This window comes from Methanococcus vannielii SB (assembly GCF_000017165.1).
GTDB lineage: Archaea > AGJL01 > Methanococci > Methanococcales > Methanococcaceae > Methanococcus > Methanococcus vannielii.
Genome location: NC_009634.1, coordinates 1,095,064 through 1,152,416 on the forward strand (window position 1 = coordinate 1,095,064; position 57,353 = coordinate 1,152,416).

Genomic DNA, 57,353 nt, shown 5'->3' on the forward strand with positions numbered 1-57,353 from the left:
GAAGAAAAAGTAGGGCTTGACATTTCAGAACACAAACTTCCAGCTTACCATGATGAATAACTAAATATTTTTTCTAATTTTAAAAACCATTAATACTATATTTTAAAATAGCAAAATTTTTTAAGAAATAACTCTTAAAATAAGATTGAATTTATTAATTAGGACTTTTTTGGTGGTGCAACCGTGAAAAAAATCGAAGCCATATTTAGGCCCGAAAGACTACTTGCAGTTAAAAATGCCCTACAAGAAGGGGGATTCGTAAGTTTAACATTAACTGAAGTTAAGGGAAGGGGCATTCAAGGTGGAATCGTTGAAAGATACCGTGGAAATGAATATACTGTAGATTTAATACCGAAAGTTAAAATAGAAATGGTTGTTTTAGATGAAAAAGTCGAAGAAGCAATAGATATAATACTTGAAAATGCCAAAACTGGAAAACCCGGGGATGGAAAAATTTTTATAATTCCTATAGATGATGCAGTGCGTATACGAACAGGGATAAAAGGAAATGAAGCAATTAATTAATATATTTATTAATTTCTTTTTTAGGTGTGATAATGGAATATACTTCGCCTACATTTAATGATAAATGTTATGAACTTTTAAAAAATGTTCCAAAAGGAAGCGTTACAACATATAAAATAATTGCGAGAGCATTAAATACAAATGCATACCGCGCTGTTGGAAATGCAATGAAACGAAATCAAAATCTTTTGAACGTACCATGTCATAGGGTAGTAAATTCTAATGGTTCTGTTGGAGAGTATATTCTTGGAACTGAAAAAAAGATTGAAATTTTGAAAAGTGAGGGCATAGAAATAACTAATGGGAAAATAGTCGATTTTAATAACCGTCTGTTTAAATTTTAACCATATTTAATTTTGATATGTGTTTAATACTCGGTGCTATTTTAATACATAAAACCACTAAACCTATAATTATATGTTATTTGGGTGGTTTAATGGTTTTTGGATTTTTTAAACGGAAAACTAAAAAAACGATCTTCGAGTTTTTAAAGAATAAAAATGTACTTGAAATAGATTTAAAAAATTCTAAAGATTGTATACTTGATTTTACATATAATTTTATATGGCAGAGCAATTTTGACGTGAATTCAAAAGTAACTTTAGAAACCTCTTTTAAAGATATTGTGGAACATGTCAAAAATCCTGAAAATGTAGTTTATATTAAAGGAAACGTTGGACACAGATTTTGTAGTTCAATGGGTGCTGATTTATCTTATTTTGGCGGAAATGGCGGAAAAATTCCAACTGGTTTTGTAATAGTTGATGGGAATATAGATACTAGATTTGGAATAAGCATGGTTTCTGGAAAAGTCTATGTAAAAGATGGTTTTAAAGTTAAAGAACCCATTGGAAATATTATAGAGGTTCAAAGCGATATTGAAGGCTATAAAAAATACATGTCTATTACTGAAATACTTGAACAGAAACCTCTTGAAAAAGTTTTAAGTCCAAATTTAAAGAATAAAAATAGTTTAACACTAAATGATAAATTATTAAGGGATACCATTGGTGCAAGACTTGAAAAAAACGCCGAAATTACTGTAAATGGAAATGTTGAACTGAGTACTGGAATTTTAATGAAAAACGGAACAATCATAGTAAATGGAAATGCTGGAAAAAACACTGGTTCGGTTTTAAAAGGCGGTACCGTAATTATAAATGGAGATACGGCAGATTTTACTGCTTCGGATATGGTTTTTGGAAATATAATTATAAATGGAAATGCTGGAAAGTTTTTAGGTGCAAAAAAGAAAGGTGGAAAAATTTATGCTAAAACAGGCTCTTCAATTCCCCCAACTAAAAAATATGATTTAAATCAGGAAGATAAGGACTTTTTAGCTAAGTATGGGTTTAATACTGATTTTATAAATTTTATAAATTTTATAAAATTTGAATAATAACTACATATATATTTTATATATCTAAATTTTTAAATATATATTTGTAAAATTAAAAACGAGCCTCAGGCGGGGTTTGAACCCGCGGCCTCCTGCTTACCAAGCAGGCGCTCTACCAGGCTGAGCCACTGAGGCACAAAAATATAAACAACTTCCAAATGAAATACATAATAAACAGTATATAAAGTTTTCGGTGATTACCAATACTAAAACCGCATTTACCGAAAACTTTATATAATATAATTTCAATCTAATTAATGCAAGTCACTGAAGCCCAGTAGTGTAGTGGCCAATCATCTAGGTCTTTGGAACCTGGGACCGCGGTTCGAATCCGCGCTGGGCTACTTTTTAATTTTGGATAAATTAATTTATTAATCTAAATATATTAATTTAAATCTATTTTATACTCAAATCCTTAAGTAAGCTATAAAAAAATAAAAAAGATTTTTAAAGAATTTCAAAATCAATACCATGCCCAAACAAGAATAAAAGATAGCTTGCAGGAATTTCTTTACTTTCATGATCGAATATTTCCCCTTTTAAGGTTAATTGGAACACTTCCTGATTTATTTTTACAGAGTATCTTTTTTTATGGAATTTTGAAAAAACGGCATGATTTAAAGGGTCAAACTGTCCGTTTTTTAGTGAATCATATGCAATTTCCTTGACCATAAGTCCAGTATATCCGTGAAGTGAACCAATGGTTCTAAGAAGCCGTATATCATCATCCATAACTTTTTCATCCAGTTCTAGACGACTTTTCATATTATGTATTATTTCGTAAATTTTTTTTCTTATATCGTCTTTTCGAGTATCGATTTCGGTTTTCCAGTCCGCTGTTTTTTCAAATTTTTTAATGCCTATTTTATTTTTTTCAAATTCTTTAAGTAACCTTATTTTCCAACGATTCCCCATTATTCTCAAATTCATATTTTTTCCTAAAATATATTCGATAAAATACCTTCTTTCGTCTTTTCCCCAAGATTCAATTCTATTTTTTATACTTTCGTCTTCAGGTTCTAAATAAACATGGTATCCCCTATTTCCCGTAAATACTATTTTTAAATCGTTTTTAGTTAGGCCAAAATCTGGAAATAAAAAGTCCTCACTTAATATTAAAACCTGATTTTTTGCCTCATTTAGGCACTCTTCACATATCCAGCTATCGTCGTGACTACAGTACTTGGTTTTATGTGTATCAATATCAAAAGCAATTTCTCTTTTAAAAATGCCTTTTTTAGTGGCTCCACCAATTAAACTCGGATGTTCCATATATGAAAGTGATTTATAAAGGTGAAAAGGTGCTTCTTTTAATACCCAAGATAGGTAATCGATTTCATTTGTAAATGAAATATTTCTATTATCCACTTTTTTTAACATCCCGTAACCAATTTCCCTATGTTCAAGGTCTTTTGGAACTTCAAGCCACTTTCTTTTTTTAATTGCATAGTCGTAGTATTCATGATATAGCGTAGATACTTCATTAAAGATGCAATTTTTAGAATTATCGTCCATATTTTTCACTTATTATATGGTTAATCAAATCAGATTTAAATAATATTATATGAATTATTAATTAAATTTATCTTCTAATAATTTAAACGAAATTTCATTAAAACAGGGTGTAAAAATGATTTTAGGAATTGATATTGGGGGAGCTAACACCAAAATTACTGAATTATATGAAAATGGGGAATTTAAAATCCACCATATTTATTTTCCAATGTGGAAGAATAGTGAAAAGCTTTCTAAAGTTTTGAAAAAATATTCAAACAATGTATCAATTGTAGCATTAGTAACAACTGCAGAACTTGCTGACTCTTATGAAACCAAACAAGAAGGTGTAGAAAATATATTAAATGCAGTAGAAAACGCTTTTGGAGATAACGTGTTAGTATTTGATAGTGATTGTAATTTTGTTTTAACAAAAGATGCAAAAGAAAACTACATGACTGTTTCCGCATCAAACTGGTGTGCTACTGCAGAATTTGTATCGCAAAATATTGATAAAAATTGTATTTTGGTAGATATGGGTTCAACAACAACAGATATTATCCCAATAGTTGATGGAAAAGCCGCTTCAAATAAAACAGACCTTGAAAGACTCATGAATAATGAATTGTTATATGTAGGATCATTAAGAACTCCGCTTTCATTTCTTTCAAATAAAATCATGTTTAAAGATACAATAACAAATGTATCTTCAGAATATTTTGCAATAACCGGTGATATTTCCTTAGTATTGGATAAAATAACTGAAATGGATTACAGTTGCGATACTCCTGATGGAAAACCCGCTGATAAGAGAAACAGCTTAATTAGGATTTCTAAAGTACTATGTTCTGATTTAAATCAAATATCCGCAGATGAATCGATAAATATTGCAATAGAATACTATAAAATTTTAATAGATTTAATTTTAGAGAATGTAAAAAAGGTTTCTGAAAAATACGGGCTAAAAAACATTGTAATAACTGGACTTGGTGAAGAAATATTAAAAGATGCATTAAGTGAACTAACTAAATCAAACGAATTTAATATTATTTCAATAAAAGAAAGATACGGAAAAGATGTGTCCTTAGCAACGCCGAGTTTTTCTGTTTCAATACTCCTTAAAAATGAATTAAATGCTAAACTTAATCGTTCTTAAATTTTCTTAAAACTATATTTTCTTAAAACTAATTTTTAATGTAAACTTACAAAAAGTTTATAACCATTTAACTGATATATTGGTAAAATTATTTTTGATAAAAGGATTTAAACACAGGTGGTAATATGCAGGAAAAAATTGCAGTTTTAGCATACTCTGGAGGGCTTGATACAAGCTGCTGCTTAAAATTACTTGAAGATAAGTATAATTATAAAGTAGTTTCTGTTGCAGTCGATGTAGGGCAGCCTGAGGACGACTTAAAAGAACCTGAAGAAAAGGCAAAGAAACTTGGTGTTTTAAAGCATTATACTATTGATGCAAAGGAAGAATTTGCAGTTGACTATATTTTTAGGGCAATAAAGGCAAATGCGCTTTATGAAGGTTACCCCTTATCAACGGCTCTTGCAAGACCGCTGATTGCTATAAAAATTGCAGAACTTGCAAAAGAAATTGGGGCGGATGCAATTTCACACGGCTGTACTGGAAAAGGAAATGACCAATTTAGATTTGAGTCCGTAATGAGGGCAAAAGCACCTGAAATTGAAATAATTGCCCCAATAAGGGATTTAAACCTTACAAGAACAGAAGAAATCCAATATGCAAAAGAAAAAGGAATTCCAATTCCAGTTGATTTAGAAAAACCATTTAGTATCGATGAAAACTTATGGGGTAGAAGTATTGAAGGCGGAATTTTAGAAAACCCAATGATTGAAACTCCAAAAGAGTGTTTTGCATGGACTGTTGACCCGAAAATAGCAAAAGATGAAGAAGAGTACGTAGAAATTGAATTTAAGGCAGGGGTTCCAGTTGCAATAAACGGGCAAAAATTTGATGCTATTAATGTAATAAAAGAAGCAAATAAACTTGCTGGGAGAAACGGCGTTGGTAGGGTAGATATTATAGAAGATAGGGTTTTAGGCCTTAAATCAAGAGAAAATTATGAATGCCCCGGTGCAATTTTATTAATAACTGCACATAAGGCACTTGAGCAACTCGTTTTATCAAGAGAAGAATTAGTATTTAAAGAAATGGTGGATTCAAAGTATGCAGACTTAATTTACAAAGGACTATGGCACGAACCTTTAAGACATGATTTAGATGCATTTGTAGACAAAACGCAAGAAAGAATGAATGGAATAGTTCGGGCAAAACTTTACAAAGGTTCTTTAAGAATTGTTGGAAGGGAAAGCGAATGTGCACTTTATCAAGAAAACATGGTTTCATTCGAGAATAAGGACATGGATCAGAGAGAAATCGTAGGAATGGTTAAATTCCACGGACTTCAAGCTGCAATTTTTGAAAGTCTTAGGAATAAATAATTAATTTTTTTAAAATTAGGGCAAAAAAGCCCATTTTTTTATCCTGTTAATAATTTAAAAGAAATATGGCTAAAAATCAGAGTGGTAGTATTTTTAATACAAAAGTTACGATAAAGTACGATAAGGAAAAAATAATCAAGTTAAGCTCAGAAATGTTTTCTGAAGATTTATGCATACAGTGCGGCAGATGCTGTATGATTCACGTTTACACTACAGATGAAAAAATAGACCCTGAAATAGTCTACTGTAATCATCTTGATGTGGAAACAAAACGCTGTAAAATATATAAAAACCGGTTCAATAAAGAAAAAGAATGTTTATCCATGCTTGAAGCGATACTTACTTCCGCGTTACCAAAAGATTGTCCATATGTAAAAAATTACCCTAGTTATGAAGAGCCTTGGTTTTATGGCCTTTTAAGGGGTAAAAATTTAAAATAGTAGTGAAAAAAAATCGTATAGTATATGGATTAAAATGGGAGTTGAAGTACTCGATTTTTCTTTAATTTTTCCAAGAACATAACTTATCAAAAAAATCCCTAAAAATACAATAATGGAAAAATAATGGGCATGGAGTACCGAAAAAAGAATACTTGTATATACATTTCCAAATCTTGGTTGAATTGCTCCTCTAAATAATAATTCTTCGCTTATTCCCACGACAATTGATAAAAAAGCTATTTTTAATAATGTATTACTGACAATTTTCACGCTTTTAACGGCAGTTTCTACATTTGTTGATTCAAAAAATACTTGTTTTGAAATTTGTTCGCCAAAATATGGGTTTATATATTGAATAATCATACCTAAAACATCAAAAAAATTCCAAATTAATTTATCTAGGAATACTATTGAAATCAACCCAATTATTACGTATTTTATCGATGGAATTTTTATATTTAGTCTATTAATAGTTTGGATAAAATTTCTACGAGTTCCATACCCAATTCCAACAAAAGAAAATATAAAAATTACGAATTGGAATGCTAAAAGCTCTAAAAAATCAGGGACTATAGTAGTTATTATCATTAAATTTGCTGAAAAACTCCATAAAATAACCGGATTTAACAATAAGTAAACTGAAAGGGATAATAAAGTTCTATGAATCTGGTTATCAAAAGAAACATCCATCTTAAATAATTTTTTAAATTTATCGAAAAAAATTCTATCCCAAAATAGTAAAAAAGCTATTCCTGACACAATAAATATTAAAAAACCAACTAAAAAATCATAATTTGCTGTAAAATATATTGAAAAAAGAATAACTACTAAATTAAAAACAAAAATTACGCTATTGATAATTTTTTCAAGGAACTTTATTCTTAAAGAATGAACTAAGTTTACCCCGTAGATAATAATGCTAACAAAAAAGTAAAAGAAGTGGATTAGTGATTCTATCATCTAAATCACTGCTTAACTGCTGAGGATTTCGATAAAGCCCCAGGTATCAGAGAAGACGATTCATCACTTAAATTTTTTCTGCAAAAGCGAATTTTTCTTTTACAGCGGTAACTTTTACTTTTACTTTTGTTCCTTTTTCTGCATTAGGTACGAATACAACGAAACCGTCTATTCTAGCGATACCGTCTCCACCTTTACCCATGTCCTCAATTAAAATTTCGTATTCTTTTCCTGTTTCTACAGGAACTTTTTTCATTTGGGGTTTACCGAAAGCCATATTTATTCACCTAGTATTATATACATCTATATTTGATGCAATAGTACACTTCTTTTAGTAGTATAAATAAGTATCTGAGAGTATACTGTTCATTTTTTAGGAACTAAACATTAAATGCATTTTAAATTTAAATTGGCTAAACTGGTGATTTTATGATTAGGGAAGTATTCTCGTCAATAATGGGTGAAGGAAAGTTTATTGGTAAAAGATTTATTTTTGTAAGGTTTAAACAGTGCCCTCTTGACTGTATTTACTGCGATGAGCCAAATACTCCTGAAGGAATGGCACGAGTTGAAGAAATACCTGGATCAGGACTTTTTACTGAATATCTTGACATAGATAACGAACTTATCCAAATAATTGAAAATTTAAGGACTCCTGATTTATTTGCAGTATCTTTTACTGGTGGAGAACCGCTTCTTTATTCTCAAAAAATAAAAGAGTATTCTAAAATACTGCATGATAAAGGATATAAAACATTTTTAGAGAGTAATGGAATGTTTCCAGAAAAATTAAGTAGCTATGACTATGCTTCAATTGATATAAAATTACCAGAACACTTTAAAGACTGTGATATGGAATTTTGGCATGAATTATACCGAAAAGAGCTAGAAACAATAGAAAGGCTTTATTATGCAAAATGCAATGTTTACGCAAAAATTGTTGTATTTGAAGAAACTTCAGTTGAACTTCTTGAACAGATTGCAAGAGATTTATCCAAAATTGGAGATATTACTCTTTCAATACAGCCCGTAACGCCTACGGGAGACATCATAAAAACAGTATCGAAAAAAAAGATTTTTGAAATAATGGCAATATGCGGTAGGTACGTGGATGTTATATGTACTCCACAAATTCACAAATGGATGGGAATGCTCTAATAATTCATAATTTTTTAAATTAAATAATCTTTATAATTTTTAAATTTAATTTCTATTTATTCATAAAATAAATTTAATATATTTTAAGATTCATAGCTTTTTAGTATTAATATATCTATATAAATGGATTTGTAAGTATCGGGTATTAAAATATCAATAGCTAAAATATTATAAATGCATATACTTAGTTATTTCAATAATTTTTGGTGGTACTATGAAAAAAGAACTCATATATAAGGCATTAAAATTGAGGGACATGGGTTTTCCAAGTGGAGATATTGCAGAAGAATTAAATATTTCGGTTAAAACTGCTTTATATCTCACATTAAATGGTGAAGATCTATTAAAATCAACTGAAAGTCCAAAAGAAGATTCTGAAAAAGCAGACATCTTTTTAGAGTGGGATAGTGTTAGAGCATCATCAAAAAGATTAAAACATATTGCAAAAATAATGTGCGATATATTGGGCCAAGTAGAATTTGACGGCATCGTTGGAATTTCATCAGGGGGAGTTCCATTAGCAACACTTATTTCTGATGAAATGGATAAGAATTTTTCAATATTCGTTCCAAAAAAACATATCCATACTGAAAAAGAAAAAACAACTGGATTTATAGGCCAGAATTTTTCAAGTATTGTCGGAAAAGATGTTATAATTGTGGATGACGTCATGACCTCTGGAAATGCAGTAAAAGAGGCTATAAAATATTTAAAAAGTATTTCAAATCCAAAAATGGTAGTAGTTGTAATGGATAAAAGTGGTATTGACGAAATCGACGGAGTTCCAGTGCACCACCTGTTTAGAACGGGCATTGTTGACATTAAAAAATAATATTTATATTTTTTCAAAAATTTTCAAATTTAGGAATTTAAATGCCTTTTAAGTTTGAATTTAGTTTTTAAAATTAACATAATATAACACATTTTACCGATATCCAACCCGAAGTTTAAATATTTGGATTCAATAATCTATATAAATGACTTTTCCCATAGTTGGATAACTTAAAGTTGGAGGAATATTATGTGTGGAATTATAGGTTTTATGAGCAGAACCGGACGACTTATTCGAGGAGATAAAATTGCAACAGCCCTGAATTGCTTAAAAGAACGGGGGAATGGTGAAGGCTCAGGATACGTTGGATATGGCATTTATCCTAAGTACCGAGATGAATATGCGGTTCACGTTTTTTTAGATGCAACAAAAGATTACGATAAGATACGTGAAAAGGTTGCAAATTTACTGTTAAAGTATGGTTACATCGTAAAAGATGAAGAAATTCCAACTGAAGACGGAATTATTAAAAAGGAACAGGTTTCTTGGAGATTTTTTTACAGGTTTGACGAAAAATACAAACTTTTTGAAGAAGACGTCATGGTAAATATCGTGATGGAAGTAAACGATAAAATTGATGGCGCATTTGTTTTTTCAAGTGGAAAGAATTTAGGAGTATTCAAAGCTGCTGCATGGCCCTTAGAAGTTTCAGAATATTTTAAAATAGACAAATATGAAGGATTCCAGTGGCTTTCGCATGCAAGATACCCTACAAACACAAGGGGATGGTGGGGCGGAGCACATCCATTTAACCTTCTTGCATGGTCGGTAGTCCATAATGGGGAAATTACAAGTTATGGTGCAAATAAAAGATTTGCTGAAAACTTTGGTTACAAGTGTAAGCTTTTAACAGATACTGAGGTAGTTGCATACCTTTTTGACTTACTGATTAGAAAACATAAAATTCCAGTAGAATATGCAATGAGCGCTCTTTCACCAAGATTTTGGGATGAAATAGACGAAATGCCAAATGAAGAAAAAGAAATTTTTGAGGCCATCCGTATGACTTATGGGGGAGCTACAATGAACGGCCCTTTTGGGATTGTTGTAGGAACCAATGAGGGACTGGCATTTATGAACGGCGAAATTGAAATTGGAAACACAATGATTGGATTAACTGATAGAATAAAACTTAGGCCGTTAATAGCCGCAGAAAAAGATGATTTATTATTTATTTCAAGTGAAGAGTCCGCAATTAGAAAAATATGTCCTGATTTAGATCGGGTGTGGATGCCTGATGCAGGAAGAATGGTCATTGCAAGATTAGAGAAAAAAATTTAGATTTAGATGATTGGGTGAGAAAATGATACCTTCAACAGTTCCGCCAAAATACGTCCCGATTGTAGATTTTGAAAAATGTATGCTTTGTGAACGGTGTACTAAGGAATGTTCATGGGGCGTATATCGAAAACAGGGAAATAAAATAGTAACCTACCAAAATAGGTGTGGTGCATGCTTAAGATGTGTCTCAATGTGTCCAAGAGATGCAATTTCTGTAACGTTAAATGAAACATGCGGTAGGAATCATCCAGTATGGACTCCCGAAATAAAACAAGATATTTTAACTCAGGCAAAAACCGGCTGTATACTCTTAAGTGGAATGGGTAACGCAAAAGAATACCCAATTTACTTTGATAAAATAGTTCTTGACGCATGCCAGGTTACAAATCCTTCAATAGACCCATTAAGGGAACCAATGGAACTTAGAACTTACCTTGGCAAAAAACCTGAAAAGTTAGATTTTGAATATATCGAAGAAGAAATTGACGGAAAAAAAATAAAAAAAGCGAAATTAAAAACAAAAATTGCTCCAAATTTGAAGTTAGATACACCTATAATGATAGGTCATATGTCATATGGTGCCCTTTCACTAAATTCCCATATTGCAATGGCAAAAGCGGTAAAAGAATGTAAAACATTCATGGGTACAGGTGAAGGCGGACTTCATAGGGACCTTTATCCATATTCTGATAGTGTAATAACCCAAGTTGCAAGCGGCAGATTTGGTGTTAACAGTGAGTACTTAAATAAAGGGGCTGCAATTGAAATTAAAATTGGGCAAGGTGGGAAACCAGGAATTGGTGGACATTTACCTGGTGAAAAGGTTTCAGCAGAAGTTTCCATGACTAGAATGATTCCCGAAGGGTCAGATGCAATTTCTCCTGCACCTCATCATGATATATATTCAATTGAAGACCTTGCACAACTTATCCGGAGTTTAAAAGAAGCTACAAGGTGGAAAATACCAGTATTTGTTAAAGTTTCTGCAGTGCATAATATTGCTGCAATTGCAAACGGTATTGCAACGTCAGATGCAGATGCAGTTGTAATTGATGGATTTAAGGGCGGAACAGGTTCTGCTCCAAAGGTATTTAGGGATAATGTTGGAATTCCAATTGAAGTTGCAATATCTGCAGTAGATAACCGTTTAAAAGAACAAGGAAAACGAAATAACTTGAGTATTATTGCAAGTGGCGGAATAAGGACGTCTGCAGATGTATTTAAGGCAATAGCATTAGGTGCAGATGCAGTGTACATTGGAACTGCTGCAATGGTTGCACTTGGATGCACAGTATGTGGAAGATGTTATAGCGGACAGTGTGCATGGGGCATTGCAACCCAAAAACAAGAACTTGTAAACCGTTTAGAGGTAGACGACGGTGCAAGAAGAGTTTCAAATTTAATAAATGCATGGACTCATGAAATAAAGGAACTTCTTGGGGCTGCAGGAATTAATACTATTGAAAGCCTTAGGGGGAATAGGGACAGGCTTAGGGGAGTAGGATTAAGCGAAATAGAATTAAAAACACTTGGAATTGAACAGGCAGGAGTATAATTAACCATTCTGGGTGAAAAAATGAAAGAAATTAAAATTGACGCCAAAGATATGGATTATCGGAAATTAAATGAGAAAATACATGAAATATTAGATAATAATTCAGATTTGGAGATATTAATTCTTAACAATGTTCTTGGACAGAGGTTTATTGGAAACGGAATTTCAAAAAAGAATCTGAAAATTATTGTAAATGGAAGTCCAAGCGGAGACCTTGCAATGTTTATGAATGGCCCGAAGATTATTGTAAATGGAAATGCTGACCACGCTCCTGGAAATACTATGGATGATGGCTTTGTAGTTATTCATGGAAGTAGCGGTGACGTTACAGGCCATTCTATGCGGGGCGGGAAATTATATGTTAAAAATGATGTCGGTTATAGAAGTGGAATTCATATGAAAGAATACCAATCTAAATTCCCAGTATTGGTAATTGGGGGAACTTCAAAGGATTTTCTTGGAGAATACATGGCGGGAGGAATTATAATAAATTTTAATATTTGTAGTAACGATACTGAAAAAATTCCTGGAAGGATGATTGCAACGGGAATTCATGGTGGAAGTATATACATTCGTGGAACGGTTGAAAAATCACAGCTTGGAATTGCAGCAGATATTAAAGAATTTACAAAACAGGATTTGGAAAAAATAACGCCATATATTGAAGAATTTTGTCTAGAGTTTGGATACTCAAATGAAGTAAAAGAAAATCTTATTAATTCAAAATATACCAAAATAGCTCCAATTTCAAAAAGGCCATTTCAAAAACTCTACACACCTGATTTAAGATAAATAATTAGTAATAAAATTTAGGTGGAAACTATGAAATCATATTTAGACTTAAAAGAAGAAGTTTGGGATAAAAACACGTGTTCAGGATGTGGTGCATGTGTTTCAGTATGCCCTACTGAAAATATTTATTTTAAACAGGATAGTCCAGTCCAGTTTGATTGTGATGAATGTGCATGCGTTATTAAACCTGTTGAAAACGGCGAATCACCTTATTCCGCAGAATTTTGTAAAGTTACTCTTTACGATGTTAAATGCGGGGCTTGTTATGAAGTATGCCCTAGAACAAAGGAAAGAAAAATTTTAAGAACAAACAATTCTCCACTAGGGGGAATTTTAGAAAGTGCTATGGCTAAATCTAACTTAGAAGCTAAAAATATTCAAAGTGGGGGCGTTGTAACTGCAATTTTAGCGAATGCATTTGACGAAGGACTAATTGATGGTGCAATTGTCATGAAAGAAGATAAATGGACAATGAAGCCCGAATCATACTTGGCAACGTCAAAAGAAGAAGTTTTAAAGTATGCAGGGAGTAGATATAATTGGAACGTGCCGATACTTCAGGCGCTAAAAGATGCAGTAATGGTAAAAAAATTAAATAAAATTGCAATAGTTGGAACACCCTGTGTTATAAATTCGATATACCAGATGAATTTAACAAGTAATGACCTTGTAATGCCATTTAAAAATGCAATACGGTTAAAAATTGGCCTTTTCTGCTTTGAAACGTTTGAATATGATAAAATCTTGAAAAAATTACAGGAAAATGATGTAAATCCTTTTGATGTACGAAAGATGGAAATCGACAAAGGAAAACTCATTATAACATTAATTAATGGAAAAACTATCAATTTCAAGCTTTCAGAACTTGAAACACTTGTTAGAAATGGATGTAACGTCTGTAGGGATTTTACAGGAATTTCTTCAGATATATCTGTTGGAAACGTTGGAACGCCTGAAGGGTATTCAACAGTATTCATAAGGAATAAATGGGGCAAAGGTTTCTTTGATAGGGCTTTAATTAATGGATATATTTCAGTTGAAGGAGAAATTTCTTTAAATTTGGTAAAAACGCTTTCAGACAAAAAAATGGAAAGAAAAGAATATTAAATGTTAAATCGACTTGATTTTTCAGAAATGTTGTTTGAAACTGAACCTACTTCTTCGGATACGTGTTTCATTTCCTCAATTATTGAAGATAATTCTTCAGTTGATGCAGTTAATTCTTCTGCAGTTGCTGCAAATTCTTCTGAAAGTGCTGCAATATCCTGAGCACTTTTTAATACTTTTTCAGTATTTATTTCAGAAGATTTCGCATTATCTTTAATTCCATTTATCTTTATTACTGCACCACTCACACTTTCATTAATTTTTAAAAGTGCATTGTTTACATCATCAATTGCAACTACTCCTTTATCAACTTCATCTTTACCCTTATTTCCAAGTTTAACGGTTTCATCGATTCGTTTATGAACTCCATTAATTGTCTGATTAATATTTTCAACTGACTTTTTAATTTCTTCTGCTAAAGCCTTAATTTCACTTGCAACAACTGCAAAACCCTTTCCAGCTTCACCTGCCCTTGCTGCTTCAATTGAAGCATTCAGTGCTAAAAGGCCAGTTTGTTCAGCGATATCTTTAATTAGTCCAGTAACTTCATTAATTTTTTTACCATCTTCGCCAAGCATTTGAATTGACCGTCCAAGGTCATCAATTACGTTTGTAATTGTCTGCATTCTTTTTATTGCATTTTCAACCTTTTTAACCCCGTTTTCAGAGTTTTCTGAAATTTCAGATGTTGCTTTCACGGTTTCTTCTGCATTTTTGTATGAATTTTTAGTTCCTTCATATACTTCTTCAATCATATCTGAAATATCTTGAACTTTTGCAGATTGGTCGCTTGCAGCGGTTGCAACTTGATTTGCAGCATCTGCAACCTGACTAGAAGTTTCTTCTGCACCACTTGACTGTTCTTCTAATTTAACAACTTGTTTATTTAATAAAGTAACTTCTTCTCTTAAATCCTTAATTAAAACAGCAACGTTTGAAACTGCTTTATTGATTGCTACTTGTAACTCGTTATTTTTAGAATTTTCATTTGCCCTTGCTGTAAAGTCTCCTTTTGAAACGTTGTTCATTACAGTAGTTACTTCAGATAATAGTTTTGCAAGTTCTGCTTTATCCATATCCATTGTTTTCATTAAATTTTTAACATTTTCAGCCATTGAATTAAAAGAATTTGATAATACTTCTAATTCATCGCCAGTTTTAATATCTGACTTATATTCATAATTTCCCTTACCAAATTCTTCAGTTGCATGTTTTAACTCTTCAACTGGCTTTGTTATTTTTTTACTTGTGATTAAAGATATTAAAACAGCTAATATAGTACCAATTAATGCAACTAAAATCATTCTGTTTCTAGCTTCATTTTTTGCTAAAATTGCATTTGTTTGAGGGGAACCTACAACAATCATACCAACGGGTTTTTTATTTGAATCATAAATTGGATAGTATGCCGTAAGATATTGAACCCCTAAAACATCAGTAGTCCCAAAATAAGGTTGATTCGAATAAACTTGGCTCCAAATACCATTAGAAACTGCCAAACTAACGGTTCTTCTTCCATCTCGAATGATAGTAGTACTTATCCGTTTATCTTCAAAAGTAATTGATGCATCATCACCAGTAAGTCTTTTTACGTCGTCTACTATATTGTAGTTATTGTTAAGGATTTCAACTGCAACAATTGAACCAATATATTTCCCATCACTATAAACCGGTTTTACAATAACTAATGAAAGTGCACCCGCTACTCCTTCAACTTTATAATTTTTATTCATTTTAGATGCAGCATTATCTGAAATTATTTCAAAAGAAGTTTCAACACCTTGACTTCTCATATTAGTTACAATATTTCCAAGTTGAACATCTTTTCCTGCTGTTGACGTAATTATATGTCCATTAGAATCAACTATCCCAATAAAATCTGTATTTGTAGTATCTTTAAAATTTTGAATTCTAAGAAGTAGTTCTTTTTCATCTCGATTTAGTATTCCGTTAATTATTCCAGGAGTAGTTGTCGAATATTCACAAATACTTCCAATTTCTACAGTTCTAACATTAATTAATTGATTTAATGTATTCATACTCGTTTCTACACATGATCTAGCATTATTGTCTAAAATGTTTTCAATAGTGTCATTTGCAACAAAACTCAGTATCAATATTGGTATTAAAACACTAATTACTGAAAAAAACAGTAATTTGTTACTTAGTTTTTTGTTTATTATTTTCATACTAGCACCCAAGTACACTAAATAATGCCCATACAATAATCTTTATTTTATGGGTTTATATCTTTTTCACGTGGGCAAAAGTTTAAAATAAAAGGTGAAACTACTGATAAACACAAATTGTTGTAACTTAATTAATAAAAAGAATTATATATTAAAAAACTTATATTTATAACGCTTATCGTAGTATAGGCAAGAATAATGATGATATAAAACTTAGCAATATTCGAACATAGTATATTGCATAATGTAATTAGGTTGGCACCTAAGAATTTCCCAAAAAACTGCATCTTTATTATGTAGGTGTATTTATTACATGGTAAACCCATGTAATTTATTTTAAAAGAATTTTAAAATTTTAAGTACTATCAACATTCTATAAAATATATTTATTCTACTGGAAACCTCAGTAGTGCTGAAATTCCACCGAGTGCTTTTAATTGCCTTCCTGAATCGTGCTCTGTCGATATTACAACAAATTTCCCGCCACTGTTTTCAACTGAATTTACCATTTCTTCAACAGTACTTCTATTCCTTCTTAAAAATTCATCAGTTATTAAAAGAGTTTCAACTGCAGAATAATTAATAGAATTTTTAACACTGTTTAACCCGTATGAAGCAAGCCTTTTTTTTGAAATTTCCTCAAGCAGTTTTTCAATGATTTGAGATTCCTTACTAAGTCTAGCTTCACCATATATCCGGTCTATAATTCCTGATTTTAATATTTCAGAGAGCCCAAGTCTTCCAGTATGGTTTGTGGATTCAATAACAATTTTTGAAGCTAAATCCTTATGTTTTTCAGATATATAATTTTGAATATTATTTTTAGAAAAACCAGGTCCTGCAAATAGTATTTTTCCATCAAATTCCGATAATGTGGTTATTATTTCGTTGTAATAAAGATATTTAGCTTGTTCGTTTTGTTTAGAGTCGATTCGCTTTGAAACTCCAGATTTAATTGATGCAAGCTCCTTTACTCCAAAATCACGAACTGTAAAAATATCTGCTTCGCTATCATCTAAAATTACAACTACTACCTTTGGACGTTTCCCTGACTCTTCAGCTTCTTTTAATCTTGTAAGATCCCATTTTTTCCAATTTTTCTGGATTGAAATTTGAGTAAATGGTTCAATATCTAACGTATGGTATGAACCAATCGGTATATCTTCTGGAGCATGAATTATTTTTCCACTAACTCTAAGCCGATTTACTTCTTCATGAAAACTAACTTTTTCTACCTTTATTCCTAGAAAAACCCTTCTTTTAGTTCCCCTATCCGCCCTTAATTTGTCACCCTTATCCTCAGTTCTCCTTTCAGTTACTGAATAAACAGCATTATAGGCTTGAACAATATGTGATAAATGCCATAAATCATCCAGATTTTCAGGCATAACTTTTATAATATTTTTTTCAGGTATTTCTTGAATTATCTTCATTTTATCTCAATTTTTAGCCTTTTCTTCCTCAAAATCGTGGACGTAAATTTCCCCATTTTGAAGTATTGTAATAATAAAAGGTTCTACTACCATTCGGTTTTTTATGTACCTTTTTGCATTTTGATTAATAAATTCCATTATCTGAAGGGAGGAATAATTTACATGGATTTCTTCTTCGTCTGATTTTGAAAATATAACGTTAGGTATGTTAAATACATCGGTACCCTTTTCTACTTTAATTTTTGAAGGTGCAATAATATCATTATATATATTTAGGGTATTTTTAGCCTTTTCAATATTTTCACGAGCCCTTTTTTCGACCATGCTAATGTTTGCTCTACTCGTCCCCATCACATGGGCAATTTCTTCCTGAGTATGTCCCTTTTTTCTCAGATTTAAAACCCTTATCTGTATTTCTGTTAAAAATGACTCCATAATTCCACTTTTTTATATTATACCATATATTATTTTTAAATCAGTATATAAATTAAGTAACTTTAACTATAAATATTAAATTAAATCAATGAAAGAGACTTAAAATTAATTTATCTTCCAAGTTCAGAATGTGCCTTTGCAAGATGTCCTGCAGATAATGCACCGATTAACGAAAGTTCGCCTGCTAAAACACTTGCACCAACAATTTCTGCAAACTTTTCTGATTTCCCTGTTCCTGCACATTCTAAGAGTTCTAAACATTCGTTCTGGGGTTCAACCCGGGTTCCACCACCAATTGTTGCAATTGGCAAATCTGGAAGCGTTACTGAAAAATATAATCCTTCTTTGGTACATTCTGCAGTAGTAATCCCCATACTGCCTTCCACAACATGTGCTTCATCTTGGCCGGTTGCCAAAAAAATTGCACCAACAATGTTTGCATACTGTGCGTTAAATCCCAAAGATCCACTTATTGCAGAACCAATCAGATTTTTATACGTATTTACTTGTTCTATTGCTTTTGAAGTCGTTTTTAAATATTTATTCACGTATTCTTCTTTTAAAAATACTTCTGCAATAACACTTTTTCCTCTTCCTTCAATTAAGTTGATTGCAGCTGGTTTTTTGTCGATACACACGTTTCCACTAAGTGCAATAGTATCCACATCTATTCCTTCTTTTTTAAGTTCTGATTCAATAAATAAACATGCTTTTTCTGTTGCAATTGTAACCATGTTCATACCCATTGCATCCCCAGTTTTAAAGGTAAATCTTGGGTATACGTTTCTTCCAACTATTAAAATCGGGCTTATTGAAATGAGTTTACCATGTCTTGTGGTTGATTCTGAAACTTCTTTTATCTTCAAAAAATTTTCTAAAATCCATTCTTTAAGTTTTAATGCATCAACAACCGAATTTGTTTTTATTATTGGAGCCCTAGTCATTTTATCATCTATTACTCTAACAGTAGCGCCGCCACATTTTGTAATAATGCTGCAACCCCTATTTACCGATGCAACAAGTGCCCCTTCAGTTGTTGCAAGTGGGACATTAAATTCACCCTTTGCAAAGGCCCCGTTTACTAAAAGTGGCCCTGCAAACCCCAATGGGATCTGAACTACGCCAATCATGTTTTCAATATTTTTTTGCATTGCAAGTTTTTCATCAATTGTATAATTTTCAATATGATTCGTTTTTACATTTGATACTTTTTCAAGGTATTTTCGCCTTATTAAAACAGCATTCTTTTCTCCAAACATTTTATCAAGTTGATATACCTTTAACTCTTTATTTACTATTTTTTCAACGATTTCATCAATATTAATCTTACAATCTATATTTACCATTTTTCCACCAAAATTTCGCTTAGTAATTATGGAACTTGACTTAAATTATATAATCTAATCATACCGCTTAATTATACGGTATAAAACTTATTTTTTCCACCATATGGAGTTTAAAAGGTCTTCTTTTGAAACACTTAATGAATAAGAAACAAAATCATGAGTTATACGTTTTACAAATGCTTTAGAAAAATTTTCCATTATTTCATCAGGACTTTTATTTTTACATAATCTAACTGCTTTTTCAAGTTCTTTTTTTCTAACGTCCTCAATATATGTATTAAAATCTTTTATTACTTCTTCAACATTAGTTTTTTCAATCTGTTTTAACAGTATACCATATTCTTCTTCAATTATATTTTCAACAATTGGGACTTCTTTAAGCCTTTTTTGTAAATTTTTATCAGAAATATTTCTTAAATCATCAATTGTGTAAAGGGATATATTTTCAAGCTCTCTAACTGAATCATCTACATCACGAGGGTTTGCAATATCTATAATTATTTTGTTACCAACATCTAAAAGGTCGCTTTTTTCAAGTATATAATGCGGAGATGACGTAGCACAGATTATAACATCGCTAAAATTAATAGCTTCCTTTAATTTGTCAAAATGAACAGCCATTCCTTTTAACTCTTTTGCAAGTGTTTCTGCTCTTTCATACGTTCTATTTGCAACAATTACTGCTTTTATATGTTTTTCAATTAGTGCCTTTGCAACAAGGGTTCCAATTTCTCCAGCACCAATTAAAAGAACGTTTCTATTTTTAAGGCCAAGTTTCATTTCTGCAAGCTCAACAGCTGCACTCCCTATTGAAACACCTCCTTCATTAATCTTAGTTTCGGCCCTTACGCGCTGTCCAACATGTATTGCCTTTAAAAAAAGATTTTCAAGGTATTTAGATGTTTTTTTAAGTTCTTTAGATTTATGGTAACTTGATTTTATCTGCCCTAAAATTTGGTTTTCACCAAGAATCATTGAATCCATTCCACAAGCAACATTTAAAAAATGTAATGTTGCCTTTTTTCCCTTAATTACGTCAAAACCCTTGAAATCAGGTATTATTTTTTCAATATCATTTATTTCTTCGTCAAAATATGCTTCTATCCGGTTACAAGTTTGAACAATTATGCAAGCATCGTACTTACCGTAAAATTCATCTTCATTAATTCGCATGCTTTCAAGAACCGGTAATGGATATTTTTTATAATCTGCTTTAATAACCAACATAGATTCACCTATGTTTTTCAATCAGTTCTAAAAATTCCAGCTTAAACTGTTTATTAGAAAATACCTTTTCAAGAATTTTTTTACGTAATTCTTGGTCTTTAATTTCATCTTTTAAAAAATTCCGCAACTTATCTTGTATTTCAATGTTATCTTCTGAGTTTTTTAAGTAGTTTTGAACAACTTTTCTAACTTCTCTTGCAACTATTGGGCTCTTTCCACCAGTATATATTGCAAAAGAAACTCCATTTTCTTCAAAGCATGCAGGAACTACTAAATTTACCTTATCTTCAAATGTTGAGGAATTTATATACTTTTTAAGGTAGGTAGCAATTTCAACTATTCTATTGTTATTTTTTTTATCTACTGCAGTTATTATAATATCAAAATTTTTTATTATTGAATATAGTTCTTCATTACTTAAATTATTTACATTTTCTTCAAAAAATTTTACCTTAGGGTAATTTAAAATATCTTCTTTTTCAATTTTTTCAGAGTAAACCGTCAATTTAGCGTTCGATTTTAGAAATTTTTCAAATCTACGCTTTCCAACATTACCGAAACCAAAAATTAAAACATTAAATCCTTTTAAGTCTAAAAAAACTGGCATCATAATTACACACTTATATCTATTACTTTTCAAGCAGGTTTTTATATACTTCAAAGGTTTTTTTTGAAGAAACGTCCCAAGAAAACTTTTTTGAAAATTCTAACCCTGATTCTCCAAAAGATTTTCTAAGAGGCTTATTTTCAACAAGTATTTTTATTTTAGTTTTAAGGCTATTTACGTCTTTTGGAGGTACTAGATACCCGTTTGAATGGGTAATTAATTCAGGAATTCCTCCAACACTAGTTCCAATTACGGCTTTCTTAGAGGCCATTGCTTCAATTAATGTCATTCCTAACCCTTCTGAAAGTGATGGGAGGACTAAAAAACTACAATTTTTTACGTAATTTGATACATCAATCTGTGATTTATGCCCCAAAACTTCTACATTATCTATATTTTTGGATTTTATGTACTTAAGTATATTATATTTTAAGGGGCCAGAACCTACAATTTTAAAATTGAAATCTACATCTTTAATAGCTTCTAAAAAGTAAAATAATCCTTTTTGTTTAACTAATGATCCAACAAACAGTCCGTAATCTTCATCAATATTTGAAGGATTAAATAAATTTTCATCAAAACCATTATAAATTACTTCAGATTTTAAATATGGCGAATTTAAATCGTTTTTGGATTTGAGCTGATTTTTTAATGATTCACTAACACATATTATTTTTTTAGAGTTTGAAACAGCATAATTAAAAAAGTATTTTCCAAAAGCAGATTTTGACTGGCTTAAAACATCGCTTCCATGGAGTGTTAAAACAGTTGATATATTAAATTTTTTTCCTAAAAGTGACCCTAAAAATCCCTGTGGGGCAGCATAATGGCTATGAATTAAATCTATTTTTTCATTGGTAATTATTTCCCCCCCCACCTTATACCCATTTAGAATGTAACTTGGGCCTCTTAAATATTTAAAATAAGGAACATCATGAACAAAAACGTTATCAAAAGAGTATTTTTTAGAGTTTGAACTGTAATTTAATATGTGGAATTCAAATTCGTCAAGCTTGCTTAAATTTTTAATTAAATTTTCAACGTGTACGGTTATTCCGCCTAAAAAAGGATGATATATTGAAGGGATTAATATTTTCAAGATAACACCAAAAATAAAAATTAATTATTTCCACTTTACAAATAAGTAGTGTTTTTGGTCTTGTTTGATTTCTTCTTCAATTCTTTTTGCAATTGGGTCAATTATATTTTTTCTAACCCTTTCTTCAAAATCCTTAAAATTTTCAAACTTTCTTACTTCCCTTTCCTCGATTACCTTCCACATTGAAGTTTTCCCAATTCCTGGAAGCAACTGTAAAGAATGCATTCTAGGGGTAAGTGGGCCACAATTATTTAAAAATTCTATAAATCTTTCTTCTTGAAACTTAACGGCTTCTTTTATGACATAAAGCAGTTCTGTTTTTGCAGTAGGGGTTAAATTATCATATTTTAACATTTTTGACACAAATTCGACTTTTTCACGCTTACCTTTTCCAATATATAATTTTTCGGCAAGTTCAACGGTTTTACCATCTTTAAGTGTTAATTCCATCATCACAAACTGTTTTTCACCGAATGCAAGTGTGATAGGTTTTTTCTGATGAAGCGGCCTTGTGTCTTCAGGGTAGCCGTATTCTAAGAAGTCTAAAACGTATGCGTAGTCTTCAAACTCTCTTTTATTTCTATCGTGCCCCGCTCTCATAAATACACCTTTTTTCGGTATTAAGTTATAATATCATATATCAATATAGACTTAATTTAATAAAAAATTAATGTTTTAGTAACAAAATAGTAAAAATGCGTTATTTAAACTTGCATATTACGTCTAAGACGTCTTCTGCATTTTCTGGAAGGTCTGACCTATAAAAAACGACTTTTAGCTCTTCCGCATTTTCTGGAAGAATATCTATTATTTTAACTGCCATCTTTTCGGTTAATCCGAGATTCAAAAGCTGAGCTAGCATTGATTCTGCATCTTTTTTATTCAGTTTTGAAAACTTCTGCAAGTAATCTAATGCACACCCGTGTTCATACGATAGTTCATCAAAATTTGCCCGTTCACTCATAATTTCAAGTGCATTGGCAATTGTGGTGTGTTTTTCGGAAATAACTTCCTTTCCAATCATAATCTCCCTCAAAATAGATTATTCTAAAAAAAAGAATATCTTAAAAATAATTAAAGCTTAGACTCTCTTAGGTGTTGCGGTCTTGCAATGATGTCTTTGTATTTTCCACCATCTTTAACTCTAACTAAGAAAGCTCTTCCTCTTTGAGATACGACTGTTCCAGTTTTACCGTGGAATTTAGGGTGAGGCATTCCTTTCTGTACTGAAGGGTCGATTACAACGTGAACGGTATCTCCTTCAGTGTAGCATTTTAATGCCCTAGTTAAAGGGAACAATCCTTTTTGTCTAGGGTGTTTTGAAAGTTTGTATCTTGTTTTACTTCTAAATCCTTCACTTTTTTGCATAATTATTCCTCCTAATGTGTTTCACAAAAATAATTGGCATAGTGTCTATCTTATTTTCCACTACCAATATATAACTATTTCTGTTTTAGATATTTTCTACATCCTCATAATCGTGAACATCCAAAACGTCTAAAAACTTACAGATGCACTTTTTATCGAGTAATTCCGAAACAGAAGGCGAAGTTCTTCCTTCGTCACTACTTATGAGCTCTTTGATGTATAATCCGCCATCGCAGAAGATCTTAAGTTCGAAGTTATAATCATCAAGTATATGTGGCCAAGCTTTATATACCTTACGTACACGTACAAGGTCGGCCCTTCTATGGGCTACCCTATCAGGCGTTCTTTGGTCAATTACTAAATTTTCAAGCTTTTGAACGAGGTTTAAGACTTCTTCTTTGGAAACCTTTTCATCACACTCAACTTTTGCAAGGTATGTTTTTTTATGCGGTTCATTTTTAAAAAAGTGAACATCTTTTTTATTCCCATACTCTAAATCAGTTATTTCAACCATTTTGGAAGAATTTACTTTTTCAGACATTTTTTTTAAATTTACTGTTCTAACTTTTGGTTCTTTTATTTCAATTACAAAGGGCCTTCCATTTCCAAGCATTCTAACATCGATATCTTCCCTTCCAGCGCCGTGAAGTGCTTCAGAACTTCCTTTCATAATTTCCATGAACGGTTCTGCAATAATTTCTTCGACTGAAGTTTGGTACTGTTTTCCAGTGAAGTTACATTTTTCACAGCCTCTTCCTTTACAGGTCCTGCAGTGCCAGTGACTTTGTGGAATTCCCCTGACGAGTTTTTTATACCTGCCCTTAATAAAAATAGGATTTACCTGAAGCGTAACTTTTTGGTTATATGGATTAACCATTATAACAATGTCAGGGTTTTCCTTATCAACTCTTCTTTTAAGAATGGGTGTTACAATTTTTCCAAGTTCCCGACCAAATTCCTGCCTTATACTTTCCATGAATGGTGTTTCAATCTCTTTTTCTAGTTCTTTAAATCGTTTTGGAAGTTTAGTTCCAATCAAAAAGCTTTCAAATTCATAATTCTTTAAGGTCTCAGCGATATTTTCAGAAATTTTTTGTAGGTTTTCAGGTGCAAAAATGTCCTTACACCAAGGACATTTAATTTCTAATTCTTCTAAGGCTTTTTCACCATTAGTTTCCTCAAGGAGTTTATATTCTGCTTCATATTTTTCGATATTATCTATTAAATCAAGTTTTATTTCAAAAAGACCTGATCTATGTATCGAATACATTAATCTCTTTATTTCGTCAATTTCATCAGGGGTTAATTTTAAATCGCTTTCAAATTCCAAATTATCATTATTTAAATTTTCAAGAGCAATCCTAAGCAACTGTTCAAGCTCAATTGCCTTTGAAAGTTTTAATGCACGCCCTCTATCAAAGTTATCAGTTCTTATGAGTTTTCCATAAAGTCTTCCAAAACACCTGTTGCAAAATGGGTATTTTTTTAAAATAGAATAGTCTATATTCATATAATCTCACCTGGGTGATTTAATGATAATAAATGCTGATTTACACATTCATTCAAAGTATTCAAAAGGAACTTCTAAGTATATGGATATTGAACATATATTAAAATATGGCTCAATAAAGGGACTCGATTTAATTGCAACAGGAGACTGTTTACACGAAAAATGGCTCGAAGAAATAGAAAAAAATTCAAATAAGCCCTTACTTTTATCAACAGAAGTCGAAGATCGGCACCGAGTTCATCACCTGATATTTCTTCCAAGCACAAATCAGGCGCATGACTTAAGAAATATCTTTTCAAAACACGCTAAAAATATAGATGCAGACGGAAGGCCAAGAATTTCTTTAAATGGCATGGAAATAATTGATATTATTCGAGAATTGGGCGGTTTAATAGGGCCTGCTCACGCATTTACCCCTTGGACAAGCATTTACAAATCTTTCACTTCAATTTACAACTGTTATGCGAGAAAACCTGATTTCATTGAACTTGGACTTTCTGCTGATACAGATATGGCAGACATGGTTGAAGAATTACGGGATTTGCCCTTTTTAAGTAATTCTGATGCTCATTCCTTTTATTCACATAGGTTGGGCCGAGAATTTAACCAGATGGAAGTAAATGAGCTTTCAGGACTTGAAACAAATTTTGAAGAGGTAAAAAAAGTTCTTAAAAATAATAAAATAGTTGCAAACTATGGTTTAGATCCAAATCTTGGAAAATACCATTTAACTGCATGTACTAGGTGTTTTACACGATTTCAATTAAAAGATGCAGAAGAAAATAAATTTAAATGTCCAGAATGTAAGGGAATCATAAAAAAAGGTGTATTTGATAGAACAAAGCAACTTTCAAAAGATGGAAAAATAGTTCACCCTAATTTCCGGCCAAAATACCATAAAATAATCCCATTAGCAGAAATAATTTCCCTATCGATTGGGAAGAATATTGGCACAAAATCAGTTGATTTGATATGGGAACAATATATTGGACGATATAATAATGAAATAGATGTACTGATTAACGAAGACATTTTAGAAATTAAAAAAATTAATGAAAAAGTAGGAAACATGATAGAATTATTTAGAAAAGGTAAAATTTATATTTATCCTGGCGGGGGGGGAGAATATGGGCATATTTCAAAAATCATGCCGACAGTTAAGTGGTTTCATCCAAAAGTAACACTTGATTCTTGGGTAAAATAAAAATTTATGAAATAGGGCTGAAAATATTTAATTAGAAAATATTTAATATTCAAATTCATTCAAAACCTTTGAAAGCCGGTTTATCCCTTCAATTATTTTTTCTTCAGACATGTTTGAATAATTTAACCTAAACGTATTTTCATGGCCTCCGTTTGGGAAAAATGAACCTCCTGGAACAATTGCAACATTATTTTTTAGACATTCTTCTAAAAATTTCCTTCCATCAAACCCTTCTGGAAGTTCAACCCATGTAAAAAGGCCCCCATCAGGATTTGTGTATTTTAAATTTTTAGGGAATTTTTTTTTCATTTCAAAAATCATTAAATCTCTTCTTTTTTTATAAAGTTCTTTTAATTTTGATAGTCTTTCTTCGAAATCGTAATTTTCAAGCATTTTTGAAATTATTCGCTGGGAAAACGAAGAAGTGTGTAAATCTGCACCCTGTTTTATTAAAATATATTTTTCAAGGATATGTTCAGATGCACAAATCCAACCAACCCTTAAACCGGGGCAGAACGTTTTTGAAAAAGTTCCAAGATGAACCACAAGTCCTAAATTATCGAGAGATTTTAATGAAGGAAGAATTTCACCTGAAAACCTTAGTTCTCCGTAAGGATTATCCTCAATTACTGGAATTTTATATTTTTCAATAACTTCCATGAATTTTTTTCTTCTTTCAAAAGACCATGTTTTACCAGTAGGATTTTGAAAATCTGGAATTACGTAAATCATTTTTACATCATGTCTCTGATTTAATATTTTTTCAAGTTCTTCTGGAATCATTCCAAAGTCATCGGTTGGAACTTCAATAAATTCAGGTTCATATGCTTTAAATGCATTAATTGCGCCCAAATATGTTGGACTTTCGCATAATATAACATCTCCTTTATCAATAAATACTTTTCCGGAGAAATCAAGGCCTTGTTGGGAACCGCAAACGATTAAAATGTTTTTTTCTGAAAGCTCTGTTTTATATACTCTATTCATTCTTTCGGAAATCTGCTTTCTAAGGGGAACATACCCTTCAGTTAAATCGTACTGTAATGATTCTGGGCCCATTTCATCTAAAACTAGCGAAGAAATCTTTTTTATTTCATGAACCGGAAATAATTCTGGTGCGGGAAGTCCGCCTGCAAAAGAAATTACTTCAGGATTCTGTGTAACTTTTAATATTTCTCTTATTTCTGATGTTTTTAACTTTTCCATTCTATTTGAAAACTTTACATTCATTTTAATGCCCCAATTTTGTTAAGATTGATAATGATATATGCTAAGTATATATACCGTACATATATACGATATACGGTTTAGAGAATTATTAAAAATATCTATTATATATACATTATATTGTACAACTGGGATACTATGGACGATTTAAACAGCGTAATTTCTAAAAATTTGAAAAAAATAAGAAAGGAAAAGGGACTTAGTTTGGATGCGTTGTCTACATTAACAGGAGTTAGTAAAAGCATGCTTGGGCAGATTGAACGTGAAGAAGTAAATCCTACGATTTCAACGATTTTAAAAATAGCAAATGGTTTAAAAGTGTCTTTTACATCGCTTATGAAAAAAGAAACATTGGAAGTGAATGTTATACGCTCAAAAGATTTAGAACCAGTTTTTGAGGGTGTTGACCATAAATTATACTCTGTAATACCATACGAAGACGATAAACATTTTGAAACATGTATTGTAGAGATAATGCCTGGACATGCATATCTTTCTGAGGGCCATATAAAAGGAACTGAAGAAATAATCACGATTTTTGAGGGCGAACTAACATTAACCCTTGATAAAAAAGAATATATTCTTTCAAAACACGATTCAATTAGATTTATGGCAGATAAAGCTCATACTTACGAAAATAAAGGAATAAGCCCTGCAAAAATACATTTAGTTTTATATTACCATGAGTAAAAGAAAAAAAATGCTTAACAGCATCCTTTTTCTTCTTTAATGCAGTCAACAGGGCAAATATCTACGCAGTCGCCGCAGCTGTTGCATTTCGAAGCATCGATTACTGCTTTACCGTCGTCTTTTTCTGAAATTGCATCAACCGGACATGAAGGAACACATGCTCCACATGCAATACACTCATCTTCGATTACTTTGAACACCATTATTACACCTATGTTTATTTTTCAAGTTTAAAGATTGATATTACATATTTTTATATGTTTGTAAATTATTTTAATTGCCAAATTCTTTTTATATAAAAAAATGAATACGAAAGGTAACTAAAATTTAGGCGAGTTCATGAAAGACGATTTAAAGGGAATTTATGCAATTTGGATTACTATTTTCGTTACAATGCTTGGAATAGGATTAATTTCGCCATTGCTTGCAATATTTGCGAAATCTTACGGCTTAACTAACTTTCAAATTGGGCTTATTTTTGGTTCTTTTTCACTTGTAAGAACAATTTTTCAGTTACCTGCCGGAAAATTATCGGATATCTATGGTAAAAAAATATTTTTAGTATGTGGTACTTTTTTATATGGTATTACTACGTTTTTATATGGATTTGCAAGCGGATTTGCAAGTATTTTTATTGTAAGGACACTTACTGGAGTATTTTCTGCATTTGTAAATCCTGTTGCAGGTTCATATATTGTTTCAGCGTCTCCAAAATCAAAGATTGGCGAATACATGGGATTATTTAATTCTGCAATATCTCTTGGATTTGGAATTGGGCCTTTATTAGGAGGATTACTTTCAGATATGTATGGAATAATGGTGCCTTTTTACGTATGCGGGGCTTTAGGTATAATTGCTTCGATAATAGCGTACTTTAAAGTTGAAGAAATTTCAAAACAAAATCTTCAAAAAACAAAATTAACCGGAAAAAATTTATTTTCACTTGAATTCTTAAAGCATAGAAATTTCAGTGCTGCATTTATGATAAATATTGCAATAACGATTTCAAGGGGCGCAATTTTAGCATATCTTGCAATTTATGCCTATGACTATAATGTATCTGCACTAGGCATTGGTTTAATGCTTGCTGCAATGAATATGGTTCTTGCACTAACTCAAAAAAAATTTGGTGAACTATATGATAAAAGTGGAAAATTTATTATAGTTCCTGGAATTATCATTGGAAACCTTGGAATGTACGTTTTGTCATTTTCTAAATCTTTTCATGAAATGTTTATATCATTAATAATTGCATCAATTGGCGCTTCAATGACCGGCCCTGCAATTAATGCAGTTGCAATAAAGGATATCCCAGAAACACGAAAAGGCGAAGCAATGGGGCTATATACTATAAGTATAAATGTTGGCATATTTTTAGGCGCTGTCATTTTAGGATATATTTCTGATATTGTTGGAATTTCTGCAATGTACCGTATTGGTGCTATATTTTCATTTTTAATAAGTTATATTGCATATATTGCAATAAAAAAATAATTTCGTTTTATATATTGCTAACTATTTTATTAGGATTTTGAGTTCATTTTTTAAAACTACTGGTATGATTCTAATTTTAATGCAGTGTATTTTACTTTTTTAAAAAAATGGTAAATTTGAAGATAAATACTAAATTATCCATTAAATCACCGCAATTTAAAAACTGAAGTTATATATCTATTTAATTATAATATATAATTAATCAAAACTTCTAAATTATGACCGTTTAAATTTAAAAAAATCTTAAAAATCTTAAAACTTTAAAGTTGGTAAAAAAATGCCTTTAAATGAAATGGTTAGCGTCGTAACTAATTTGGTAGAACGAGGATATATTCGGAAAAAAAGTGTAGTAAGTGCACTTTTAAGCGTTCCAAGGCATAAATTTGTTCCAAAATATTTAGAATCAAGTGCATATCAGGATAATCCTTTAGAAATAGGCTACGGCCAGACAATTTCTGCAATACACATGGTTGGAATAATGTGCGAAGAACTTGATTTAGATAAGGGACAAAATGTTTTAGAAATTGGAACTGGATCGGGGTATCATGCAGCAGTAGTTTTAGAAATTATTGGAAAATCGGGCAAATTGACAACAATAGAAAGAGTTTTTGAGCTTTTTAATTCTGCAAAGGAAAATCTTTTAAAATTTGGCTATAATAATATTGAAGTAATTTATGGGGACGGTACAAAAGGCCATATAGAAAATGCGCCTTATGATCGGATATATTTGACTGCAGCCGGAAAAAAAGTTCCTGAAATTCTTTTTGAGCAGTTAAACGATGGGGGAATTCTTTTAGCCCCTGTTGGAACATATAATCAGTATTTAATTAAATATATGAAAATAAATGGCCAAATATATGAAGAAATTCTTTTAGAAGTATCATTTGTTCCATTAATTGAAGAATAACTTTTAAAAAGCAGTATTTCAAGAAAATGGATATATTAAAAAATCAACATACTTTTTTATATCTGAAAATAAAATTATTTTTGAAACTTGTTACACTCTAAACGAAAGAATAATGGAGAGATATAATGAAAAAATTAGGAACTGACCTTTTGAAAAGAGGATTTGCTAAAATGGTAAAACACGGCGTTGTAATGGATGTTACAAACGTTGAACAGGCGAAAATTGCAGAAGAAGCAGGTGCAGCAGCAGTAATGGCTTTAGAGCGAGTTCCTGCGGATATTCGGGTACAAGGTGGCGTTGCAAGAATGTCTGATCCTGACATGATTTTAGAAATTAAAGATGCCGTTTCAATCCCAGTAATGGCAAAAGCAAGAATTGGCCACTTTGTAGAAGCTCAGGTTTTAGAATCAATTGGCGTAGATATGATTGATGAAAGTGAAGTTTTAACGCCTGCTGACGAAATAAACCACATAAATAAAAAAGCATTTACAGCACCATTTGTTTGTGGTGCAAGAAACTTGGGCGAAGCGTTAAGAAGAATTGATGAAGGCGCAGCAATGATAAGGACAAAAGGCGAAGCTGGAACTGGAAACGTTGTAGAGGCAGTAAAACACATGAGGGCAGTTAACGAAGGAATTGCAAGAGTAGTTGGCTATCACGAAATGGGTTTAGAAGCTGAACTTGTTCAAATGGCAAGAAACGAATTAAAAGTTCCAATGGAAATAATATTGGAAGTTGCAAAATTAAAAAGACTTCCAGTTGTAAATTTTGCGGCAGGAGGCATTGCAACACCTGCTGATGCAGCATTAATGATGCAAATGGGCTGTGATGGTGTATTTGTTGGTTCGGGAATTTTTAAGTCGGGAAATCCTGAAATACGGGCAAAAGCAATTGTAGAGGCAACTTATAATTTTGATAAACCAGAATTAATCGGGGAAGTAAGTAAAAATTTAGGGGAAGCAATGGTTGGAATAAATATAGACCAGATTCCTGAAGAAATGCTCCTTGCAAAAAGAGGAATTTAAATTTTTAAACTTTAAATTTATTTACTTTTAAAATTTTTTAAAACAAATTTTTAGATGCTACCGAAAACTTTATATATTATAACACTAGTATTCAGTATGCGAACAAATTGCCTCGGTGGCTCAGCCTGGTAGAGCGCCTGACTTGTAATCAGGTGGTCGGGGGTTCGAATCCCCCCCGAGGCTTGAGTTACCTTTAAAAGAGGAAAAACTCGTTAAAAAGGGCCTGTGGGGTAGCCTGGTCCATCCTTTGGGATTTGGGATCCTGAGACCCCAGTTCAAATCTGGGCAGGCCCACCATTATTTCCCCGCGATAGTTCAGATTGGTAGAACGGCGGACTGTAGATCCGCATGTCGCTGGTTCAAATCCGGCTCGCGGGATTTAAATATCCCCTCATGGGCCCGTAGCTTAGTCTGGTAGAGCGCCTGACTTTTAATCAGGCGGTCGAGGGTTCGAATCCCTTCGGGCCCGTTCAAAACATTAAATACGTTTAGGTATTGTTTTGATACGGCGGTCATAGCGGGGGTGTAACATCCGATCCCATCCCGATCTCGGAAATTAAGCCCTCCAGCGATTCCTTAAGTACTGCTATCTAGTGGGAACAAGGTGACGCTGCCGATCACTTTTTATTCCAAATGCCCTGGTGGTGTAGCTCGGCCTATCATACAGGACTGTCACTCCTGTGACTCGGGTTCAAATCCCGGCCAGGGCGCTTTGCGTCTTTTAAATAATAAATAATCAGTATTTTGAAAAAGCCGTTATGGGCCCGTAGCTTAGTCTGGTAGAGCGCCTGACTTTTAATCAGGCGGTCGAGGGTTCGAATCCCTTCGGGCCCGCTAATTTTCGTATATTAAAAATGCCCTGGTGGTGTAGCTCGGCCTATCATACAGGACTGTCACTCCTGTGACTCGGGTTCAAATCCCGGCCAGGGCGCTTTTTTATTTTATGGAATGCTAATTCATATATTTAAATGTTTATGTGAAAAAAATGGCTAAAGATGGCGAAGTATTCAACTTGATTTTTGAAAGAGGGAATTTTTTAAAAAATGTTATTTTAAGCTTATTTAAGCCCTTAAAAACAGAAATTTTCAAAGAAACTATCCCTCCAAAATTAAATAACTGTATATGCTGCGGATTATGTGTTGAAGTCTGTCCAACTAATGCAATATCTATTTTTAAGTTTCGAGATATAATATGTGAGTCTTGTGGATTATGTGTTGAAATATGTCAAAATTCTGCAATTAAAAAAGACAGGTTTTATGTTGACCCTCAAAAATGTACGAAATGTGGGTATTGCGTAATGTTTTGTACGATTCCATTAATCAAAAATGAAATTCCCGTAAAAAAGGTTCCTGAAGTAACTCTAGAATGTAATAATTGCGGATTATGTATTTACCAATGTCTTGAAAAAGCAATTCAATTTAAAAATGGCGAAATAGTTATAAATCCAAAAATATGTAAAATTTGTTTAAAATGTGTTGAATTTTGCCCATTAAATGCATTACTGTCCCCAAATGATTCAGTAAAATCTAAAATTATAAATGTGGATTTAAACTCATGCATATTTTGTAAGGACTGTGAAGAAATATGCCCTATTAAAAAATAATTTTTATCCCCTTAAAAAATTAAATCTTTTATCTCCGATAATATTATATATACGTTTAATTATTTTATTTTTAAGTAATTTGGAGGGGGTAAATATTGGACAATTCAAAAATCTTTTTCGCAGTATTTTTTGGAAGTATTATATTAAATGTTATAGGTGCATATATTGAATCACTATATTTACTTCCAATTTACATGGATAGTACTGGAACAATTCTTTCAGCTATTTTATTAGGGCCTCACATTGGTGCAATAGTTGGACTTATAACAAACTTGTTAAATGGGTATCTATTACATAGCGAACATATCTTATTTGTTGGAGTAAATATTTTAATAGGAGTTATAACGGGGCAAATGCTTTATAAAAAGGATATCACTGCAAAATTAATGCTAAAAACGATTCTAATGGTAACTTTTGTAGCATCAATTCTTGGAAATTTCATATCAATAGCCTTTTTTGGGGGGGTTACTGAAGGAGGCGTAGGATTTTTTACAAATGCCTTAACCAAATTTGTAGAAAACATTCCAACAGCTGCATTTTATTCAGGAATATGCACAAATACACTAGATAAACTTCTTTCATTTGCAATCGTTTTTGAAATAATATATCTTTTTAAAAAACCACTTACACCACTTGGAGTAAAAATTTAAAATCTAATTTATTTTTTTAATATGCATGAAGTTTACTTTTTGACGATAAAAAAGGTAAATTGTCGTTAAAGTCCTATGAAAACTCAATCGACTTTTAAAAGTTTTAAATATTCATCAACTACTTTTTGGTAGTTTTCGTTAGTTTTAAATTCTGAAATTTTATAAATTGATTTTTTCTTCCAACGTTCACAAATTTCTTTTTCAATACCCAATTTTTTTAAAAAATCGCAATTTCCACCAATAACATGCGGTAAAAAATAGTCAAAATCCAATTTAAACATACTTTTAAGAAATTCGTCAAGGTAGGCATAAATTTTAGAATTTTCTTCAATGCTTATTTCATTTTTCAGCCTTATTTCGTATTTCCATACATTGTCAAAGTGCAAATGTAGATTATACCCCTTTAAAAAAGATATTTCAAAGATACTATCTTTTCCAAAAAAATTTTCAGGATTTTTTTCGTAAAAATGAGTAATTTTTCGTTCAATTTTTGAAAAATATCCAATGTCTGGTGAAACCGAACCGAAATAAAAGTTATTTAAATCCATACTATCAAAATTACTTTTAAAATCCTTTTCAAGAATTATTTTTGATAAAACAAGGTGTGAATAAAAATTTGGCATCTTTTAAACCTATTTTAAATGATCAGTCTTATTATTGTCTGGAACATACTTTAAAAGTTTATTTCCAAACCTTGTACCTGATATATTTGATAATCCCATGTAATTAAGTATTAAGGGCATTAAATTTTCCGAATTTATTCTTAAATGCCCCCTATAACAGGATTTTTCATTAAATTCATAAACTTCATCAGGCAAGATATTTTTTTTATAAATTGCAACTGGAATTTCTTCTCCAGAATGGATTAACGTTCCAACAGATGGCGTTGAATGGTCGCTAGTTACAATTACAAGATCTTCAGTTAATTCATTAATTTTTTCAAGATCTAAATCTATTTTTTCAAGGGTATTTACCTTACTTATTGGATTTTTAGTATGCGCCGCTTCATCTGGTTCTTTAGTGTGTATATGGATAAAATCGTAGTTTTTAAGTTCAATGCCCTTTAAAAACGCATCTTTAAAATTTCCTTCTTCAAAATAGTCCATTCCTATCAGTTTTGATAATCCCTTAAATACACTACTTTTTGCAATTACTGCCCCTTTAATTCCCCATTTTTCATGAAAAGGCTCTAATTTCCTATATCTTCCGGCCCATTTCGTAAGTAGGAAGTTTGCAAGAGCTAAGCCATTTTCTTTTCTTTCTTTATTAACAACATGATTTTCCAAGATTAAACTACATTTTAACAAATATTCATTTAAAACTTTTGCAGTTTCTTCTGAAAAAAGTTCTTTTTTATTTTCAAAGCCATTTAATGGCTTAACTTTTAAAACGTGCTTTTCCCTGTAGAATGGGTCGCTATCTGATATTTTATCGGAAATTTCCCCATATAAATTAGTTATTTCTAAGATACAATGAACATCATATGAATATACTAAATTAAACGTGTAGTTTCCAATTTTTTTTGGCAGGGAATCTATTAATTCATTAATTTCCTTTTTAAATATATTTTTAGTTCTCCTATCTAATACAAAGTATCCTTTTTCTGACTTAGATATAAACCCAAAGGAGGCCCTTAAGTATATCGAATTAGTATTTATTTCTAAGTCTTCACCCAGTGCTTCTATGACCCCCCTTCCTGGAAAATCGGATAAATTATAGCCCCAAAGTAAAAAATGGGCAGTTTCAGTCCCTAAGGGTATTCCATTTCTAAATGGGGTAATCATTCCAGTAGTGCTTTTTTTTGCAAAAGTATCTAAATGTGGAGTTTTTGCATATTCTAACGGTGTTTTATTTTCTAAAATTTCAGAAGGCCTATCTCCAAGCCCATCTAAAAGTATAAGTAGCGTTCTCATGTTATCTTTTATTTAAATATATTTTTTAACTGTTTCAATATAGTTAAAATTTTTGGAGTATCCATTACGTAATATTTCAATTGAAGCAGGATATATAAACTTGGTTAATATTTCAAGTATCTTTTCTTTTTCAAAAATCACTTTTCCATCACTATCCCTATAATTTCCGCTAAACATGCATGAATACTGGTTTTTTCCTTGTTCCCAGTTTTTTCCAATAATTTCTTTTATTTCAACTCCTTTTTCAATATTTTTTACAGGAAATAAAAGTTCTACCCCAAATTTTTCACATATCTCATGGTAAATTTCAAGTGTTTCTTTTAACTGGTCTATTTTAAAATCATTATCGTGTAAAATTCTTTCTCCAGTTATTATTTTATTTCCAAAATGCTTCGCAATTGGTATTCTTATTACTCTTAAATATGCATGGCATCCAATACATGGGGAGTAATACCCATATTTTTTAATAATTGCAGCAACAAACCTTCCGTTTAGTGCATTCCAGAGTTTTGGTTCAAAAATAAAATGAAGGGGAAGCAAATATTTTTTTTCATAAAGTTCGCCAATTCTTTCATTAATTAAATTCCAATTTTTGTAATATATTTCCCTTTCACCGTAGTCAGTACCCGTAAACGCCAAAATTGGAAGAATTGCATCAATTTCGGGGTTTTCAAAAGCTTTAATTATTGCAGCAGCACTATCCCGGCCTGCAAATTCCCCTATTGCAATTTTTTTTGGATTAATACCATACTCTTTAATAATTTTTAATGCATTTTCTGATAAAATGCAGTTTTCAAACGATTTTTTAAAATCTATATCCAAATTAACACCCAAAACTCTTTATTTTCCCAACTTATTTATGTTCTTTAATATATTTATGTAATAGTAATTCTGTATGTTTAATTTCACCAATGTCCATTAATTCAATAAGCCATTGATTAGCTCCAACGTTTAAAAGTTTATCTAATATTGGAGTTAAATTTTTCAAATCTTTCGGTGCAACATGCCCAGTTTCATTTTCTAACTCGTAAACATGAACATTATAAATTCTATCAGAAAAAATGTCGACGTATTCCTGTCTTTTTTCATAGCAAACATGCCCAATATCAAAAGTGATATCGCAATCTGTAAAATCTGCTATATTAATTACGTTTTCAGGATTTGCAGAAAAACCGTACCTTAGATTTTCAATACATAATACTATATTACTTTTTTTTGCATAATCAGTTAGCTCTGACACATTATTTAAAAGAGTATCGTAATCAGGCTTTAGCCCATTATGGAGATGAATTGTTAAATAATCAGCATTTGGTATTGAATCAATAATATTTTTTAATTTTTCAATGCCAAAATTATTATTTGAAGTCCCAATATCAACTATGGGTGCGTGAAACCCGCAAATGCTGTCTTCTAAATCATTTTTGATAGTTTCGCAAAAATGAAACCCCCAATCTGTAAATTTAAAATTATTTTCCGGATTTTTAAGCCTCATGCATGTACCTATCATGTTATCATATATACTCTATCATATTAATATATATAGAAATGCTATTAGATTAGTTAATATACCGAAAAATATATGATTTTGGTAGGGGATATATATTTTTGTAATGGCCTTTTTTAAGATATGGGTGATTTAAATAAAACGAGGGGTGAATTTATATGAATGCAATATTTGAGCGAAGGAGTATTAGGCACTATACTTTAGAAGACGTTTCTGAAGAACTTATAGATGATTTACTTTTAGCAGCAATGTCTGCACCAAGTGCATGCGACCAGAGACCTTGGGATTTTGTAGTTATACGAAATAAAGAAACACTTTTAGGAATTTCAAAGGTAAATCCTCACGCAAAAATGCTAAATGAAGCACCAGTTTCAATAGCGGTTTGCGGAAACATGAAACGAGTAAATGGGGATTGTAAACAATTTTGGGTTCAGGATTGTGCCGCTGCAACTGAAAACATACTTTTAGAAGCTCAAGACAAAGGACTTGGTGCAGTATGGCTTGGATTTTATCCTGTCGAAGAACGGGTTGAAAAAATGAGAAAAATAATTCATGCACCAGATAATATCGTTCCATTTTCAGTAGTTGCAATTGGGCACCCTGCGGAAAAGCCAGTTCCTGTAGAAAAATTTGATAAAGAAAGGATACACTATGAAAAATGGCAAATAGGTTACTATTAAATCTTTAAATACTGATAAGCTGTTAACTTAGTATGTAATTTATAAAATTATCCCTTAAAAATCATTAATTTTTTATTTTATCACGTTTTAATGTATACTAAATTTTAGTGTTATAGGTGGTTTAATGAAGACCGTATCAATTATTGGGGGAACTGGATATACTGGTTCGGAACTGTTAGGAATTCTTGCAAATCATAAGGATGTGGAAGTTAAAAACGTAACTTCTAGGAAAGATTCGGGAAAAAAGCTTACTAAAATACACCCTCAAGTAAAAAATCTTAAAAACTATAATGAATTGGAATTTAAAAATTTGAATCCTGAAAATATTGATACAGATATTGTTTTTTGTGCAACTCCTCATGGGGCATCGTTAAAAATTGTGCCAATACTGCATGAAATGGGAATTAATGTAATTGATTTAAGTGGAGACTACCGATTTGAAGACCTTGAAATGTATGAAGCTTGGTATGGATTAAAACATACTGGAAAAATAAATTCCGTTTACGGGCTACCTGAAATTTACAGGGAAAAAATAAAAAAAGCAAACGTAATTGCAAACCCGGGATGTTATCCAACAGGTGCAATTCTTTCAATGGCGCCACTTGTTTCAAACGACATTGTTGAGGAACGAATAATTTTTGATTCAAAATCTGGGGTTAGTGGAGCAGGTGTAGAAGCAACTGAAACAACACACTTTCCAAATGTTAATGAAAATTTGGGCCCATATAAACTTACAAAACATAGGCACAGCCCTGAAATTGGAAAAGAATTAGAATACCTTGCAGAAAAAAGTTTAAAAGTTTCATTTACCCCTCATCTTTTACCTGTAACTAGGGGGATACTAACAACTGCACACGCATTTTTAAAAGAAGATATTGGACGGGCAGATATTGTTGAAATTTATGAAGAGTTTTATAAAAACGAATTTTTCGTAAGGATTTATGATGAAGAAATGATTTCATTAACCGGGGTTAGAAGTTCGAACTTTTGTGACATAGGGGGCTTTGAAATTGATAGGTTTGGGCGAATAGTTGTAGTCTCTGCAATAGATAACCTTGTAAAAGGTGCAAGTGGCCAAGCCATTCAAAATATGAATATCTTAATGGGCTTTGACGAAAAAGAAGGACTTAATATTGGGGGACTTAGGCCTTAATTTTATTTCATCTTTTATCTAATTTTTAAATTACTGGCTTTTTCTAATGATATTAAATCTTCCAGCAGACGAATGCTTTGGAAAAGCTTCGATATTTAAGTTTTTTAAAAATTTGTACGTTTTAGTATCTTTACCATGAATAAAAATTTCACCTAAGTCCTCGACAGTATTTATATCAATTGACGTGTAAAATGAATGACACTTTATTATATTTAAATTATTTATTTCAGCTTCTTTTATATGTTTTAAAAAACTAAATCCTTCAAATTGGGGCTTAATGCAGTTTTTTGGGTTTAACAATAATAAATTTGTTCCGCCCCCCCTTGAAGGGCATATAATTACCGAATTTTCCACAGATTTTTTTACAATTGATTCCAAATTTTCCTCTTTTAAAAGGGGCACATCTGCGGGTGTTATTAGTACGGAATCTTCTTTAATAATGTTTAAAGAGTATTCTATGGCTTCATTTAATCCTTTAGTGTTTAAATCCTCCTTTATTGGGATAATTCCAAGATTTTTTGAAAATTCAAGTATTTCATCGTCTTTACTTACTACGTAGCACGCATCCACACATGATTTTACTTTTTCATAAGTATCAAGCAAAATATTTTTAATTAAGTCTATTCGCTCTTTAGAACTTAAAAATTCTTTTAATCTTGATTTTACATTTGAAAGGGGCGATACAGGAATTAATGCAGCTAACATTTTACCACGACTAAATGCCAAAAAGGCGAATTATTAGTTATTATCCACACATGAATTATATAAATAACATCGCATTTGCAAAAGCGCTTAAGTCACCAGTTTCTCCATGGCCCGGAAATACCTTCATTATCTTTTTTTCGTAAGCAATTCTTTCTAACGTTCCGATTGATTTTCTTAAACTTACAAGGCTTCCTGTTGGAAAATCATATCTACCTACCCCATATGAAAATAAGGTATCTCCTGAAATTATGCTATTGTCGTAAATCAAACTAATTCCTCCAATACTGTGTCCGGGAGTTTCTAAAACCTCAATTCCAAGCTCATTTAACATTTCAATAGCTTCAGTTATTGGATATATCTCTTTTGGTGGAACTAATTTTCCAAAAAGCCTGCTAACAGTTACTTCATCCCCTAAAGCAAGATGCGGTAGTTCTAAAGGGTGTATATATACGGGAGCTTTAAATTCTTCTTGAAATAGATAATCGCTTGCAACATGGTCATAATGACAATGGGTATTTATTATATAATCTATGCCCTTAGAATACTTTAAAATATCTTTTTTTAAGTTTTCAAAATTTGCAGGAGTTCCAGGATCAATTAAAACAGTTTTTTTACCAACTATCAGGTAAGAATTAGAATCATATCCTATACCATTTAATTTATAAATCATTCTTTCACCAACTTTTTTTCAGGACTACCTCAGGTGAATGCAGTCTCCAACATCATATATTGAAATTTCTTTTTCATTTAGAAGGTATATCCCGTTAAAATCAATTTCGACAACTCTTCCAAAAACAGTTTTATTTGGTAGTATTAAATTTACATTACTATTAATCGTTTTAGAATATGTCTTATACTTTTCTAAAATGGCATTATTATCCATATAAAGATTGACTTTAAAATTTTTAATAAATTCCTCAAATATCTGTTTAATGTCAAAATTTTCTTTTTCAAGGCAGTATAATGAAGTTCCAACGTTTTTAATGCTACTTTCAATTTTATTATTTATGTTTAGTCCAATTCCAAGTACAAAATAGCCCTTTAAAACATTTAATTCAGTTAAAATTCCGCAAATTTTTTTATCATTACATAGGATGTCGTTTGGCCACTTTATTTGGAAATTTTCATTTGAAAAATATTTTAAAGTTTCAAGTACGCTAACTGATGCCAAAAAATTAATTTTTTCAATCGGGTTTACTCTTGAAATATCCATTAAAATCGAAAAATAAAGCCCCCCTTCTTTAGAAATCCATGTTCTATCCATCCTACCTTTTCCACTAGTTTGAATTTTTGAAACAATCACTAAATTTCTTTTACACTGTTTTCCAAGATCATATGCAAATTTATTTGTGGAATCTATTTCTTCAAGATAAATATACTCAAAATCCAAAATATCCCACTAATAATTTTCAAAAACATTTAAAAGGTACATTTCAGGTTCAACTTTTTTTACAACTTCCGGAAATATATATATACTGTCTTTTAAATCTTTTTTAATCCTTCCAACGACTAAAATAGTGTCGCCTTTTTCAAACACTTGAAGAGTTTTTGCCATTCCTTTAAATCCTGAAATTCGTATGTCATCAGTTAAATCATCTAATGTAATAGAGCAGAACTCCTTTGCAACGTTTAAATATTTTGATATAATTATTCCATATAATAAAATTCTTGAAACACTTTCATCGTCTTTTGTAACAACGTAGTTTGAATCCCATTGGCCTTTTGCTTCAACAAATGTTCCTTCTTTTAGTTTGGATATGGGAATTCTCTTTGCAGGTATTCTCATTATTTACACCAACGTATTCTTTAAATGGTATTAGTTGTATTTTTCGATTTTTTCTATAAATTTTGCGATTAATTTAGGGTTTGAATTTTTTAATTGAATAATACTATCAGAATAAATCATAATTCCTTTTGGGGTTATTTTTACAGTTCCAAAAACAATTACCTTTGACAAAACGTCGATATGCACTTTTTCATCATTAGAAACTTCTATTTTAAAAGAACCATTTTCAACTTCCAATCTATCTCGATTTTCATCGCTTTTTATTCCAGTTATAATTCCTAAAATAGCTACTTTTTTCTCAATATCTTCAGGCCCAATATTATTTATTTTTTCAAAAGTGTACATTTTATAAACCTTATTTTTTAATTCAAATTCAGTAATTCAAATTCAGTATTTGGGTCGGTTTTGTTCCAAAAATTACTTCTAAATGATATATCTTTTAAATATTCATCGTAAAACGTAATTCCAGATATATTAATATCTAAACCAAGCAATTGGCGGTTTAATTCTAAAATTATGTCTTCATCATCAATTATCATTTTTTTAATTTTTTTAAAGTCAATGCATTTTGTATTATTATTTAAAGTAGCCCTAATAGTTTTTGTACCATCATCAACAGTACAGTTACATAAAAATAACCATTTTAGATTATCATCTTCTTCATCAACCTTATTTCCGCAACCACATATTGCATATCCTTTTTTTAAAGTCATTTTTTTGTTACATATGCCACATACTGGGAAATAAGGGTTTTTTGAATGAATAGAAACGATTAATCCCCTAATTTCAGCACCGATCCCTTCTTTTAATTCAGAAATAAGTTTTCTTGAAAAATCACTTCTTTTAGTATTTGAATTTTCTAACATTTCTTCAAGTTTTGGTAAATTTGACTCTATTTTTGATACTTTTCCATTTTTGGAAAGTGATAGGTGAATTCTGTCTTTAAATTTTTTTGGAGCATTTGCGTTTTCAATTAAAATTGCATCGCCTTCAAAAATACCTTCTAAAAACTTTATTTCTTCAGTCCAGAGTGATAAAAGACCTTTAGCAGTACCGTCATTTACTATGACATTAACAACAGGGTTTTTTCCAACAATTTTCTGTTCAAATATTTTTTCAATTCTTAAAATGGCATTTATTTCAACCATTTTTTCTACAATATTGCTTAAATTAATCAGCTCAATACTATTTTTTAAGTCTGCACTTTTAGATTCAACAGTCTTTTCAATATCATCAAGCTTTGAGTCCGTTTTAGGCATTTGATTCACCAGTTAGTTTGAAATATATATTATAAGATTTTATTTTATTGTACCCCATATTTAAAAAGCTAAAACGTAAAATTGGCCTCTAAAAATATTAAAATATATTATATCAAAATTTATTTATATTTTTTATCCTAAACTTAATTAATATTATAAGTTAGAGTTTTGGTGAAACAATGGTTGGTACCCCTCTTTTTTCAAATGCTAAAAAAATTTTACTGCTTGGAAGCGGTGAATTAGGAAAAGAAGTTATTATCGAAGCTCAAAGGCTTGGAGTAGAGTGTATTGCTGTAGATTCGTATGAAAACGCTCCTGCAATGCAGGTGGCACACAGATATCACGTAATAGACATGAAAGATTCAGGTTCACTTAGGGCAGTAATTGAAAGAGAAAAACCTGATTTAATTGTTCCAGAAATTGAAGCGATAAATACTGACACTTTAAAAGAAATGGAAACTGAAGGATACCACGTTGTCCCAACTGCAAATGCTGCAAAGCTTACAATGGATAGGGAAGGAATAAGGAGACTTGCTAGTGAAAAATTAGGACTTAGGACTGCAAAATATGAGTTTGCAGATTCTTTAGATGAATTAAAAGAAGCAGTAAAAAGAATTGGAATCCCCTGTATCATAAAACCAATAATGTCTTCTTCAGGTAAGGGGCAGAGTACGGTTAAATCAGAATTTGACATTGAAAAATCTTGGGACTATGCAAAAAGTGCTACTAGGGGGATTGGCACAAAGGTAATTGTTGAAGAATTTGTTAATTTTGACTATGAAATCACGCTTTTAACTGCAAGAACTGCTTTTGGAACAAAATTCTGTGAACCAATTGGCCATATACAAATTGATGGCGATTACCACGAAAGTTGGCAGCCCCACCCGATGTGTTCGCCCACAAAAGCAAAAGCACAAGAAGTTGCTAAAAAAATTACTGATGAACTTGGTGGATACGGTATTTTTGGGGTTGAACTTTTTATAATGGATGATGAAGTAATCTTTAGTGAAGTATCTCCAAGACCGCACGATACTGGAATGGTTACAATGGTAACACAGAAAATGAGTGAATTTGAAATTCATGTAAGATCAATTTTGGGTTTACCTGTAAACGTTGACTTAAGTTATCCAGGTGCAAGTTACGTTATTAAATCAGAAATTTACAAGTGGGCACCAGAATATGATATAATCGAGGCTTCAAAGCTAAAAGATACAAAAATAAGATTATTTGGAAAACCCGTTGCAAAAATTGGTAGAAGAATGGGGGTTGCTTTATCAACCGCAGAAGACGTATCAGTTGCACGAGATACGGCAAAAAAAGCAGCAAATATTGTAAAAATTAAATAAAATAGATTTAGTCTGTTATTAAATATCATATGTTTATATTTTTTAACTTAGTCACATGATTTTTATTACGTAAAAGACTAAAGTAAGCCAGATTACTATGCCAAAAAAACCTTCTTTTTTTCGAAAAATATGTTTTGAAGGATACATTAATTTACACCCCTTTGGAGTCATGCAATCTCCAATAAGATGTGATAAATACCCAATAGCGATTGGAATTATAAAATATTCTAACCCCTGAAATGCTATAATCGACTTTGAAATTAAGCTATAAAGTACCCATGCAAAAACTGAAATTGAAACGGCTTTTCCAAGAAGGTTATTGTTTGTAACCATTATAAGTGCAATCAGCGAAGCCATTATTGGGGATATTACTGACAATTTAAATGTTAAATAGCCTAAAATTATTGAACTAAATACTAAACTTAAAAATGTATGGGTAATTTCTCTATGTTTTGCATAATATGGTATTATATAGATTAAACCGCCAAAAACGGATGCAATAAAAAACCCAACATTAAAATATTCTGGCCTAAATAAATATGCTAAAATAGAAATTAAAATAAGGCCTCCAGAAATATATAATCCCCGCTCTACGATTTCTGACTTTACATCATGGTCTAAATCTGGATAAAGTGCTCCCGCAACCACTAGAAAAATTTGTTCAGGGGATGAAATAAATGGAAGACCCATTATTATTCCAAGAGTTATATGTCCTTTCCAGTTCATTTTATCACCAAAAGAAGCTACTGCCTCTTATGGCAGTTAAATTAGGCTTATTGCGTTAAATTTGTTTTTTATTCTTAATGCTATTTCTGGAATCATTGTGGTAATTATTGATTTATCTGCTTGTTCAAGTGCTTTTCTATCGCTACCACTACAGGCATATGCATTTATCCCATTATCATTTAAAATTTTAACAGTTGCATATTCAACTAATGGGTCAACGTCGCTTACATAAAGTTCTTCGGGATTTAGTGCACTTGCAATGCCCCATGAAATATATCTGGCACCAAGTACCCCAATTTTCTTTGAATCAAGCTCTTCACTAAGCGAATCAAGAGTTTTTCCAAAATATGGGGCATTATACATTTTGCTGTTTGAAACGGAAACCCAGTGGGCATCGCCCATGAAGTAATTTCCAATCATTTCGGGGTAAATCATATGCTTTCCATTGTAATTTAAAAATCTGCTACTTTTTACAAGTATTTTTAAAAGTTCCCGATTTGCAATACATATCCCCATATTTGAAGCTTCTTCTTTCATTATTTTTAAAACTCTTGGGAGCCCAAAATTATTTCTTCTAGCTTCTTTTGGGCTGTATCCGCACATGTAACCGTGATGATTTCCACTAAATCCTGAAAGTATGACGTTTAAACCACTCCTTAAACCAACTCTACATTCGTCTTCATATGCACCGTTTGTAGCAACAACGCCCCCTTTGACAAGAATTCTTGAAACTGCAACAGCTTTTGCAAAATCCTTTAATTTATTTTTAGACCTGTTAAATGGCCCTCCTTCGATAACGAGTGCATCAACATTTAATTCACTGCAAGCCCTTAGGCCAGAAATTAAATCATCATATCCGTCACCAATATGGAAGATTCCTTCAATACCCTTCCCGTATTTTTGTGCAGCCTTTGAAACATTTTCCATTTCTGAAATATCTGCACCGTGGTCTCCACCACCTTGTTCTTCAACAACATTTACACAAACAGTTGAAGAAAGATTTATCCAATCACTAAATTCTTCAAAATGTTCCCTTTCTTTTGTAATCAACCGCTTATGAATTCGGTCTCTTGGGCATCCTTTGTAAGGCGGCCCATTGTAATAACAATCACCCATGCAATGCGTTATCTCTTTTGGAAACCTCATGGGCCCAAATCTTCCAAAATGGTCAATATCAAGGGGGACTTCAACATTTTCATGTACTTGTTTCATTACTTCAATCGGGTTAATGCCCTCTTTTTCCGCAATATCTGCAAGTGCGTAGGTACAAAGATGTATCGGATAGCCCATAGCATCGGTTAAAATACAATTTTCAATAAATTGACTTAAATTTAAGGATGAAGAACAGGGACCAACCCCTATTTCTAACAAATCGCAACCCAATGGAAATTTTCTAAAATTACTTCCTAACTTTTGAATTTCTTCAAAGGATAAATCATCAACAGAATCTACAATGTCTATAATATCTGATTCGGTTAATTTTTTGTCATTTATTTTTTTCACGACAATTTCCCGCAGTTCCATTGCAGAATCGAAATCGTTTAGGGAACTTTTTATAAGTTCTTTCATATATTCCACCTTGTTTTTGCGAATTTATTTAATTTTAGGTTTTAAACCGAGTTCTTTTATTAGGCAGACTACTTCAATTAAATTTCCAGTCTTTGGACTTCCAACTCCCATAACATTTAATGGATGATTTTTTGGAATTACTGTTGCAATATTGCTGGCCCCACCTAAAAGGGCAAATTGTAAAAGTTCTGGGCCAATTGTTGGCGTTGGAGATGTAATCCTAATATTTGGGAATAATAATCTTGTAATTGCGATAGTTTTCGCTTGTTCAATTGCAGAACATTTTTTACAGTCTTCCATTGGCGTATTTTTGTATGGATTAAATCCCATTATCGGAATTTCTTCAACACCAAGTTTTTTTAAGAAAAAAAGATGGTCTACCCTATCTTCGTATGATTCACCAATTCCAATTAAAAGACCTGATGATAATTCAATTCCGTGTTTTTTAATTAAGTTACAAACAAGTATTCTATCTGAAAGGCTTTCACCTGGTTTTACACTGTTAAATACTTCTTCATTTATGGTTTCCAGATTACAGCATATTGTGTCAATACCGTTTTCTTTTAGCTCTATTACACATTTTTCAGTTAAATCTGCCCCTGTATTTACTAAAACTTCCAAATTTGAAACTGATTTAACGGCTTTAAGTGCACGAATAACTTCTTTACCGCCGTAACCGTGTCCTGATGAGCAACTTACCCTTTCTATTCCTGATTTTTCAATCTCTAGTACAGATTTTTTAATTTGGTCATCATCTGATTTAAATGCAGTAACATAACCTTCAGAACTAGTTCCAGCAGCAAAACCACAGTATTTACATTTAGGACTTACTGAACAGACGTTTGTAACATGAACTGTTGAAGTAATTTCAATTTCAGGTTTAAAAAAATCCCTGACTTCCGATGCAATCGAAAAAAGTTTTAAACATTCATCCCAAGTCCGGATGTTAAATAGTGCCAAAGCATCTTCTTTTGAGATTAATCCCTGTTCCAAATCTATTTTTCCATCCTTTAGCGCTTGAAAATTGCTTTTTACCTTTGAAAATATCATTAAGACCACCGGAAATGTAAATTAAAGTTATATTAAAAAAAGAGGTAATTATGAATTATGGTTTGATTGAACAACCGCATTCGCATTTGTTTTCTTTTGCATGCTTTTCAAGTACTTTTAATGAAGCAGGAAGGATTTCCGCTAAAGGGCCAAAACACATACTGTCAGCAGTACCTGTTAATGCCTTAGGGCTTAATTTTTCTTCCATGTTTTTAATCCCTTCTTTTCTCATTAAATCTAACATCTGTGAAATAGCTTCATCAGCCATCATTTGAGCAAAGTCTGCAGGCGCACCTAAAATCTGTGTTACAGCATCCCTATAAGCTAAAATAGCTGCGTAAACTGGCGCAGTAACTGCTGAACCCATGTCACATACCGGGCTGATTAAGTTTGCAGGCATTTTGAATGCTTCTCCTCTTGCAGCTTTTGCAATGCAGTAGAATTCTTCCACTTTTTCTGCGTCAGCTAAACCTTCTGAAAGGAATGCTTGGCCTTTCATTTCAGGAACTGCTCCAGGGTGGAATGAAATAATGTTTAAGTCGTCTCTTCCTAAGTCTTTGAATATTTTAGCGAATTTAGGTGTTGGGATTGTACAAGCGTGGGTTACAACTGCACCTTTTTTGATTTCGCTAGCGAATTTTTCAATGATTGCAGGTTGGCTACCACCTTTTGGTAACCAAGTAATTACGATATCAGCATCTTTAACTGCTTCAACGTCGTTTGAAGTTACTTTTAAACCTACTTTTTCAGGGTGTACAAAGTGGATACATCCTTTAGGTGGTTTAGGTGTTTCTTTTGCTTTAGCTTTTACAGCAGCTCTGATTTCAGGCATTACTTTTTCCGCATCCCCTGCTAAGTGTGCTTCCATTACTGCCCCATAGTCAAACTGGTCTAAAACTACAATTCCCGGCTCTTCAGCAAAACATGGGTCTGAAACAACGACCTCAGTAACTTCTGGAATTAAATGTAATAATTCTGCACCCATTGTGATTGTTGAGTGAGTCATTGTAATTTCTGGGATCCCTACTTCTTTTGCAACTTGTGCAGCTCTTGAAAAATTAGTAATTCCTGATGCAGCGTGTGTTCTGTAGCACCCTGCCCCTAATATTGCCACTTTCATTTATTACACCTCAATTTGTATTGAAAAATATATATTATAGATAACACGAAAATTATTAGGTGATAATACATATATAAATATTGGTTATTAAGGTAAGTAATATATGCTGTAGACTTTAAATCTAATAATAAGAAATTTTATAATGGTAATATTAAAATATTGGCCATTAGATTTTTTTACATATTATAAAACTATTTTTTTGGAACTATGTATTACCAATGGATATTAAATTATCTAATAACTATTTAATTAAAAAATAGTATTTATTTTCCATAGTTTATATGCATAGTTATGCAATTTATTTTTTAATTAAATAAGAGCAACCGCATTCATTGGTGAACCGTCAATATTTTCAACATTTAATGGAAAACCAAGGAATTTAAAAAATTTATTTTCCAAAACCTCTAAATGGTTTAAATTTTCTATTATTTTAATATTTGAAGAAAGAAGGTTTTTATGTGTTTCAAAGTTTCCAATTGATGCACAATCTACTCCGAGTGCAATTAACTCCATTTCAATAATTTTTTGAACGAATTTTTCAATACTTACTTCCATTTCAAAATATTCAAACGTATTCCAGTGTTTTGAAAAACCAGTATTTATGAGTAAAACTTCAATTTTAGGTAATTTTAACTCGTTATTTTTTTCATTACTTTTAAAAAAGCTATCCAAATCCTTAATATTTATGCAAAACCCATTTCCAATAATATTTTTAAATTTTTTATTTTCAAGCCCAACATGTAAGGGATAGTCAACATGTGTTGAAGTATGAGAACCAAGCGTTAGTTTTGAAATTAAATATTTATCAACATTTTTTTGGATTATTTCAAATTTTGGGTCGCCAGGATATGAAAAACCAGTTATTTCATGAGATAAATTTATAAATTCACTATTCCACATAATTTCTTCCAACATAAAACTCATCAGATTAGTATTTTATTATCCCATTATCTTATTATCCTATTATCTTATAATTATACGTAATTTATTAAATACTAACTATATTGATTTATATTGTTAGATATGGACTTTCAATTCTGGAAATTATGGATTTTTGGTGATATTTTGAGATATGATTTTCACACTCACACAGTTTTTAGCGATGGTGAACTAATTCCATCTGAACTTGTTAGGCGGGCAAAAGTTTTAGGGCACGTTGCAATAGGAATTACTGATCATGCGGATATGAGTAACTATAAAGAATTAATAGAAAAAAATATTGCGGTAAGGGACGAAATAAAAGACTACTGGAACGATATTCGTGTGGTAGTTGGGGTTGAAATAACACATGTACCTCCAAAATCAATACCAAAAATGGCAAAAAAATGTAAAAATAGGGGTGCAGAAATAGTTGTAGTTCACGGTGAAACAATAGTCGAACCGGTTTCTGAAGAAACAAATTATTACGCTTCTATTTCGGAAGATGTTGATATATTAGCACACCCTGGACTAATTGACATTGAAACTGCAAAAAATATTTTAGAAAATAATATTTTTTTTGAAATAACATCAAGAAAAGGGCATTCATTAACTAATGGACACGTTTTAAATATTTCAAGAGCCCTAAATATTCCAACACTAATAAATACGGACACTCACGCCCCTAGCGATTTAATAACATATGAATTTGCGAGAAAAGTAGGTATTGGTTCAGGAATGACTTCAAAGGAGCTCAATGAATCATTAAATATTAACCCTAAGGAACTTTTAAAAAGGTTTTAGTGGCGGTGATTAAATGACTGGAATAATAGCAAATGCAGTATATGAATTATTTAAAGAATCCGTGATATATTTGCCTGATGACGTTAAAAAGTCATTAAGCAATGCAGAATCACTAGAATACGGGGTTTGTAAGGATACGCTAAATGCAATAATTTTAAACAATAAAATTGCAGAATCAAAGCAAATTCCACTGTGCCAAGATACGGGGGTTCCAGTTATCTTTTTAAAGGTTGGAAAAGGAATTTTAACGGATAAAATATTTGAAATAGTCACAGAAATTGAAGAAGGCGTAAAAAAGGCAACAAGAGATATTCCCCTTCGACCAAACGTTGTACACCCGATTACGAGGGAAAATTTAAAAACAAATACGGGATTAGGTTTCCCATTTATAAATTTCGAATTTGACGAAGATTTAATTTCTGAAGTAGAAATATCAGTATTTCCAAAAGGGGCAGGAAGTGAAAACATGAGTGCCCTAAAAATGTTAACTCCTTCTGAAGGTATTTTGGGCATTAAATCTTTTATTTTGGATACTATTTCCAATGCCGGTGGAAAACCATGTCCTCCAATAGTGCTTGGAATTGGAATAGGGGGAACTGCGGATTTGTCAATGAAACTTGCTAAAAAGGCATTATTAAGAGATATTGGTAATAGAAATAAAGATGAAACACTAAGTATGATGGAAAAAGAAATTTTAAATGACATAAATAATCTCGGGATAGGCACAATGGGGCTGGGTGGAAAAATAACTGCATTAGATGTATTTATTGAAATAAATGGATGTCATACGGCGTCACTTCCTGTTGGATTATGTATCCAGTGTTGGGCAGATAGAAAAGCATCAAAACGAATAAAATTATAAATTTAAATTTAAGAATTTAATAATATTATTTTAATTTCGATAAATTTAATAATTTCAATAACCTTGGAGTTTACAATAATTTTATAAACGATAATATTTAAATCAGAATAAAAAAATAATTTCCGGTAGATTATAATGGATGAACTGTCGATTTTAAACGAATTAAGAAAATATAGGGATATGGATTTGGATTATGAAGACGGGACTATACTTGGATCAATGTGTACAAAACCACACCCTTTAACTAGAAAAATTTCGGAAATGTTTTTTGAAACTAACTTAGGGGATCCAGGACTCTTTAAGGGGACCCGGGAACTAGAAAAACAAGCAATTTCTATGATTGGAAATGTTTTGGGCAATAAAGATGCTTTTGGATATATTATTTCAGGGGGAACTGAGGCAAATTTAACAGCAATGAGGGCATTTAAAAACGTTTCTAAAAAATCGGGAAAAAGTCTAAATATAATAATTCCAGAAACTGCTCACTTTTCATTTGATAAAGCAAAGGATATAATGGATTTGAATGTTATTAGGCCACCTTTAACGAAATATTTTACAATGGATGTAAAATTTATTCGGGATTATGTATTTGATAACCCAAATAAAATTTCAGGGATTGTTGGAATTTCAGGATGCACTGAACTTGGTTCAATTGATAATATCGCTGAATTATCCAAAATTGCAGTAGATAACGATATATTGCTTCATGTGGACGCAGCATTTGGCGGTTTTGTGATTCCATTTTTATATGATAAATATAAATTAAAAAATTACCGTTATGAATTTGATTTTTCACTTGAAGGGGTCTCTTCAATTACAATTGACCCCCATAAGATGGGGCTTGCACCAATTTCGGCAGGTGGAATTTTATTTAGGAATAATTCTTTTAAAAAGTACTTAGATGTTGATTCCCCTTACCTAACCGAAAAACAGCAGGCTACCCTTATTGGAACACGTTCAGGGGTCGGTGCTGCCGCAACGTGGGGAGTTATGAAACTATTGGGAACTTCAGGATACAAAAAAATTGTAAATGATTCAATGGAAAAAACTTACTATTTAACAAGAAAATTACGTGAATACGGATTTAAAACTGCAATCGACCCAGTAATAAACATTGTTTCCATAGTGGATGAACATAAGAATGAAACTTGTGCAAAATTACGAGAAAACGGTTTTCACGTTTCAGTTTCAAGGTGTGTGGATGCATTACGGATAGTAATAATGCCACACATCGAATTTGAGCATATAGACATTTTTTTAGATTGTCTTTCTAATACAAAAAGATATTAATAAATTGATACATTATTTGAAAATAAGCACGTTTTAATAAGCACTTTTTAGGGTGGTAAAATTATGAAGATTTACATTGATGGGAATTTTTTTGAAAAAGAAGATGCAAAAATATCTGTCTACGATCACGGTTTACTTTACGGCGATGGAGTATTTGAGGGAATACGTGCTTATGAAGGCGTAGTATTTAAATTAAAAGAACATATTGATAGACTTTATGATTCTGCAGAATCTTTAGCTTTAAAAATTCAACTACCAAAGGAAAAAATGGAAGAAATAGTCATAGAAACTTTAAAAATAAATAAATTAACCGATGCATATATAAGACTGGTTGTAACGAGGGGAGTTGGTGATTTAGGCTTAGACCCTAGAAAATGTAAATATCCAACTGTATTTTGCATTGCTGAACCAATGGAGCCCCTATTAGGTGAAGATGGTATAAAAGTAATTACTTCTTCAATAAGAAGGCTTCCGGTTGATGTTTTAAATCCAGCTGTAAAGTCACTAAATTACTTAAATAGTATTTTAGCAAAAATTCAGGCAAACTATGCCGGCGTACACGAGGCATTTTTATTAGACAGCGAAGGATATGTCGCTGAAGGAACTGGGGATAATATTTTTGTAATTAAAAATAGCGTTATAAAAACCCCCCCACTATCATCAAGTGTTTTAAAAGGAATTACTAGGGATACTGTAGTTGATATTGCAAAAGAATCAGGATACAAAATTTTAGAAGAAAAAATGACACTTCATGATTTATTTGTTGCAGATGAAATATTTATCACAGGAACTGCCGCAGAATTAATACACGTTATTGAAATTGATGGCAGGGTTATTAATGAAGGAAAGCTAGGTTCAGTTACAAAAGATTTAAGCCAGAAATTCAAAGAGATAAGATCCAAAATTGGAAGAAAAGTTTACTAATTTTTAAATTTTACAAAACATCTGTTTTTTTTAACAAAATTATTTTTAATTTAAAAAATAAATATTTTAAAATTTATCTTTCTGAATTTATCGGGTAATTTGGGGCTTCATTCGTAATTAAAACATCATGAGGGTGACTTTCCTTCTGTCCACTATGAGTTATTATTACAAATTTCGCTTTTTTGTGCATATCTGAAAGTTTTTGTGCGCCGCAGTATCCCATTGAAGACCTAAGTCCTCCAACTAACTGGAATACAATATCACTAGCAGGCCCTTTAAATGGAACTGCACCTTCAATTCCTTCCGGAACCAGCTTTGAATGCTGCATATGCCCACTTTGAAAGTATCTATCTGCAACATTTCCTGAACTTCCGCACATTGCACCAAGGGAGCCCATGCCCCTATATTGTTTATATTTTCTCCCGTTAATCGTTAAAAGTGAACCTGGGGCTTCTTCAGTACCTGCAAGTAAACTTCCAATCATAACTGCATCAGCTCCAGCCGCAATTGCTTTTGCAATGTCGCCACTATATTTTAAACCGCCGTCTGCAATTACTGGAATTCCATACTTTTTAGCCACATCTGAAACTTCTGCAATTGCACTAAGTTGGGGAACTCCAACTCCTGCAACAACTCTTGTAGTACATATGGAACCTGGCCCGATTCCAACTTTAAGTGCATCTGCTCCGGCTTTAATTAAATCTTCAGCAGCCTCACCTGTTGCAATATTTCCAACAAATAATTTAGTTTTAGTTTTTTTAGTTATTTCTTTTAACTTTTTTACATTTTCAACAACGCTCATGTTGTGTGCATGAGCACAGTCAATTGCAATTGCATCAACACCTGCTAAAAGCAATGCTTCAGCCCTTTCAAAATCATTTGGCCCACAAGCTGCGGCAACAATTAATTTTCCTTCGGCATCTCTTGCAGCTTCAGGGTATTTTTTCCTTTTTAGTATGTCTCTTAATGTAACCATTCCAAGGAGAACTTTTGATTCCCTATCTAAAATTGGGGCTCTTTCAATTTTATTTTCATAAAGTCTATTTAGAATTTCTTCATAAGGGGTATCTTCATGGCAGTGGAGTACTTCCTTTGTCATAACGGTTTCAACAGCCACACCTTTGTTTGGTATAAATTTTAAATCTCTTGTTGTTAAAATACCGACAAGTTTTTTATTTTCATCAACAACCGGAAGTCCACTAACGTTATATTCATACATTATGCGTTCAGCTTCGAGAACTGTTTTCGAAGGGCCTATTGTTACAACGTCCCTTATTACAAGATTTTCAGCCATTTTTACGGCTTTTATATGCTTAACTTGCTCTTCTATGGTCATATTTCTATGAATTACTGCAATTCCACCCCTTCTTGCAAGGGCTATTGCCATATCTTTTTCAGAAACCGTATCCATTGCAGCGGAAATAATTGGAATATTAAGCTTTACTCCAGAAATATCTACTGAAACGTCTGTAGTTTTTGGATCAACGTATGACCTGTTTGGAATTAATAATACGTCATCAAAAGTGTATGCTTTTTTAGCACTAACAATTTTATCTAAAAACAAAAGAATCACCATTACCTTTTTTTCTATATTATTTAAATTAATATATAAATTTGGCGGTAGTTTTAAAAATTAATTCGCTTTTAAATGATATATAATCAGAAAATACTATTACTAATCAGGTATTTTGATAATTTTTTACTAAATAACTGCCACATGTCTTAATTTAGGGTAAGTTTACAAGTTTTTTAATTTTTAAAGTTATATTAGATTTTAATTTTTAGTTATAAATAACTTTTATAATTAAGAACAACTAAAATTAGATTAATTAAGAATAAATGATAATACCTATAATGGTTCAACTAATATGGAGTTCAGGTGTAATGTTGGATGAAATAAATATCGCATCAAAAGAGCTTGCAAAAGGCGCAAAAATGCTTTCAAAACATTGTGAAAATTGTGGTTTTCCATTATTTGAAAGAGATTCAAAAGAATACTGTCCAAATTGTAAATCCGAAAAAATAGTAAGTATTTTGGACGACAAAAAAATTAATAAAGAGTTTAAATCACATGATATAACTTATAAGGGTAAATCCGAAGTATTGGATAAAAAAATAGAATACTTATTTAAAAAATTGGATGAAGAAACAGAAATAACCCGAATAAATGAAATATCTCAGGCTATATGTGCACTTATTAAAATAAAAAAATACACTTAATGCGGTGCGCGAATCTAAATTAATTCCCATAAATGCCTTAAATCAGCTTTAAGTAAGTTTACATTATGCCTTACTATTATGTACACACATATTATACATTAATGGGCGCTATATTTTTTACATTTTTTGTTTTAACAAATTCTTTTTTATTTTTTAGGATATTATGATAACTTTATATTTTATAATTCAATAGAAGTATTCAATCAAAATAACAAGTGAGAATATGATTCAAAAATGTAGAATATGTAACAAAGAGTATGATGTCGATGCTATAATTTATAATTGCGAATGTGGCGGATTACTTGAAATAAAATATGATTTTGAAAGTATAAAAGAAAAAGTTTCAAAAGAATCTTTAAGAAAAAGGGAACTTGGCGTTTGGAGGTACCTCGACTTTTTACCTGTTAAAGACCCTAAAAAAATAGTTAGCTTAAATGAGGGTGGAACACCGCTTTATAAATGTGAAAACCTTGCGAAAAAATTGGGCTTGAAAGAGTTATATGTTAAAAATGAAGGTGCAAACCCTACTGGAAGTTTTAAAGATAGAGGAATGACTGTTGGAGTTACAAGAGCAAATGAACTCGGTGTTGAGGTAGTGGGTTGTGCTTCGACTGGAAATACTTCTGCAAGTCTTGCAGCGTACTCTGCAAGGGCAGGTAAAAAATGCATTGTTTTACTTCCTGGTGGAAAAGTAGCTTTAGGAAAACTTGCACAAGCAATGTTTTACGGCGCCAAAGTTATTCAAATTAATGGAAACTTCGATGAAGCACTTGTGATGGTAAAAGAACTCGCCTTAGAAAACAAACTCTACCTTTTAAATTCAGTAAATCCTTACAGGCTTGAAGGGCAAAAAACAATTGGTTTTGAGATTTGCGACCAGTTAGACTTTGAAGTTCCGGACATGGTCATTTTACCCGTTGGAAATGCAGGAAACATTAGTGCAATCTGGAAAGGCTTTAAAGAATTTAAGGAAACAGAATTTATTGAAAAATTACCAAGAATGATTGGAATTCAAGCAGAAGGGGCACAACCAATTGTAAAAGCGATTAAAGAAGGACTTCTTGAAATAATTCCTGATGAAAACCCTGAAACAATAGCAACTGCAATAAGAATTGGAAATCCGGTAAACGCTACAAAAGCACTCGATGCAATAAGGTCGTCAGGAGGCCTTGCAGAAAGCGTAAACGATGAAGAAATAGTTGAGGCACAAAAGCTTTTAGCACAATTTGAAGGAATTTTTGTTGAACCTGCATCTGCTTCATCAATTGCAGGGCTTATCAAGTTAATAAACATGGGATTAATTGATAAAAACCAAAAAATTGTATGTATTACAACTGGAAACGGTTTAAAAGACCCTGATGCAGCGATAAAAGCAAGTAAAATGCCAACCGAAATTGAATGTGATATGGAAGTTTTGAAAAAAGCAATAGATGATTAACTAATTTTAATGGTGGATAGCATGGAAAAAACTGTTGAAGGTAAAGCATGGGTT

62 protein-coding genes, 9 tRNA genes and 1 rRNA gene (2 of these 72 only partly in view) are annotated in these 57,353 nt (G+C 31.6%); 39 read left to right on the plus strand and 33 right to left on the minus strand.

Going from position 1 to position 57,353, the window contains the following annotated elements; genetic code table 11:
- The 4 genes from MEVAN_RS05515 to MEVAN_RS05530 all read left to right on the plus strand — a co-directional run.
- Positions 1–60, plus strand: the end of a protein-coding gene (locus MEVAN_RS05515; RefSeq protein ID WP_012065895.1) for an ammonium transporter. It extends 1,167 nt beyond the left edge of the window; only the last 60 of its 1,227 coding nucleotides appear in the window; its start codon lies beyond the left edge, outside the window; the stop codon is at positions 58–60.
- A 123-nt stretch (positions 61–183) separates the two neighbouring features.
- Positions 184–525 (plus strand): P-II family nitrogen regulator, encoded by a 342-nt coding sequence (locus MEVAN_RS05520; RefSeq protein WP_012065896.1) that lies wholly within the window; start codon positions 184–186, stop codon positions 523–525.
- A gap of 32 nt (positions 526–557) precedes the next feature.
- Positions 558–869, plus strand: coding sequence for an MGMT family protein (locus tag MEVAN_RS05525; protein ID WP_012065897.1), 312 nt, complete (start codon positions 558–560; stop codon positions 867–869).
- A 92-nt stretch (positions 870–961) separates the two neighbouring features.
- On the plus strand, positions 962–1,924 hold the full coding sequence (locus MEVAN_RS05530; RefSeq protein ID WP_012065898.1) for a tributyrin esterase: 963 nt from the start codon (positions 962–964) through the stop codon (positions 1,922–1,924).
- Between the two features lie 61 nt (positions 1,925–1,985).
- Here the strand turns inward: MEVAN_RS05530 and MEVAN_RS05535 are convergent.
- Positions 1,986–2,059: transfer RNA gene (locus MEVAN_RS05535), tRNA-Thr, on the minus strand.
- 136 nt (positions 2,060–2,195) lie between these two features.
- Here MEVAN_RS05535 and MEVAN_RS05540 point away from each other — a divergent pair.
- Positions 2,196–2,268 (plus strand) — tRNA-Gln (locus tag MEVAN_RS05540).
- 103 nt (positions 2,269–2,371) lie between these two features.
- Here MEVAN_RS05540 and priS read toward each other — a convergent pair.
- The gene (gene priS, locus MEVAN_RS05545; protein WP_012065899.1) at positions 2,372–3,439 is read right to left on the minus strand and encodes a DNA primase catalytic subunit PriS; all 1,068 of its coding nucleotides are present in this window, start codon (positions 3,437–3,439) and stop codon (positions 2,372–2,374) included.
- A 115-nt stretch (positions 3,440–3,554) separates the two neighbouring features.
- Between priS and mfnF the strand changes: the two genes are divergently transcribed.
- From mfnF to MEVAN_RS05560, 3 genes are all read left to right on the plus strand, one after another.
- A complete protein-coding gene (mfnF, locus tag MEVAN_RS05550; protein WP_012065900.1) occupies positions 3,555–4,574 on the plus strand; it encodes a (4-{4-[2-(gamma-L-glutamylamino)ethyl]phenoxymethyl}furan-2-yl)methanamine synthase in 1,020 nt (339 codons plus the stop codon).
- A gap of 125 nt (positions 4,575–4,699) precedes the next feature.
- Entirely contained in the window at positions 4,700–5,893 is a 1,194-nt protein-coding gene (locus MEVAN_RS05555; RefSeq protein ID WP_012065901.1) for an argininosuccinate synthase, read from the plus strand.
- A gap of 65 nt (positions 5,894–5,958) precedes the next feature.
- Positions 5,959–6,333, plus strand: coding sequence for a CxxCxxCC domain-containing protein (locus tag MEVAN_RS05560; RefSeq protein ID WP_012065902.1), 375 nt, complete (start codon positions 5,959–5,961; stop codon positions 6,331–6,333).
- Here the strand turns inward: MEVAN_RS05560 and MEVAN_RS05565 are convergent.
- Positions 6,325–7,293 carry a CPBP family intramembrane glutamic endopeptidase gene (locus MEVAN_RS05565; protein ID WP_012065903.1) on the minus strand — a complete coding sequence of 323 codons (969 nt, stop codon included), beginning with the start codon at positions 7,291–7,293 and terminating at the stop codon, positions 6,325–6,327. The two genes, MEVAN_RS05560 and MEVAN_RS05565, sit on opposite strands and share 9 nt — an antisense overlap.
- A 67-nt stretch (positions 7,294–7,360) precedes the next feature.
- A complete protein-coding gene (locus MEVAN_RS05570) occupies positions 7,361–7,570 on the minus strand; it encodes a TRAM domain-containing protein (RefSeq protein WP_012065904.1) in 210 nt (69 codons plus the stop codon).
- Positions 7,571–7,722: 152 nt separating this feature from the next.
- Between MEVAN_RS05570 and MEVAN_RS05575 the strand changes: the two genes are divergently transcribed.
- The 6 genes from MEVAN_RS05575 to MEVAN_RS05600 all read left to right on the plus strand — a co-directional run bounded on the left by MEVAN_RS05575 (position 7,723) and on the right by MEVAN_RS05600 (position 14,018).
- Positions 7,723–8,451: a 7-carboxy-7-deazaguanine synthase QueE gene (locus tag MEVAN_RS05575; RefSeq protein WP_012065905.1), complete on the plus strand. Its 729-nt coding sequence runs from the start codon at positions 7,723–7,725 to the stop codon at positions 8,449–8,451.
- A gap of 214 nt (positions 8,452–8,665) precedes the next feature.
- Positions 8,666–9,283, plus strand: a complete 618-nt coding sequence (locus MEVAN_RS05580; protein ID WP_012065906.1) for an orotate phosphoribosyltransferase-like protein — start codon at positions 8,666–8,668, stop codon at positions 9,281–9,283.
- Between the two features lie 189 nt (positions 9,284–9,472).
- Positions 9,473–10,564 carry a class II glutamine amidotransferase gene (locus MEVAN_RS05585; RefSeq protein ID WP_012065907.1) on the plus strand — a complete coding sequence of 364 codons (1,092 nt, stop codon included), beginning with the start codon at positions 9,473–9,475 and terminating at the stop codon, positions 10,562–10,564.
- 22 nt (positions 10,565–10,586) lie between these two features.
- Entirely contained in the window at positions 10,587–12,119 is a 1,533-nt protein-coding gene (locus MEVAN_RS05590) for a glutamate synthase-related protein (RefSeq protein WP_012065908.1), read from the plus strand.
- A 21-nt stretch (positions 12,120–12,140) separates the two neighbouring features.
- Positions 12,141–12,911 carry a GltB/FmdC/FwdC-like GXGXG domain-containing protein gene (locus tag MEVAN_RS05595; protein WP_012065909.1) on the plus strand — a complete coding sequence of 257 codons (771 nt, stop codon included), beginning with the start codon at positions 12,141–12,143 and terminating at the stop codon, positions 12,909–12,911.
- A gap of 30 nt (positions 12,912–12,941) precedes the next feature.
- Positions 12,942–14,018 carry a Coenzyme F420 hydrogenase/dehydrogenase, beta subunit C-terminal domain gene (locus MEVAN_RS05600; protein ID WP_012065910.1) on the plus strand — a complete coding sequence of 359 codons (1,077 nt, stop codon included), beginning with the start codon at positions 12,942–12,944 and terminating at the stop codon, positions 14,016–14,018.
- Here MEVAN_RS05600 and MEVAN_RS05605 read toward each other — a convergent pair.
- The 11 genes from MEVAN_RS05605 to MEVAN_RS05655 form a co-directional block, all read right to left on the minus strand.
- Entirely contained in the window at positions 14,015–16,207 is a 2,193-nt protein-coding gene (locus MEVAN_RS05605) for a methyl-accepting chemotaxis protein (RefSeq protein WP_012065911.1), read from the minus strand. The two genes, MEVAN_RS05600 and MEVAN_RS05605, sit on opposite strands and share 4 nt — an antisense overlap.
- 386 nt (positions 16,208–16,593) lie before the next feature.
- Entirely contained in the window at positions 16,594–17,640 is a 1,047-nt protein-coding gene (locus MEVAN_RS05610) for an mRNA surveillance protein pelota (RefSeq protein ID WP_012065912.1), read from the minus strand.
- Between the two features lie 6 nt (positions 17,641–17,646).
- Positions 17,647–18,075: a Tfx family DNA-binding protein gene (locus tag MEVAN_RS05615; RefSeq protein ID WP_012065913.1), complete on the minus strand. Its 429-nt coding sequence runs from the start codon at positions 18,073–18,075 to the stop codon at positions 17,647–17,649.
- A 110-nt stretch (positions 18,076–18,185) separates the two neighbouring features.
- Positions 18,186–19,421: a hydroxymethylglutaryl-CoA reductase (NADPH) gene (gene hmgA, locus MEVAN_RS05620; protein ID WP_012065914.1), complete on the minus strand. Its 1,236-nt coding sequence runs from the start codon at positions 19,419–19,421 to the stop codon at positions 18,186–18,188.
- Between the two features lie 87 nt (positions 19,422–19,508).
- A complete protein-coding gene (gene hemA, locus MEVAN_RS05625) occupies positions 19,509–20,648 on the minus strand; it encodes a glutamyl-tRNA reductase (protein WP_012065915.1) in 1,140 nt (379 codons plus the stop codon).
- 4 nt (positions 20,649–20,652) lie between these two features.
- Positions 20,653–21,258, minus strand: coding sequence for a precorrin-2 dehydrogenase/sirohydrochlorin ferrochelatase family protein (locus MEVAN_RS05630; protein ID WP_012065916.1), 606 nt, complete (start codon positions 21,256–21,258; stop codon positions 20,653–20,655).
- Between the two features lie 19 nt (positions 21,259–21,277).
- A complete protein-coding gene (locus tag MEVAN_RS05635; protein ID WP_012065917.1) occupies positions 21,278–22,354 on the minus strand; it encodes a glycosyltransferase family 4 protein in 1,077 nt (358 codons plus the stop codon).
- A 24-nt stretch (positions 22,355–22,378) separates the two neighbouring features.
- Positions 22,379–22,954 carry a DUF655 domain-containing protein gene (locus MEVAN_RS05640; RefSeq protein WP_012065918.1) on the minus strand — a complete coding sequence of 192 codons (576 nt, stop codon included), beginning with the start codon at positions 22,952–22,954 and terminating at the stop codon, positions 22,379–22,381.
- 100 nt (positions 22,955–23,054) lie between these two features.
- Positions 23,055–23,378, minus strand: a complete 324-nt coding sequence (locus MEVAN_RS05645; protein ID WP_012065919.1) for an RNA polymerase Rpb4 family protein — start codon at positions 23,376–23,378, stop codon at positions 23,055–23,057.
- Positions 23,379–23,428: 50 nt separating this feature from the next.
- Positions 23,429–23,722: a 50S ribosomal protein L21e gene (locus MEVAN_RS05650; RefSeq protein WP_012065920.1), complete on the minus strand. Its 294-nt coding sequence runs from the start codon at positions 23,720–23,722 to the stop codon at positions 23,429–23,431.
- Positions 23,723–23,807: 85 nt separating this feature from the next.
- The gene (locus MEVAN_RS05655) at positions 23,808–25,232 is read right to left on the minus strand and encodes a tRNA pseudouridine(54/55) synthase Pus10 (protein ID WP_012065921.1); all 1,425 of its coding nucleotides are present in this window, start codon (positions 25,230–25,232) and stop codon (positions 23,808–23,810) included.
- A 22-nt stretch (positions 25,233–25,254) separates the two neighbouring features.
- Between MEVAN_RS05655 and MEVAN_RS05660 the strand changes: the two genes are divergently transcribed.
- Positions 25,255–26,436, plus strand: a complete 1,182-nt coding sequence (locus tag MEVAN_RS05660) for a TIGR00375 family protein (protein WP_012065922.1) — start codon at positions 25,255–25,257, stop codon at positions 26,434–26,436.
- Between the two features lie 42 nt (positions 26,437–26,478).
- Here MEVAN_RS05660 and MEVAN_RS05665 read toward each other — a convergent pair whose 3' ends face one another.
- Entirely contained in the window at positions 26,479–27,666 is a 1,188-nt protein-coding gene (locus tag MEVAN_RS05665) for an aminotransferase-like domain-containing protein (protein ID WP_012065923.1), read from the minus strand.
- Positions 27,667–27,801: 135 nt separating this feature from the next.
- Here MEVAN_RS05665 and MEVAN_RS05670 point away from each other — a divergent pair, with 135 nt between their 5' ends.
- Positions 27,802–28,353 carry a helix-turn-helix domain-containing protein gene (locus tag MEVAN_RS05670; protein WP_012065924.1) on the plus strand — a complete coding sequence of 184 codons (552 nt, stop codon included), beginning with the start codon at positions 27,802–27,804 and terminating at the stop codon, positions 28,351–28,353.
- A 14-nt stretch (positions 28,354–28,367) separates the two neighbouring features.
- On the opposite strand, the gene MEVAN_RS05675 is transcribed toward MEVAN_RS05670, so the two are convergent.
- Positions 28,368–28,556, minus strand: coding sequence for a 4Fe-4S binding protein (locus MEVAN_RS05675; protein ID WP_012065925.1), 189 nt, complete (start codon positions 28,554–28,556; stop codon positions 28,368–28,370).
- A gap of 136 nt (positions 28,557–28,692) precedes the next feature.
- Between MEVAN_RS05675 and MEVAN_RS05680 the strand changes: the two genes are divergently transcribed.
- From MEVAN_RS05680 to MEVAN_RS05740, 13 genes are all read left to right on the plus strand, one after another.
- A complete protein-coding gene (locus tag MEVAN_RS05680; protein WP_012065926.1) occupies positions 28,693–29,847 on the plus strand; it encodes an MFS transporter in 1,155 nt (384 codons plus the stop codon).
- A gap of 277 nt (positions 29,848–30,124) precedes the next feature.
- Positions 30,125–30,754 carry a protein-L-isoaspartate O-methyltransferase gene (locus tag MEVAN_RS05685; RefSeq protein ID WP_012065927.1) on the plus strand — a complete coding sequence of 210 codons (630 nt, stop codon included), beginning with the start codon at positions 30,125–30,127 and terminating at the stop codon, positions 30,752–30,754.
- Positions 30,755–30,879: 125 nt separating this feature from the next.
- The gene (pdxS, locus tag MEVAN_RS05690; RefSeq protein ID WP_012065928.1) at positions 30,880–31,779 is read left to right on the plus strand and encodes a pyridoxal 5'-phosphate synthase lyase subunit PdxS; all 900 of its coding nucleotides are present in this window, start codon (positions 30,880–30,882) and stop codon (positions 31,777–31,779) included.
- Between the two features lie 109 nt (positions 31,780–31,888).
- Positions 31,889–31,962 (plus strand) — tRNA-Thr (locus MEVAN_RS05695).
- 36 nt (positions 31,963–31,998) lie between these two features.
- Positions 31,999–32,076: transfer RNA gene (locus MEVAN_RS05700), tRNA-Pro, on the plus strand.
- A 7-nt stretch (positions 32,077–32,083) separates the two neighbouring features.
- A tRNA-Tyr gene (locus MEVAN_RS05705) sits at positions 32,084–32,157 on the plus strand.
- Positions 32,158–32,174: 17 nt separating this feature from the next.
- Positions 32,175–32,248: transfer RNA gene (locus tag MEVAN_RS05710), tRNA-Lys, on the plus strand.
- A 35-nt stretch (positions 32,249–32,283) separates the two neighbouring features.
- Positions 32,284–32,398: ribosomal RNA gene (rrf, locus tag MEVAN_RS05715) — 5S ribosomal RNA — on the plus strand.
- Between the two features lie 16 nt (positions 32,399–32,414).
- A tRNA-Asp gene (locus MEVAN_RS05720) sits at positions 32,415–32,489 on the plus strand.
- A 50-nt stretch (positions 32,490–32,539) separates the two neighbouring features.
- Positions 32,540–32,613 (plus strand) — tRNA-Lys (locus MEVAN_RS05725).
- 22 nt (positions 32,614–32,635) lie between these two features.
- Positions 32,636–32,710: transfer RNA gene (locus MEVAN_RS05730), tRNA-Asp, on the plus strand.
- A gap of 54 nt (positions 32,711–32,764) precedes the next feature.
- Positions 32,765–33,382 carry a 4Fe-4S binding protein gene (locus MEVAN_RS05735; RefSeq protein WP_012065929.1) on the plus strand — a complete coding sequence of 206 codons (618 nt, stop codon included), beginning with the start codon at positions 32,765–32,767 and terminating at the stop codon, positions 33,380–33,382.
- Positions 33,383–33,477: 95 nt separating this feature from the next.
- Entirely contained in the window at positions 33,478–34,032 is a 555-nt protein-coding gene (locus MEVAN_RS05740; protein ID WP_012065930.1) for an energy-coupling factor ABC transporter permease, read from the plus strand.
- 83 nt (positions 34,033–34,115) lie between these two features.
- Here MEVAN_RS05740 and MEVAN_RS05745 read toward each other — a convergent pair whose 3' ends face one another.
- From MEVAN_RS05745 to MEVAN_RS05760, 4 genes are read right to left on the minus strand one after another with little or no spacing between them, the layout of a single operon-like run.
- Positions 34,116–34,655 (minus strand): zinc dependent phospholipase C family protein, encoded by a 540-nt coding sequence (locus MEVAN_RS05745; protein ID WP_012065931.1) that lies wholly within the window; start codon positions 34,653–34,655, stop codon positions 34,116–34,118.
- 9 nt (positions 34,656–34,664) lie between these two features.
- On the minus strand, positions 34,665–35,945 hold the full coding sequence (locus MEVAN_RS05750; protein ID WP_012065932.1) for an alkaline phosphatase family protein: 1,281 nt from the start codon (positions 35,943–35,945) through the stop codon (positions 34,665–34,667).
- 12 nt (positions 35,946–35,957) lie between these two features.
- The gene (locus tag MEVAN_RS05755) at positions 35,958–36,767 is read right to left on the minus strand and encodes a S66 peptidase family protein (RefSeq protein ID WP_048059157.1); all 810 of its coding nucleotides are present in this window, start codon (positions 36,765–36,767) and stop codon (positions 35,958–35,960) included.
- A gap of 31 nt (positions 36,768–36,798) precedes the next feature.
- On the minus strand, positions 36,799–37,452 hold the full coding sequence (locus MEVAN_RS05760; protein WP_048059158.1) for a sugar phosphate isomerase/epimerase family protein: 654 nt from the start codon (positions 37,450–37,452) through the stop codon (positions 36,799–36,801).
- Positions 37,453–37,607: 155 nt separating this feature from the next.
- Here MEVAN_RS05760 and MEVAN_RS05765 point away from each other — a divergent pair, with 155 nt between their 5' ends.
- Both MEVAN_RS05765 and argC read left to right on the plus strand, forming a co-directional pair.
- On the plus strand, positions 37,608–38,129 hold the full coding sequence (locus MEVAN_RS05765; protein ID WP_012065935.1) for a nitroreductase family protein: 522 nt from the start codon (positions 37,608–37,610) through the stop codon (positions 38,127–38,129).
- Positions 38,130–38,253: 124 nt separating this feature from the next.
- Positions 38,254–39,282, plus strand: coding sequence for an N-acetyl-gamma-glutamyl-phosphate reductase (gene argC / locus MEVAN_RS05770; protein WP_012065936.1), 1,029 nt, complete (start codon positions 38,254–38,256; stop codon positions 39,280–39,282).
- Between the two features lie 30 nt (positions 39,283–39,312).
- Here the strand turns inward: argC and cofC are convergent, their stop codons facing one another.
- The 6 genes from cofC to MEVAN_RS05800 are packed head-to-tail and all read right to left on the minus strand — an operon-like array spanning position 39,313 to position 43,032.
- Entirely contained in the window at positions 39,313–39,987 is a 675-nt protein-coding gene (gene cofC, locus MEVAN_RS05775) for a 2-phospho-L-lactate guanylyltransferase (RefSeq protein WP_012065937.1), read from the minus strand.
- Positions 39,988–40,042: 55 nt separating this feature from the next.
- Positions 40,043–40,657, minus strand: coding sequence for an MBL fold metallo-hydrolase (locus tag MEVAN_RS05780; RefSeq protein WP_012065938.1), 615 nt, complete (start codon positions 40,655–40,657; stop codon positions 40,043–40,045).
- A gap of 24 nt (positions 40,658–40,681) precedes the next feature.
- Positions 40,682–41,377 (minus strand): biotin--[acetyl-CoA-carboxylase] ligase, encoded by a 696-nt coding sequence (locus tag MEVAN_RS05785; RefSeq protein WP_012065939.1) that lies wholly within the window; start codon positions 41,375–41,377, stop codon positions 40,682–40,684.
- 9 nt (positions 41,378–41,386) lie between these two features.
- On the minus strand, positions 41,387–41,773 hold the full coding sequence (locus MEVAN_RS05790) for an OB-fold nucleic acid binding domain-containing protein (RefSeq protein WP_012065940.1): 387 nt from the start codon (positions 41,771–41,773) through the stop codon (positions 41,387–41,389).
- A gap of 30 nt (positions 41,774–41,803) precedes the next feature.
- Entirely contained in the window at positions 41,804–42,118 is a 315-nt protein-coding gene (locus MEVAN_RS05795; RefSeq protein WP_012065941.1) for a hypothetical protein, read from the minus strand.
- 17 nt (positions 42,119–42,135) lie between these two features.
- A complete protein-coding gene (locus MEVAN_RS05800) occupies positions 42,136–43,032 on the minus strand; it encodes a hypothetical protein (protein WP_012065942.1) in 897 nt (298 codons plus the stop codon).
- 179 nt (positions 43,033–43,211) lie between these two features.
- On the opposite strand from MEVAN_RS05800, the gene purT reads away from it, so the two are divergent.
- The gene (purT, locus tag MEVAN_RS05805) at positions 43,212–44,378 is read left to right on the plus strand and encodes a formate-dependent phosphoribosylglycinamide formyltransferase (RefSeq protein ID WP_012065943.1); all 1,167 of its coding nucleotides are present in this window, start codon (positions 43,212–43,214) and stop codon (positions 44,376–44,378) included.
- Between the two features lie 51 nt (positions 44,379–44,429).
- On the opposite strand, the gene MEVAN_RS05810 is transcribed toward purT, so the two are convergent.
- The 5 genes from MEVAN_RS05810 to MEVAN_RS05830 form a co-directional block, all read right to left on the minus strand.
- On the minus strand, positions 44,430–45,104 hold the full coding sequence (locus tag MEVAN_RS05810; protein ID WP_012065944.1) for a metal-dependent hydrolase: 675 nt from the start codon (positions 45,102–45,104) through the stop codon (positions 44,430–44,432).
- 36 nt (positions 45,105–45,140) lie between these two features.
- Positions 45,141–46,673 (minus strand): 5,10-methenyltetrahydromethanopterin hydrogenase cofactor biosynthesis protein HmdC, encoded by a 1,533-nt coding sequence (hmdC, locus tag MEVAN_RS05815; RefSeq protein WP_012065945.1) that lies wholly within the window; start codon positions 46,671–46,673, stop codon positions 45,141–45,143.
- A gap of 24 nt (positions 46,674–46,697) precedes the next feature.
- Positions 46,698–47,723, minus strand: coding sequence for a 5,10-methenyltetrahydromethanopterin hydrogenase cofactor biosynthesis protein HmdB (gene hmdB, locus MEVAN_RS05820; RefSeq protein WP_012065946.1), 1,026 nt, complete (start codon positions 47,721–47,723; stop codon positions 46,698–46,700).
- A 55-nt stretch (positions 47,724–47,778) separates the two neighbouring features.
- Positions 47,779–48,843 carry a 5,10-methenyltetrahydromethanopterin hydrogenase gene (hmd, locus tag MEVAN_RS05825; RefSeq protein ID WP_012065947.1) on the minus strand — a complete coding sequence of 355 codons (1,065 nt, stop codon included), beginning with the start codon at positions 48,841–48,843 and terminating at the stop codon, positions 47,779–47,781.
- A gap of 309 nt (positions 48,844–49,152) precedes the next feature.
- The gene (locus tag MEVAN_RS05830; RefSeq protein ID WP_232179324.1) at positions 49,153–49,758 is read right to left on the minus strand and encodes a cyclase family protein; all 606 of its coding nucleotides are present in this window, start codon (positions 49,756–49,758) and stop codon (positions 49,153–49,155) included.
- A 150-nt stretch (positions 49,759–49,908) separates the two neighbouring features.
- On the opposite strand from MEVAN_RS05830, the gene MEVAN_RS05835 reads away from it, so the two are divergent.
- The 4 genes from MEVAN_RS05835 to ilvE all read left to right on the plus strand — a co-directional run bounded on the left by MEVAN_RS05835 (position 49,909) and on the right by ilvE (position 53,641).
- A complete protein-coding gene (locus tag MEVAN_RS05835; protein WP_048059159.1) occupies positions 49,909–50,565 on the plus strand; it encodes a histidinol phosphate phosphatase domain-containing protein in 657 nt (218 codons plus the stop codon).
- A 13-nt stretch (positions 50,566–50,578) separates the two neighbouring features.
- The gene (locus tag MEVAN_RS05840) at positions 50,579–51,427 is read left to right on the plus strand and encodes a fumarate hydratase (RefSeq protein ID WP_012065950.1); all 849 of its coding nucleotides are present in this window, start codon (positions 50,579–50,581) and stop codon (positions 51,425–51,427) included.
- A 135-nt stretch (positions 51,428–51,562) separates the two neighbouring features.
- The gene (gene mfnA, locus MEVAN_RS05845; RefSeq protein WP_012065951.1) at positions 51,563–52,717 is read left to right on the plus strand and encodes a tyrosine decarboxylase MfnA; all 1,155 of its coding nucleotides are present in this window, start codon (positions 51,563–51,565) and stop codon (positions 52,715–52,717) included.
- A gap of 63 nt (positions 52,718–52,780) precedes the next feature.
- Complete coding sequence (gene ilvE, locus MEVAN_RS05850) at positions 52,781–53,641, plus strand: branched-chain-amino-acid transaminase (RefSeq protein WP_012065952.1); 861 nt, start codon at positions 52,781–52,783, stop codon at positions 53,639–53,641.
- A 73-nt stretch (positions 53,642–53,714) separates the two neighbouring features.
- Here the strand turns inward: ilvE and guaB are convergent, their stop codons facing one another.
- Positions 53,715–55,217, minus strand: coding sequence for an IMP dehydrogenase (guaB, locus tag MEVAN_RS05855; protein ID WP_012065953.1), 1,503 nt, complete (start codon positions 55,215–55,217; stop codon positions 53,715–53,717).
- Between the two features lie 311 nt (positions 55,218–55,528).
- Here guaB and MEVAN_RS05860 point away from each other — a divergent pair, with 311 nt between their 5' ends.
- The 3 genes from MEVAN_RS05860 to MEVAN_RS05870 form a co-directional block, all read left to right on the plus strand.
- Positions 55,529–55,861: an Sjogren's syndrome/scleroderma autoantigen 1 family protein gene (locus MEVAN_RS05860; protein ID WP_048059160.1), complete on the plus strand. Its 333-nt coding sequence runs from the start codon at positions 55,529–55,531 to the stop codon at positions 55,859–55,861.
- A gap of 223 nt (positions 55,862–56,084) precedes the next feature.
- Entirely contained in the window at positions 56,085–57,299 is a 1,215-nt protein-coding gene (gene thrC / locus MEVAN_RS05865) for a threonine synthase (RefSeq protein WP_012065955.1), read from the plus strand.
- Positions 57,300–57,320: 21 nt separating this feature from the next.
- Positions 57,321–57,353, plus strand: the beginning of a protein-coding gene (locus MEVAN_RS05870) for a 3-isopropylmalate dehydratase small subunit (RefSeq protein ID WP_012065956.1). 471 nt of this gene lie beyond the right edge of the window; the window shows 33 of its 504 coding nt (coding positions 1–33); the start codon lies at positions 57,321–57,323; its stop codon lies off the right edge, out of view.

Coding starts and splice junctions, on each gene's coding strand:
- MEVAN_RS05780 (WP_012065938.1), bottom strand. CDS start 40,657: ATGATTTATAAATTAAATGGTATAGGATATGATTCTAATTCTTACCTG.
- MEVAN_RS05790 (WP_012065940.1), bottom strand. CDS start 41,773: ATGAGAATACCTGCAAAGAGAATTCCCATATCCAAACTAAAAGAAGGA.
- MEVAN_RS05555 (WP_012065901.1), top strand. CDS start 4,700: ATGCAGGAAAAAATTGCAGTTTTAGCATACTCTGGAGGGCTTGATACA.
- MEVAN_RS05600 (WP_012065910.1), top strand. CDS start 12,942: ATGAAATCATATTTAGACTTAAAAGAAGAAGTTTGGGATAAAAACACG.
- MEVAN_RS05655 (WP_012065921.1), bottom strand. CDS start 25,232: ATGAATATAGACTATTCTATTTTAAAAAAATACCCATTTTGCAACAGG.
- MEVAN_RS05630 (WP_012065916.1), bottom strand. CDS start 21,258: ATGATGCCAGTTTTTTTAGACTTAAAAGGATTTAATGTTTTAATTTTT.
- MEVAN_RS05675 (WP_012065925.1), bottom strand. CDS start 28,556: ATGGTGTTCAAAGTAATCGAAGATGAGTGTATTGCATGTGGAGCATGT.
- MEVAN_RS05645 (WP_012065919.1), bottom strand. CDS start 23,378: ATGATTGGAAAGGAAGTTATTTCCGAAAAACACACCACAATTGCCAAT.
- MEVAN_RS05570 (WP_012065904.1), bottom strand. CDS start 7,570: ATGGCTTTCGGTAAACCCCAAATGAAAAAAGTTCCTGTAGAAACAGGA.
- argC (WP_012065936.1), top strand. CDS start 38,254: ATGAAGACCGTATCAATTATTGGGGGAACTGGATATACTGGTTCGGAA.
- MEVAN_RS05595 (WP_012065909.1), top strand. CDS start 12,141: ATGAAAGAAATTAAAATTGACGCCAAAGATATGGATTATCGGAAATTA.
- MEVAN_RS05585 (WP_012065907.1), top strand. CDS start 9,473: ATGTGTGGAATTATAGGTTTTATGAGCAGAACCGGACGACTTATTCGA.
- hmdB (WP_012065946.1), bottom strand. CDS start 47,723: ATGATATTTTCAAAGGTAAAAAGCAATTTTCAAGCGCTAAAGGATGGA.
- MEVAN_RS05795 (WP_012065941.1), bottom strand. CDS start 42,118: ATGTACACTTTTGAAAAAATAAATAATATTGGGCCTGAAGATATTGAG.
- mfnA (WP_012065951.1), top strand. CDS start 51,563: ATGGATGAACTGTCGATTTTAAACGAATTAAGAAAATATAGGGATATG.
- hemA (WP_012065915.1), bottom strand. CDS start 20,648: ATGTTGGTTATTAAAGCAGATTATAAAAAATATCCATTACCGGTTCTT.
- MEVAN_RS05680 (WP_012065926.1), top strand. CDS start 28,693: ATGAAAGACGATTTAAAGGGAATTTATGCAATTTGGATTACTATTTTC.
- MEVAN_RS05830 (WP_232179324.1), bottom strand. CDS start 49,758: ATGTTGGAAGAAATTATGTGGAATAGTGAATTTATAAATTTATCTCAT.
- hmd (WP_012065947.1), bottom strand. CDS start 48,843: ATGAAAGTGGCAATATTAGGGGCAGGGTGCTACAGAACACACGCTGCA.
- MEVAN_RS05800 (WP_012065942.1), bottom strand. CDS start 43,032: ATGCCTAAAACGGACTCAAAGCTTGATGATATTGAAAAGACTGTTGAA.
- MEVAN_RS05840 (WP_012065950.1), top strand. CDS start 50,579: ATGACTGGAATAATAGCAAATGCAGTATATGAATTATTTAAAGAATCC.
- MEVAN_RS05565 (WP_012065903.1), bottom strand. CDS start 7,293: ATGATAGAATCACTAATCCACTTCTTTTACTTTTTTGTTAGCATTATT.
- MEVAN_RS05605 (WP_012065911.1), bottom strand. CDS start 16,207: ATGAAAATAATAAACAAAAAACTAAGTAACAAATTACTGTTTTTTTCA.
- MEVAN_RS05810 (WP_012065944.1), bottom strand. CDS start 45,104: ATGAACTGGAAAGGACATATAACTCTTGGAATAATAATGGGTCTTCCA.
- MEVAN_RS05650 (WP_012065920.1), bottom strand. CDS start 23,722: ATGCAAAAAAGTGAAGGATTTAGAAGTAAAACAAGATACAAACTTTCA.
- MEVAN_RS05750 (WP_012065932.1), bottom strand. CDS start 35,945: ATGAGAACGCTACTTATACTTTTAGATGGGCTTGGAGATAGGCCTTCT.
- MEVAN_RS05685 (WP_012065927.1), top strand. CDS start 30,125: ATGCCTTTAAATGAAATGGTTAGCGTCGTAACTAATTTGGTAGAACGA.
- MEVAN_RS05745 (WP_012065931.1), bottom strand. CDS start 34,655: ATGCCAAATTTTTATTCACACCTTGTTTTATCAAAAATAATTCTTGAA.
- MEVAN_RS05760 (WP_048059158.1), bottom strand. CDS start 37,452: ATGATAGGTACATGCATGAGGCTTAAAAATCCGGAAAATAATTTTAAA.
- MEVAN_RS05640 (WP_012065918.1), bottom strand. CDS start 22,954: ATGAGAGCGGGGCACGATAGAAATAAAAGAGAGTTTGAAGACTACGCA.
- pdxS (WP_012065928.1), top strand. CDS start 30,880: ATGAAAAAATTAGGAACTGACCTTTTGAAAAGAGGATTTGCTAAAATG.
- thrC (WP_012065955.1), top strand. CDS start 56,085: ATGATTCAAAAATGTAGAATATGTAACAAAGAGTATGATGTCGATGCT.
- guaB (WP_012065953.1), bottom strand. CDS start 55,217: ATGGTGATTCTTTTGTTTTTAGATAAAATTGTTAGTGCTAAAAAAGCA.
- MEVAN_RS05530 (WP_012065898.1), top strand. CDS start 962: ATGGTTTTTGGATTTTTTAAACGGAAAACTAAAAAAACGATCTTCGAG.
- priS (WP_012065899.1), bottom strand. CDS start 3,439: ATGGACGATAATTCTAAAAATTGCATCTTTAATGAAGTATCTACGCTA.
- hmdC (WP_012065945.1), bottom strand. CDS start 46,673: ATGAAAGAACTTATAAAAAGTTCCCTAAACGATTTCGATTCTGCAATG.
- MEVAN_RS05665 (WP_012065923.1), bottom strand. CDS start 27,666: ATGAATGTAAAGTTTTCAAATAGAATGGAAAAGTTAAAAACATCAGAA.
- MEVAN_RS05670 (WP_012065924.1), top strand. CDS start 27,802: ATGGACGATTTAAACAGCGTAATTTCTAAAAATTTGAAAAAAATAAGA.
- MEVAN_RS05615 (WP_012065913.1), bottom strand. CDS start 18,075: ATGGAGTCATTTTTAACAGAAATACAGATAAGGGTTTTAAATCTGAGA.
- purT (WP_012065943.1), top strand. CDS start 43,212: ATGGTTGGTACCCCTCTTTTTTCAAATGCTAAAAAAATTTTACTGCTT.
- MEVAN_RS05575 (WP_012065905.1), top strand. CDS start 7,723: ATGATTAGGGAAGTATTCTCGTCAATAATGGGTGAAGGAAAGTTTATT.
- MEVAN_RS05610 (WP_012065912.1), bottom strand. CDS start 17,640: ATGAAGATAATTCAAGAAATACCTGAAAAAAATATTATAAAAGTTATG.
- MEVAN_RS05560 (WP_012065902.1), top strand. CDS start 5,959: ATGGCTAAAAATCAGAGTGGTAGTATTTTTAATACAAAAGTTACGATA.
- MEVAN_RS05660 (WP_012065922.1), top strand. CDS start 25,255: ATGATAATAAATGCTGATTTACACATTCATTCAAAGTATTCAAAAGGA.
- MEVAN_RS05525 (WP_012065897.1), top strand. CDS start 558: ATGGAATATACTTCGCCTACATTTAATGATAAATGTTATGAACTTTTA.
- ilvE (WP_012065952.1), top strand. CDS start 52,781: ATGAAGATTTACATTGATGGGAATTTTTTTGAAAAAGAAGATGCAAAA.
- MEVAN_RS05590 (WP_012065908.1), top strand. CDS start 10,587: ATGATACCTTCAACAGTTCCGCCAAAATACGTCCCGATTGTAGATTTT.
- cofC (WP_012065937.1), bottom strand. CDS start 39,987: ATGTTAGCTGCATTAATTCCTGTATCGCCCCTTTCAAATGTAAAATCA.
- mfnF (WP_012065900.1), top strand. CDS start 3,555: ATGATTTTAGGAATTGATATTGGGGGAGCTAACACCAAAATTACTGAA.
- hmgA (WP_012065914.1), bottom strand. CDS start 19,421: ATGGTAAATATAGATTGTAAGATTAATATTGATGAAATCGTTGAAAAA.
- MEVAN_RS05765 (WP_012065935.1), top strand. CDS start 37,608: ATGAATGCAATATTTGAGCGAAGGAGTATTAGGCACTATACTTTAGAA.
- MEVAN_RS05735 (WP_012065929.1), top strand. CDS start 32,765: ATGGCTAAAGATGGCGAAGTATTCAACTTGATTTTTGAAAGAGGGAAT.
- MEVAN_RS05580 (WP_012065906.1), top strand. CDS start 8,666: ATGAAAAAAGAACTCATATATAAGGCATTAAAATTGAGGGACATGGGT.